This is a genomic window from Brevundimonas sp. Leaf363, assembly GCF_001424025.1.
Taxonomy (GTDB): domain Bacteria; phylum Pseudomonadota; class Alphaproteobacteria; order Caulobacterales; family Caulobacteraceae; genus Brevundimonas.
The window spans coordinates 110,739-152,062 of the sequence record NZ_LMPZ01000005.1 but is presented as its reverse complement, the minus strand read 5'-3'; the positions used below and the strand labels follow the sequence as shown (position 1 = coordinate 152,062).

Sequence of the window (41,324 nt, the reverse complement as noted above, 5' to 3'; positions counted from 1 at the left end):
CCGAAAGCCGCCCAGCCGTTGTTGACCGAGTAGTTCCAGTTCACGCCGGTCGTCGACGATTCCAGGTTCAGGTCGTCGATCTTGTGGTAGCCGCCGTCGATGGCGCCGTACCAACCGTTCGGTTCGGCGGACGCCGTACCCGCGGTCATGGCGAGACCCGCAGCAGCGACCCCCGCGAGAAGCAGTGCTCTCATGATATTCCTCACGCTCAAAAAATGCCCGAAGTCGTGTTGCTCACAACCTTCACGGCGCTCAACGGTGAAGCAGGGGGGACGTTCCCTCATTTTCGCACCGAATGTGGCGACTGTGGCGCCATTCCAACACATTACGCCGCGGCAGGGCTGTTAGAGCGGCCGCAGACATCCTGGAGGGATCGCGGTGAGCATACGTTTTGAAGGCAAGGTCGCCATCGTCACCGGCGCCGGCGGCGGCCTGGGGCGCGAGCATGCGCTGGCCCTGGCGGCGCGGGGCGCCAAGGTCGTGGTCAACGATCTGGGCGGGGCCCGCGACGGATCGGGCGGATCGGCCACGGCGGCCGAGGCCGTGGTCGCCGAGATCGAGGCGGCGGGCGGCGAGGCCATGGCCAATGCGGCCTCGGTGACCGACGCCGCCGCCGTCGAGGCGATGGTGGCGGCGACGATGGCGAAATGGGGCCGGGTCGATATCCTGGTGAACAACGCCGGCGTCCTGCGCGACAAGACCTTCGCCAAGATGGAGCTGGAGGACTTCCGCTTCGTCGTCGACGTCCACCTGATGGGGGCGGTCAACTGCACCAAGGCGGTGTGGGAGATCATGCGGACGCAGGGCTATGGCCGCATCGTCATGACCACCTCGTCGTCGGGCCTTTACGGCAACTTCGGCCAGTCGAACTACGGCGCGGCCAAGATGGCGCTGGTCGGCCTGATGCAGACGCTGTCGATCGAGGGGGCCAAGAACGACATCCGGGTCAACTGCCTGGCCCCGACGGCGCACACGCGCATGACCGAGGACCTGGGCGCCGCCCTGCCGCTGGAGGCGCTGGGGCCAGAGCTTGTGACGCCGGGGCTGCTGTATCTGGTCAGCGAGGGCGCGCCGAGCCGCTGCATCCTGGCGGCCGGGGCCGGCGGTTTCGAGCGGGCCTATGTGACGCTGACGCAGGGGGTTCACGTGACGGGGGCCGATGCGGCGGAACAACTGGCGGCGCGGTTCGCGGAGGTGTCCGATCGCGCGGGCGAGATCGTGCCGGAGATGGGAGCGGCCCAAGGGATGATCGAGCTGACGAAGGCGCAGGCGGCGCATCGCTGAACGGCTACTCGTCAGGCTATAAGGTCGAGCTAGTTGCCAATAATCCACGCCCGATCTTCTAGTGAAGATTCCAGCCAGCCCACCGCTCTGTAGGGCACGGAAGCCATAGCCCCTTTTGCAGAAGCAACTGCTTCACCCACACTCCCAGCCGAGAACGACCCCGTGGACCCGGTATGTCTACCGGGTTCACCAGTCGGCACGGTATAGACTTCGAGCCGAAACGACGCGTTCATCAGTCGCTCTCCACAATTTTGAAAGATACCAATTTTGTATGATGGCAACGAGTTGGACGCAACCAGACGGGCCCCGTCATTTATTGTCTAGTTTCCGTTTTCTTCTCAGATCGGAGATCTTTCGATATCTAACAATGTAGAATAAGAGCGCCTATCACTATGTGGTCTCGGAGCTAGTTATCTTGACACCCGATCATGTCGGGCGATGACAATGGGACGAGAGGCATGTCGGGCTTGCCCTCCCCTTACGGCAAGCGCCTAAGTTCGTCCTGAAGGCGCTCAATCAGCGAAGCGCCCAGGAGGATTTCCATGCGTGAAGCCGTCATCGTCTCGACCGCCCGGACGCCGATCGGGCGCGCCTATCGCGGCGCCTTCAACGACACCCAGGCGCAGCAGTTGGGGGCCCATGCCGTGAGGCACGCGGTCGAACGGGCCGGCATCGACGGGGCCGAGGTCGAGGACGTGATCATGGGCGCGGCCCTGCAGCAGGGCTCGACCGGGACGAACGTGGCGCGCCAGGTGGCGCTGGCCGCCGGCCTGCCCGCCTCGGTCGCGGGCATGAGCGTGGATCGTCAGTGCGCCTCGGGCCTGATGGCCATCGCCACCGCCGCCAAGCAGATCGTGGTCGACCAGCAGAAGGTCGCCATCGGCGGCGGGCTGGAGAGCATTTCGCTGGTCCAGAACCAGCACATGAACCTGTACCGCGGCAAGGACGAGGCGCTGCTGAAACTGGCGCCGCACATCTATATGTCGATGCTGGAGACCGCCGAGGTGGTCGCCGCCCGCTACGGCATCTCGCGCGAGGCGCAGGACGAATACGCCCTGCAGTCGCAGCAGCGCACCGCCGAAGCCCAGGCCGCCGGCCGGCTGGACGCCGAGATCGTGCCGATGACCACGACCATGTCGGTGGCCGACAAGGCGACCGGTCAGGTGTCCTCGAAGGAGGTCACCCTGTCCAAGGACGAGGGCAACCGGCCGGAGACGACGCTGGAGGGCCTGCGGTCGCTCAAGCCGGTGTTCGGCTCGGGCGAGGAGGTCCAGCAGGGGCAGTTCATCACAGCCGGCAATGCGTCCCAGCTGTCGGACGGCGCCTCGGCCTGCGTGCTGATGGAGGCCGGTCAGGCGGTGCATCACGGCGTGCAGCCGCTGGGCGCCTATCGCGGCATGGCGGTGGCGGGTTGCGAGCCGGACGAGATGGGGATTGGCCCGGTCCATGCGGTGCCGCTGCTGCTGAAGCGCCACGGGCTGACGGTGGACGACATCGGCATCTGGGAGCTGAACGAGGCCTTCGCGGTGCAGGTGCTGTACTGCCGCGACAAGCTGGGCATCCCCAACGACCGGCTGAACGTGTCGGGCGGGGCCATCTCGATCGGCCACCCCTACGGCATGTCGGGCGCGCGGATGACCGGCCACCTGCTGATCGAGGGCAAGCGGCGCGGCGCTAAATACGGCGTGGTGACCATGTGCATCGGCGGCGGCATGGGCGCGGCGGGGCTGTTCGAGATTTACTAAAGATCCTCCCCCGCTCTTGGGCGGGGGAGGGGGACCACGGAGTGGTGGAGGGAGCGGAAGCTGGGTGCGGCGTTTGATGGTCGGCGTCGGTGGATGTCCTCGCCCCCTCCACCGCTAAAGCGGTCCCCCTCCCCCGTTTCGCTCCGCTACACGGTGGAGGATCAAGCTAGGCCGCGCGCGCTCGGGCGTTTTCGGCGCCGGCCAGGCGTTTGACGAAGGCGTCGCGCCACTGACCGACGTCGGTGCGGCGGACGACTTCCATCAGGGACTTCCACTTCCGGATGCGCTCCTCCAGCGGCATGGTCAGGGCGCGCTTGATGGCGTCGGCGACCTCTTCGCGGCTGAAGGGGTTGACCAGCAGGGCCTCGCCCATGTCCTCGGCGGCGCCGGCGAAGCGGGACAGGATCAGGACGCCGGGGTCCTCTGGATTCTGGGCCGCGACATATTCCTTGGCCACCAGGTTCATGCCGTCGCGCAGGGGCGTGACCATGGCCACTTTCGCGGCGCGGTAGATGCCGGCCAGCTGGTCGCGGCGATAGCTGCGGTTGAGATAGCGGATCGGCTGCCAGTCCATATCCGCGAACTCGCCGTTGATGCGGCCCGCGAGCGAGTCGAGGCGGGCGCGGATGTCCTGATAGGTATCGACGTCGTCGCGCGAGATCGGCGTCACCTGCAGCAGGAAGACGTCGCCGTGCATGTCGGGGTTGTCGCGCAGGAACTGTTCGTAGCCGTAGAACCGCTCCTCCAGGCCCTTTGAGTAGTCCAGCCGATCTACGCCGACGATCATCTGGCGGAACACGGCCGAGGCGGCCATCCGGTCGTAGGCGCGGGCGCCGGCGGCGGAGTTGCGGGCCTCCAGGAAACCATCCACGTCGATGCCGATGGGGAAGACGCCGGTCTCCACTCGCTTGCCGAACGCCTCCAGCCCGCCGCCGGGCAGCAGGCGGCCTCGGACTTCGGGCTCGGAGGCCACATAGTCCCGGAACAGGTCCAGCCACTCGCGGGTGTGGAAGCCGATCAGATCGAAATCGAACATCGATTCCACCAGCCGCCGGTGGTGCGGCAGGGTGACCAGCAGCTGCCGCGCCGGCCAGGGCGTGTGCAGGAAGAAGCCGATGCGGTTGGTGATGCCCAGCCGGCGCAGATCCCGGGCCAGGGGGATCATGTGATAGTCGTGGATCCAGATCAGGTCGCCTGGCTGGATCAGCGGGGCCAGCACCTCGGCGAAGCGGGCGTTGGTGCGCTCATAGCCCTCGCCGTACGACCGTTCGTAGGCCGTCAGATCGACGCGGTGGTGGAACAGCGGCCACAGGGTCTTGTTGGCGTAGCCGTTGTAATATTCGTCGACGTCCTGGGCTTCCAGATCGACCAGAGCCACCTTGACCCCTGCCCGGTCCTCCATCTTCAGCTCGCCGGTGAAGGTGTCCACCGTCTCGCCGGACCAGCCAAACCACAGGCCGTCGTAGGTTTTCAGGGCAGCGGACAGCGCCATGGCCAGGCCGCCCATGGAGCTGGCGGCCGGGTCCCGCGGCGCGGACACCCGGTTGGAAACGACGATGAGACGAGACATGAGTAGGCCTAACGCGGAGTACGGCCGAAAGGTGGCATAGCGTTTTCGTGAACCGGCAGTCGGCTAGCGGACATCGGTCCACGATCGGCTGAGCAGGACGGCGCAGTTGATGATGCCGACCAGCGAGTAGGTCTGGGGGTAGTTGCCCCATAGCTGGCCGTCTTCGATGGAGATGTCCTCGCTGAGCAGGCCGGCGTGCGTCCGGCGACCCAGCATCTCGTCGAAGATGGCGCGCGCCTCGTCGACCCGCCCGTTCTGGTGCAGGGCCTCGATGAACCAGAAGGTGCAGAAGTTGAACGCGGTCTCCGGCTCGCCAAAGTCGTCCGGCTCGACATAGCGGAACAGATAGGCGCCCTTTTTCAGGTCGCGTTCGATGGCGTCGAAGGTGGCGACCTGCCGCGGGTCGCGGGCGTCGAGGAAGCCCAGGTCGGTCATCTGGAGCAGACTGGCGTCCAGCTCGCGGTTGCCGAAGCTGGCGGCGAAGCGGCCTTCGTCGGGCAGATAGGCCTCGCGCTCGACCCTTTCGCGGATGACGTTGGCCCGCTCCAGCCAGACCTCGGCGCGGGCGTGCAGGCCCAGGTGGTCAGCGGCCTTGGCCAGACGGTCGCACGCGGCCCAGCACATGACCGAGGAATAGGTGTGGACCCGCGCGATGGTGCGGAACTCCCACAGGCCGGCGTCGACCTGGTCGTGCATGGCGAAGGCGCGCTCGCCCACCTTTTCCAGGGCGTGGAAGTCGTCGATCGTGCCGGGGCGGAGCAGACGCTGGTCGTAGAAGCTCTGCACCAGCGGCAGGACGATCTGGCCATAGACGTCGTGCTGCAGGTGTTCACGCGCCTGGTTGCCGACGCGGACCGGCTTCATGCCGTGATAGCCCTCGACGCTCTCGACGATCCGCTCGTCGATGTCCTCTTCCAGACCGACGCCGTAGACGGGCTGGACGTGGCCGCCGGCGCTGTCGTCCACCAGGTTGCGCAGATAGCCGAGGTAGTTTTCCAGCAGGTCCACCGCGCCCAGCCGGTTCAGCGCCCGCACGACGTAATAGGCGTCGCGGATCCAGCAGTAGCGATAGTCCCAGTTGCGCCCGCTCTCGGGGAACTCGGGCACCGAGGTCGTCATGGCCGCGACGATGGCGCCCGTCTCTTCGTAGGCGCAGAGTTTCAGCGTGATCGCCGCACGGATCACCGCCTCCTGATAGTCCAGGGGCAGGTAGAGCTTGCGGATCCACTCCTGCCAATAGTTGACGGTGCGCTCCAGCACCGCCTGGACGCCGGGGCCGACATCCTGGTCGTAGCCTTCGTCCGGGCCGAAGAAGAAGGCCAGGGGCCGCTCCAGCCGGAAGGGCCGCTCGGTCTTCACATGCGACACCGGGCAGTCGGTGGTCAGGCGGAAGGTCACGTCCGTGCACAGATAGCGGATGTGGTTGGAGCCCGAGGTCGTCTCGGCCCGCCGCGCGCCCCAGTCGGCCGAGGGCCGCAGTCGGATCGAGATCCGCGGCGCCCCTTCCAGCGGCCGGACGATCCGCGCGAAGGCCAGCGGACGATAGGTGCGCGAATGCTTGGGGTGGCGCGGGGCGAAATCGATGATCTCGACCGAGGCGCCGTCCTCGGCGGTCAGGACGGTGCGCAGGACAGGCGTGTTACGGATGTACGACTGGCTGACGTGCTTCTGGCCCTCCAGCACGATGTCCCAGAAGCCGTGATCGGGATCAGACCCGTTCATGAGGGACGAGAAGACAGGATCGCCGTCCACGCGCGGGGCGCAGGCCCAGACGTAGCGGCCCTGGCGATCGATCAGGGCGCTGATGGCGCAGTTGCCGATGGGGGCGAGGTCGAGTGTGGGGGTCATGCGTCCTCTGTGATCCGCTCGAGCCAGTCCAGAACCGCATCAACGCCCGACAGGCCGAAACGGGCGGCCGTCTCGCGCGGGGCGCCGACCAGGACGCCGAACCCGCCCAGGGCGGCGGCGGCCTCGAACCCATGCTCGTCCGTCAGGTCGTCGCCCAGCATGATGGGGACGCCGCCCGCGAACGGCGCCTCGCCCATGAAGGCGGTCAGGGCGGTGCCCTTGGAGGCGCCGGGCGTCTTGAGCTCCAGCACCATGTCGCCGGGCTGCAGGTTCAGCCCGGTCTCGGCCTGAAGCCTGTGGGCCAGGTCGACGGCCGGGCCCGCGAGGGCCGCGTTCTGGCGATAATGCAGGCCGGCCGAGACGCCCTTGTCCTCGACGATGACGCCGGCGTGCTGCTCCGCGAAGGCGTCGAAGGCGGCTACGACGGTGCGGATTTCCGGCGCGGCCTGTGCGGTCTTCAACGTGCCGTCCGACAGGCGGCGTTCGAGGCCGTGAACGCCGGAAGCGGCCTGGACGCCGTCGCCGGTGATGCGGTCGATCTCGGACAGGGTGCGGCCGCTGATGACGGCCACGCGGCCGTCGAAACGCTGGGCCAGGGATTTCAGCACGGCGGTGCGGCGCGCGGTGGGGACGACGTCGTCCGGTCGCGGCGCGAAGGGCGCCAGGACGCCGTCCATGTCGAGGAACAGGGCCGGCCGCGTCAGACGGTCGGGCGGCGCAGGCAGGGCCGAAAGGCCTGGGCGCGTTTCTGCAAGTCCGGTGTCGGAAGCCATAGTCCCCGTGCGTGTTACGATCCCCACGACCGCAACGCACAATGACGGTGAAGGTTACCGGCCGTGGCTGATTTTCTGGAGGCCAGCGGACCCGACAAGGCTGCGCGCCACCGCCGCCGCCTCGGCCATCACCGCGGACCAGGGCCGCTGGTTGCGGCGCACCAGACGCAGGGACGGGTACCAGGCGACGCGGTCGCCCGTGACGGGCCAGATGCCGATCTGCTCGTCGTCCAGGATGACGACGCACGCCTTGCCCAGCGCGCCCGCCATATGGGCGGCGGTGTTGGAGACCGTGACCACCACGTCCACGGCGGCGATCTGGGCGGCGTGGCCCTCCAGATCGTGCCGGGGTTCGATCGCCGGGTCGTGCAGGAAGCGGCCCGACAGATCGCTGAGCAGGGCGAGATCGTCGGCGGCAGGCGAATACTGCAGCGACAGGATCGGCCCCGGCAGGGCGTCGAACAGTTCGCCCCACTGATCGAGGGCGGGCGGGCGCTTCTTGGGATTGTCGCTGGCCCACGAGACGCCGATGCCGCCGCCCCCGGTGAAGGCCCGAGCCTGGGCGGTGCGCGCCGGATCCGGGATCAGCGGTCGCCAGGACGCGGCGACCGTCGCGCGATCCGGGGCGAAGGCGGCGCCCAGGTCCTCGAACCCAGCCGCGCGATCGTCGGGGCCGAAGTCCGCGCCGGGGTGGGCGATCAGCTCGGCCAGGATGCGCACGTCGACACCCGGGAAACTGCGGCGGGCCAGCGGCGCGACGCGCGGGTCCAGGTAAGCGACGACCTGGCCCCCCTGCTCAACCAGCCGAGGCAGAAACCGGACAAGCCGCAGCTCGGCGCCGACATGGCGCATGCGGCGCGCGACGACGATGCGGCGGGCAAAATCGCGGCCGTCCCAGGTCGCCATGTCGCGAAAGGGCGTCTCAGCCTGCTTCTCGAGACCCGCGCGCGCCCACAGCCGCCAGGCCAGTGGCCATTGCTCGTGTTTTTCCAGCCAGTCGCCGGTCTTGACCGCAGGGCCAAGAGCAAAGCCCCCCGGTTGCAGGAACCGGAGGGCTTCGTCGTTCAGCGTGTCGATCGACGGAACAATCATCCGCCGGAACGCGCGCTTTAGCGCGCGATGCGATCGACGGAGATCATCACGCTGGCCAGCGACAAGGTCAGGTCGCGGATCAGGGCGATCAGGGTGGAGTCGGGCTTGCCCTGGATCAGGACGCGGTCGCCCGGCAGGACCTGGTTGCCCTGACGCAGCTGGCCGTCCGGCTTGAAGATCAGGACGCGGCGACGGTCGGCGCGCGGGGTGTAGCCCCCGGCCATACGCACATAGCTGGCCAGGCTGGCCGGACCGCCGGCGACGACCGACTGCGGCGACTGCACCTCGCCGGCGACAGAGACGATCTGCGACTGGCGCGGGATGACGATGACGTCGCCCGATTCCAGCAGCACGGTGTTCAGGTCGCGGCCGCCCAGCGGGACGATGCCCTGCGGTTCGACCAGGCGGGCGATGGCGATGTACTGCTGGGCCGCGGAGGCAGCCGAAGCGCGGGCGTCGGCCTGGCCGGAAGAGATCGACGGCGCCAGCAGGATGTTACGCTGCAGACGGTCCAGACCTTCGTTCAGCAGCGCCTTCTGGGTGCGGCGAACGCTGTCGCGGCGCAGATAGACCGAGGACCAGTCGGCGTCTGGATCGATCGTCATCTGGGCGATGACCTGACCGACCGTGGCGCCGCGCTCGGCACTGAAGACCGAGGCGCCGACGTGGGGCGCGTCGACCCGCACCAGCACGGAGTTGTCGCGGACGTCGGATTCGAACTGGACCCGGTCGCCGTCCGTCAGGGTGAAGTTGGCGAACTCAGCCAGGCTCAGATAGGCCGAGAAGGGCTGGCCGTTGCGGATGCCGACGATGGCGGCGTGGCTCGCGCCCGGACGGGGGCGGGCGTAGCGCATGATCTCGGCGCCCAGGCCGGTCGGGGCCGACAGTTCGAACGAATAGGCCGAGCGCACGTCGCCGGTGACGGCGACGGTCGCGCCCTGTTCCTCGACGACGATGGCGTCGCCGTTGCGGAACGAGATCGACGGCAGGGCGCCGGCGCGAAGGAACTCGTACAGGTCCGCCGTGGCGATGGTCTGGCCCGCGCGCACGATACGGATGCGGCGATAGGAGCCGCGGTAGGTGTCGATGCCGGCGGCGCGCTGGAGGTACAGAACCAGGGCGTCGTCCGAGGCGCCCTGATAGGCGCCGGGACGGCCGACCGGACCGGAGACCAGGACCTGTGTGCTGGCCGCGCTGGTGGCGGCGGCGTAGATCTGGACGCCGTTGGAATAGACGCGGCGGGCGGCGGTTTCGATCACGGCCGGCGTCTGGGACGCGGTGACGTTGGTCAGCGAGACCGGACCGACGCCGGGGACGACGACGTTGTTCTGGGCGTCAACCGTCAGTTCCTGCTCAGAGTTGATCAGGCCCCACAGGGTCACGCGCACCTTATCGCCGGGACGCATGATGTGGTTGGGGTCGATCACCGACGAGTCGGTGCGGGCGGCGACCGTCGGGCCGGCCGTGATCGCGAACAGGTCGGCGCCCAGCGGCGGCGGCCGCAGGGCGGTGTCCGCATCCAGGCCCAGGGTCTCGGGGCCGGCCGGGACCATGCTGACGGCCGTGGGCGCGGCCTGAGCCGGGCTGACCGTGCGGGTCGCCGTCGAGCTGGTGGCGGAGGTCGCCGTCGAACCGGCGGTCGGGGCCGTGGTCGGGGTGGCGACCAGGGTGCCGGACAGGCGGCTGTTGCTGTTGCTCTCGATCGGAGTGACCGTCTGGGCCGAGACCGAGGTCGCGGGCAGGGCCAGCGCCAGGAGCGCCACAGTGATATTGCGGACGTTCATTTTGCGCTTTCGGGGGCTCATTCCATGTGGTCCCGGATGATGGAGTAGATCAGGGCGCCGACACCCCACAGGATGGCGCTGCCGAGAAGGACGCCGAGGACGTTGCCCAGTCGCACCCACCAGTCGGAGGTCGAGGGCTGCTGCGGCGGCACGTAGGAGACGATGTATTTGCGGTCGACGACCTGTTGACGACGGATCGATTCCGCGCTGGTCACGGCCTGCTGGTACATGGTCTGCGCGGTCTGGAACTCGAGCAGCAGGGTCTGGGCGTCGATGTCCTCGGCGGCGGCGTTCTCGCCCGGCGCGCGCTGGGCGCGGGCGACGGCGCGGTCACGCTCGGCCTCCAGGGCGGCGATTTCGCGCTCCATGCCCACCACCTGGGGCGCGCCCGGCTGATAGGTTTCGCGCATCGTGGCCAAGGCGGTGCGGCGCGCGGCCAGTTGCGACTCGATCGAGCCGACCAGGCCGATGGCCTGTTGCGCCGGGGTCTGGGCGGTGACGCCCGAATACTGGGAGCCCTGGTAGTTGGCTAGGGCGTCGCGGGCGCGCTCGAAGGCCGTGCGCTTCGTCTCGACGTTGCGGTCTGCTTCGATGATCAGGTCCCGGATCGCCCGTTCCGGCAGGCTGTTGACCAGTTCCTCGCTGAGCTGGATCACGCCGCGCGCCAGACGCGAGGCGTCCTCGGCCGTATAGGCGCTGACCTTGACGGTGGCGCCGGCGGTCAGCGGATCGGTCGTGACCTCGACCTTGTTCTTCCAGAAACGCGTCGCGCGGCTGAGCGAGGCGTCGGGCGACAGGCGGGCCGTGGGGTCCAGGCTGAAGCGGTTGTACGCCTTGTCGAAGCCGTACCGCTCCTTCAGCGCCTTCACCATGGCGTTGGACTTGATGTAGTTCTGGACGATCTGGCCGTCGGCCGCGTTCGACGACGGCGAGACGAAGCCCAGGGCGGCCAGGGCGTCGCCGCCCGACGCCTGGGCGCCGCGCACCGCGAACTCGCCTTCGGAATGGTACTGCGCCGGCGCGATCAGCAGCAGATAGATCAGGTACAGCAGCGCCGGGCCGAGAATGCAGATCAGAGCCGAACGCACCAGCCGCGCGCGCTGCATTGCACCGCGCTGGCGACCGGCCGAAGCGGCGACGTCGAGGGTCGCGCTCACTGAGCCATCCTCCGGGCCACGATTTCCATGTAATAATCCTCAGCCGCGTCCAGGTCCTGGAACGGCACTACCTGACCCTCGTCCAGCACCACGGCGGTGGTGCAGAAATCGCGGATCGTCGACATATTGTGTGACGTCATGATGAGATCGGACCGCGACTTCCGCCGAGCGAAGGCGTCCTGGCACTTTCGTCTGAAAGAGGCGTCCCCCGCACTCAGCCCTTCATCGATCAGATAGACCTGAAAGTCGATAGACATGCTGATCGCGAAGTTGAGGCGCGAGCGCATGCCAGACGAATAGGTCGAAGTCGGCTCGTAGAAATAGGGACCCAGGTCGGCGAAGTCGCGGACGAAGTCCGTCGTTTCCTGCAGATCGAGTTCGAACAGCCGGCACACGAACTTCAGGTTCTCGGCGCCCGTCAGGTTTCCGCTGTAGCCGCTGCCGATGCCCATCGGCGAGGAGATCTTCACGTCCTTGATGATCTCGCCCTTGTCCGGCCGCTCGACGCCGCCGATCAGGCGCATCAGCGTGGATTTGCCGGCGCCGTTCATCCCCAGCACGGCCGTGTTGGCCCCGCGGTAGAAGATCAGATTGGTCGGCTTGATGATCGGGCGCAGGCCGTGGCGCGTCCGGTAAGATTTCTCGATCCCACGAAGCTCGATCATCGCTTACGCGCACGCCCCCGTCGCACGAACCGGCGCGACGCATTCACCATAGACGGCGTCGCGCGCCGCGAGAAGGGCCGCGACCGGACGGATCGTGATCACGCGCGGCCGATCGAGGCGTAGATGAAGCCGGCCGCCTTCATCTCGTCGGGCCGATAGATGTTGCGCAGGTCGACCACGACGGGGCTGGTCAGCGCCGCCTTGACCCGATCGAAGTCCAGCGCGCGGAACTCGTCCCACTCGGTCAGGATGACCAGGGCGTCGGCGCCCTCGATGGCCTCGTACACGCCAGGCTTGAAATCGACGCCCGGCAGCAGCGGGCCCGCCTCGTGCTCGCCCTCGGGATCGAAGGCCTGGACCTTGGCGCCGGCCGCCTGCAGCGCCGGGATGATGTCCAGCGAGGGCGCGTCGCGCATGTCGTCGGTGTTCGGCTTGAAGGTGACGCCAAGGACGCCGACCGTCTTGCCCGAGACGTCGCCGCCCATGGTCTGGATGATGCGGTCCGCCATGGCCTTCTTGCGGGCGGCGTTGACCTCGACCGTCGTCTCGATGAGGCGGGTCGGGGCGTCGTACTGCTGGGCCGTGCGGACCAGGGCGATGGTGTCCTTGGGGAAGCAGGAGCCGCCGTAGCCGGGGCCGGCGTTCAGGAACTTGCCGCCGATGCGGCCGTCCAGGCCGATGCCGCGCGCCACCTGCTGCACGTCGGCGCCGACCTTCTCGGACAGGTCCGCCATCTCGTTGATGAAGGTGATCTTCATCGCCAGGAAGGCGTTGGCGGCGTATTTGATCAGCTCGGACGTGCGGCGGCCGACGAACAGGATCGGCGTCTCGTTCAGGCGCAGCGGCCGATAAAGCTCGCTCATCGCCGCCTTGGTGCGCAGGCCCAGTTCGCTCTCGTCGTCATTGACGCCCACGACGACGCGGTCCGGGCGCTTGAAGTCGTCGATGGCGGCGCCTTCGCGCAGGAACTCGGGGTTCGACACCACGGCGAAGTCGGCGCCGGGATTGACCCGCTTGATGATGGCCTCGACCTCGTCGCCGGTGCCGACCGGCACGGTCGACTTGTTGACGATGACGGTGAAGCCGTCGATCAGGCCGGCGATCTCCTCGGCGGCGGCGTAGACGTAGCTGAGGTCGGCATGGCCGTCGCCTCGGCGGGTCGGCGTGCCCACGGCGATGAAGACGACATCGGCGGCCTTGATGGCTTCGGCCCCGTCCAGAGTGAAGCTGAGCCGGCCGGCCTTGACGTTGTCGGCGACCAGATTGTCCAGGCCCGGTTCGAAGATCGGGATTTCGCCCTTCAGCAGGCGCTCGATCTTGGACGGGTCCTTGTCGATGCAGACGACCGAGTGGCCGAAGTCGGCGAAACAGGCGCCAGACACCAGGCCCACATAGCCTGTGCCGATCATCGCTACGCGCATGGAGGTATCCCTGAAGTCTGGCGGCCCGAATAGTCACCGGCGGCACGCAAGTCCAGCGTGCAACGGGGGTCGGCGTGGGTGAGGCGCGGCGTGTGGCGCCCCGGCGTCAGCTGCCGTCCACGTCGTATCCGCCCAGGTGATACAGGGCGTTGATGACCAGGCCGATGAACAGGCAGACCGTCCCGAACCAGAACGGATACCAGGGATCGAACAGGTCGCTTTCGAACCCGTAGATCGCGGCGTCGCGGATCCATTCGATCAGGTGCGCCACCGGATTCCACTTGATGACGCCGCGCAGCTCGGGCGGCAGCGAGGCCATGGTGAACCAGACGCCCGAGGTGAAGAACAGCGCGCGGGCGATGAAGCGGGTGATGTCGCTCCACTGCTGGAAGATGCGGCCGATCTGGGCGCTGAGGAAGCTGATGCAGAAGACGAAGTAGGACAGCATCACGAACGCCATCACCAGCTCCAGCGGCTGCTTGAACCAGTGGGTGATGGCCAACCCGACGAAGGCCCTGGCGCCCATCATGATGATGACGACGATCACCACTTCGCTGACCAGCTCCGTCCAGACGCGCGCGGAAACGACCTCCAGCGGGCCGATCTGGCGGAAGTTCATCATCGAGCTGCTTTTGATCGCGCTGCCGGCCGAGGTGATGGCGTGGCGAAGCAGGAAGACGGGCACCATGCCGGTCATGAAGAAGATGATCAGGCTGTCGCCCGCGGCGGCGGGCCGTCCCAGGAACTGGAAGATCGCGATCATGCCGCCCAGACGCAGCAGGGGCGCGATGATCATCCAGATGGCGCCGGCCGAGCGGTGGCCGAACCGCGCGGTCGCATCGCGCAGCACGATGGCGTAGGTCGCCCTCAGGCTGTGCCGCAGACCGCCGCCGAACCGGGTGGAGATGAAGCGCACGTACAGCAGGCGGATCTGCGCGAACAGACCATCGAGCACCGCTTCACGGCGCGATCCGGCGGGAATAGGCGTGAAACTCATGTCAGCGGTCCGACCGCTCCCCGCGCGACGACAAGGGCTTTCCATGCACTGACGCGCGCAGGGGCGCAAGGCGATGCTTCCGCGCATCGGCGACTGCGGGCATAGCTGCGTCATGTCCGCCGCATCCCCGCCGCCGAAGAAACCCCGCGCGGGCTGGCGCGCGCGCATGGCGGCGTTGGCCGGAGTCAGGGCGCCGGTGCCGATCGGCGTGGCGGTCTCTGGCGTCGTCAGCGGGCGCATCGCCTTTCCCACGGCGGACGTGCTCGCCGAGGGCGACGGCTGGTCCTTCGCGGTCGAGGGTCCGGAGGCGCTGCGGGTGCGGGCGGCGGAGGGTCCAGTGGTGAGCGGACGGCTGCGGCTGGACCTGCGGTCGCCGGGCCATCTGCGGTTCGGGTGCCAGCTGGTGATCGCCGTGGGGACTGAAAGCGTGGCGCTGAGGCTATCCGAGCCGATGGCGCAGGCGTTCGTGGATGCGCCCGAGCCGGCGGCGTTGCGGATCACGCTGCGGCTGGTCGGGCGGGGTCGGATCGGGCCGGGCGACCTTGAGTTGGCGCTGGTGTCTGTGGAGGAGGATCCCGCCCAGGCGCTGGCCTTTGTGGATGCGCGGCTGGCGGCGGGGGATGCGGCCGGGGCGATGGCGACCCTGGACGCGGCGGTTCGATCCGGGGCCCGGTCGGCGGAGGTCGCCAAGCGGGCCGAGGCGGTCGGCCGGGCCGCCGGGCCGGGACCGGGCCTGATCGATCTGTGGGACGCCCTGATCGGCGAGGACGGGCCGGCGGCGTGGCGGGCCCGGCGGGATCTGGCGCGGGTCGAGCTGGACGAAGCGGGGGCGGCGAACGGGCGACCGGTCGGGGAGCCGGCGGACGTGCGGATGGCGTTGGCCCATCATGCCCTGGGCCTGGGCGTGCAGGCGCGCGCGGCGCTGGAAGGATCGGGGGACGACGGCGCGGCGCGATGGGCCCTGGCCGGGCTGGATCGGTTCGAGGGACGGCCGGACCGGGCGCTGGAGCGGCTGGAGGCCCTGGCGGCGGGCGGAGCCTGGGCGCCGGGTCTGGCGGCGATGCAGGCCGAATTGCTGGCCGAGGCCGGACGAACGGGCCAGGCCCAGGCGGTGCTGGACGCCGCCTCGCCGGGCGACCGGATCGATCTGGCCCGCGCCAATCTGGCGCGCGGGGCGGATCGGCTGGAGGCGCTGAACAAGGTTTTCATGCGGCACGGGCTGGCGCCGGTGACGCCGACGACGCCCGCAATGCTGGACGCCCTGACCACCCAGGCGGCGGCGCGATCGATCACGGGGCCGCGCGTGAGCGTCATGGTGCCGGTGTTCAACGCCGAGGCGACGCTGGCGACGTCCCTGGCGTCGGTCGCGGCGCAGACGTGGGCGGAGCTGGAGGTGCTGATCGTCGACGACGCCAGCACCGACGGCACGGCCCGGGTCGCGCAGGCCTTTGCCCGACAGGACCGCCGTTTCCGCCTGCTGCGCAACGATCGCAATCGCGGGCCGTACCATTCGCGCAACCGCGCGCTGGCGGAGGCGAAGGGGGTCTTCGTGACCTGCCAGGACGCCGACGACTGGTCGCATCCCGAGCGGATCGAGCGGCAGGTCCGGGCGCTGGAGGCGTATCCCGACTGGATCGCGGCCCTGGCGCGCTGTGCGACCTGCACCCCCGATCTGGTCTTCGCGCCGCGATCGCGCGTGCCCAGCCCCCTGCGCTGGAGCCTGCCCAGCCTGATGGTTCGACGGCGAGAGGCGATGGCCGGCGTGGGCTATTGGGACGAGGTGCGGTTCGGCGCCGACAGCGAATATCTGGCCCGGCTGGCCGCGCGGTTCGGGCCGTATGCGGTGGGGCGGATGACGGACGGGCCGCTGATGCTGATGCGCCAGTCGCCGGACAGTCTGACGGCCTCGGCCGGCGGCGGGCTGGAGGGGGTGGGCCACACGCTGAGGATCGATTATCGCCAACGCTATCAGGCGGCTCATGCGGGCGGCGCCCTCAAGCGGGATCGCGGCAGCCCCCGCCCCTTCCCTGTCCCCCCGCATCTGACCGAGCGATCCGAGCCGCGCGCGGTGTTCGAGCGGCTGCTGGCCGGGGACTTGCGCGAACCGGCGACCGTGGCGCGCGCGCGGGTGCTGGACGGCGACGATGTCGGGCTGGTTCACACGCCGCTGTGGAGCGACCGGCCGAACCGGCCGCTGGCGGCCGAGGTGCGGGGGCTGAAGGCCGATCTGGTGACCGCCGAGCGGACCGCGCAGGCGGCGCGGCTGACCCTGCTGGACGCTCGCGCCTTCGAGACGCCGCTAAGCGGACTGCCGGCGCTGTCGGTCGGGGTGGTCGAAGCGGTAGACGATCCGGCGGTGGATCGAGAGGCGGTCGAGGCGACGGCGCGGGCCCTGTTCGGCGCGCCCGTAGTCTGGATCAGCCAACCAGCGTCGCGCGGTTGATTTTCCACGCCGCGCGATCCTGGCCCCATTTGTTGCTCGGCACATCCTGATACGGGGGCGGCAGTTCGGTGGGGCCGATCAGGACCGAGCCGAGCCGCCGGGCCAGCGCCGCGGAGGGGTGGTTGTCCGGGTCGATGCAGTGGATCACGTCGTCCCAGCCGATCACGTCGAAGGCGTAGTCCATCGTGGCGACGGCGGCCTCCAGCCCATAGCCCTTGCCCATGCCGTCGATATGCAGGCCCCAGCCGACCTCGTTGCCGGGCCAGCCGTGCGGCTTCCACGGACCGATCCGGCCCATCCAAAGGCCGCTGGACTTCTCGATCAGCGAGAACATGCCGACGCCGGTCAGGGTCCATGACCCGACCATGGTCATCATGCCGCGCCAGGAGGCGGCGGGGCCCATCGGGCCGCCGATGTATTGCGACGAGGCCGGGTTCTCCATCGTCTCGGCCCAGCGCGGGAAGTCCTCCAGCGCCGTGGGGCGAAGGATCAGGCGGGCGGTCTCGAGGGTCGGGCCGGGGGCCTGGCTGAGCGTCACAGGGGGTACTCCCGTTCCAGGGTGTAGACGCCCCCATCCGGCGTCGTGACGCTGGAATAGAGGCCGAAGCGGTCGATCTGGAAGTCGGGCGACTTCAGCATGTTGTGGCCGGCCATCCAGGCGCCGATGCGGTCCGGGTCGGTGTGCGGCTTCAGATAGGCCAGGGTGACGTGCGGCCGGTAGATGCGGCGCTCCATGGCGATTTCGGCGCGTTCGCCCGCCGCCTTGCATCGCCCGTGCAGCACCTCCAGCGCCGGGGTCAGGCCGACGCCGGCCCAGAGCGTGCGGGCGCGGTGGCCCTCGCCGAAGGAGCCGACGCCGTTCAGGCTCAGCGTCAGCGGCTCGCCGCGCACGCGTTCCAGTTCAGAGGCCAGGTCGTCCGCCCGCCGCTCGTCCATCTCTCCGTAGAAGCCGAGGGTGATGTGCAGGTGATCCGTCGGCCGCCAGCGCGCGCCCGGCAGGCCGGTCTGGCGCCGCTGAAGCGTTTCGGCGATGTCGAAGGGCACGGCCAGGGCCGTGAACAGGCGCAGCATGCGACGGTTGGTAGCGGGCCTTTGCACCCCCTGAAAGCCCGGATTCGCTTGCGGAGCCGGGCATCCGCCCCGATATCTGACGAAAGCTGGACGATGACGTCCGGCATTTGGGAGAAAAGAGCTCGCGATGAGCGATTTTAGAAACGGTTACAGCGCCCCGGTCGCCACCGCCGACATGTCGGTCGACGCCGGCCTGCGCAGCTTCATGCTGGGCGTCTACAACAAGCTGGCGCTCGGCCTCGTGGTCGCGGGCGGCCTGGCCTTCCTGACCGGCAACTATCCGCCGGTCCAGGCCCTGCTGTTCGGCGTCAGCGCGGACGGCCGCGTCGGCCTGACGATGCTGGGCATGATCATCCAGTTCCTGCCGCTGGTGCTGCTGTTCGGCTCCATGTTCTTCATGAAGAACCCGACGGCGCGCGGCGTGAACATGCTGTACTGGGCCGTGGTGGCCTCGATCGGCGCCGGCATGGGCCTGCTGTTCCTGCGCTACACGGGTGAATCGCTGGCCACGACCTTCCTGGTCACGGCGGCGGCCTTCGGCGGTCTGAGCCTGGTGGGCTACACGACCAAGAAGGACCTGTCGGGCATGGGCACCTTTCTGATCATGGGCGTGATCGGCCTGGTCATCGCCTCGGTGGTCAACATGTTCCTGCAGTCGGGGACGTTCTACCTGATCATCTCGGGCCTGGGCGTGCTGATCTTCGCGGGCCTGATCGCCTACGACACCCAGCGCCTGAAGATGACCTACTACGCCTTGGGCGGCGACCAGCAGGCGATGGGCGTGGCCACCGGCTTCGGTGCGCTGAGCCTGTTCATCAACTTCGTGAACCTGTTCCAATTCCTGCTGGCCTTCATGGGCGGCAACCGGAACTAAGAGGCTTCACGGCCGGACGAGATCGAGGGCCTCGGCGGAAATGCCGGGGCCCTTTTTCTTGGCGGGTGGGAAGGGTGAAGAGTGCCAGTGAGCGAGGGGTGAGCCAGTCGATCAGTGTCAGCTCACGACTTGCTCACTGGCACTCTTCACCCAAGGCAGGCGCCGCCGCCTGGCCCTATTCCACCACCTGGAACTTGCGGCTGTCGAAGACCCGAAGCACCTGCGGGAGCTCGTGCCCGCGGCGCAGGATCTGGCCGCCTTCGCCAGTGACCGACCACTGGCCCTGGCGCGCCTGGAGGGCGGGGCGCTTCTCGATACGGTAGGCTGGGGCGTCGCCGGTGCGGCGGAAGACGGCGAACTCGGCCGCCTCCTTGCCGCCGATGATGCCATAGTCGCGCCATTCGCCGGCGGCGACCATGCGGCCGTAGATCCGCAGGATCAGGTCCAGCTCGCGCCGGTCGAAGAAGACGGACGGGCCGGCAGCGGCAGGCCCTGATGGGTCCAGGCTCATGGAGGGAATCTAGGCCGATGGCGACGAAGCGCCAGCCCGGGAAGCGTCGTCTGCGGAAAATCGTGCGGAACACGAAATGGCCCCGTTCCGGCCCTTCGCCCGCCGGCTTGGACCGCGAAATCTGCATCATCGACCGGTTGGAGTTCGGAGCGATCCGGGTCCCTGAACAGCCCCCCCAGCCCCCCTGGGTTGCTCCAGTATCAAGCTCCTCCGGTCGATGCTTCCTCCAAGCAGACGCCCGCTCCGCCATCCCCCCTCCCGGCGGAGCGGGCGTTTTGCTGTCCGGGGGTTGGCGGAGCCCGGGCGGCGGTTCAGCCCGCCAGCGTCAGGCTGACGCTCTCGCCCGCGCGCAGGACCGTCAGGGCCCCGGCCGAACCCTCCAGCGCGGTCGCCAGATCGGCGGCCGAACCGACGCCCGTCTCGCCGGCCGCCGTCACAACATCGCCGGCCTGCAGGCCCGACTTGGCCGCAGCCGAGCCGCTTTCGACATACTGGACCTGGGCGCCCGCGACATCGCCCGGCGCATCGCGGAAACCGGCGCCCAGGGCGCGCACGCTGCTGACGCCGCGCCAGATGCGGTCGCCGGCTGGCGTCGCCACGGTCAGGTCGGTCGACTGTTCCCGCCCGTCGCGCAGATAGACCAGCGGCAGGGTGGAATCGGGCGCCGCGACGCCGACGCTGGCCTGGACGGAGCCGGCGTTGGCGACCGGGCGGCCGGCGACGCGGGTGATGACGTCGTTGCGGCGAAGGCCCGCCCGTTCGGCCGGCGAGCCGGGGGCCACGTCGTCGACGATGGCGCCGCGCACGATACGAAGGCCCAGCGCCCGCGCCCGTTCGGCGGTCAGGGAGCCGAAGATGGCGCCGGTCTTGCCGCGCTTGACCTCGCCGTGGGTCCGCAACTGGCCGACGACATACATCATGATGCGGGTCGGCACGGCGAAGGCGATGCCGTCGTTGCCGCCGCCGAAGCCGCCGGACAGGATGGAGGTGTTGATGCCGATCAGCCGACCCCGGCTGTCCAGCAGCGGCCCGCCCGAGTTGCCCGAGTTCACCGCCGCGTCGGTCTGGATATAGTCCTCGACCGCGTCGCCCATGCCCGACCGGTTCAGGCCCGAGATGACGCCCATGGTCAGGGTCTGGTCCAGGCCCAGCGGATAGCCGACCGCGAAGGCCAGATCGCCGGATCGCAGGTTGTCGGAGCTGGCGATCTCGACCTGGTTCAGGCCGGTCGCCTCGATCTTCAGCACGGCGATGTCGGTGGCCTTGTCGGCGCCGATCAGGACGGCGTCGAACAGGCGGCCGTCTGTCATGTCGACCGTGAACTTCTGGCCGCCGTCCACGACGTGGTTGTTGGTGACGATGATGCCCTGGGCCGCGTCGATGATGACGCCCGAGCCGCCCATCAGGGGCTTGGGCTCGGTCTCGCCGGTGGTCGGCCCGCCCGCCGACGACAGGGTCGTGACCTGCACCACCGCCGGCAGGCTGCGCTCCAGACCCGCCGCGAAGGTGAAGACCCCGCGCCGCGCGTCGAACGGCGGCGACCCGGCCGTCTGGGCCGCGGCGGCCCCGCCGATGCTGAGGGCGATGGCCACGGCGGAGGCGGCGGTCAGAAGGCGGAACGTCATGCGGTTTCCCCGAAGAGCGCGTTCAGCCTAGCGCGACTTTCGGTCGCTGACGATGGCGGATTCGGCGATGTGGAGCGGGGCGGACGACCGCTATGATGTGCCCTCCCCGGAGCCCCAGACACTGATGCGCCACCTGATCGTCCCGACGCTGGCCATGGCCGCGCTGGCCGCCTGCCAGACGGCGCCCAAGCCGCAATCCGGCTTCCTCAGCGCCTATGACGGCCTGACCGAACAGACCGGCACCATCCGCGCCTCGGTACGCGAGCGGCGGGACGATGGGGCGGCGGCGGGCATCGAGCGCCTGTTCATCGAACCGGCGGTCCTGCATCCCGGCGCGGCCGAGGGCCTGGACCCGGCCGACGTGGCGCTGGTGCTGTCAGAGGTTGACCGGCAGATCTGTTTCGAACTGAGCGAGCGGTTCACCGTGCTGGGCGCCGCCGATCCGGCCGCCGCGCGCGTTCGGACGGCGGTGACCGGCGTGCGGGCGACTGGACAGGCGGGATCGGCCGCATCGGCGGTGGCCGGCTACTTCATTCCCGGCCCGATCGGCCTGCGCGCCCCCGGCACAACGGGCGGCCTGGCGGTCGAGAGCGAACTGGTCGGACCGGACGGGCGCCAGGCGGCGGCGTTGGTCTGGGCCCGGGACGCCAATGTGGTGGGCACCGACTCACCGTCCCTGTCGCGGGTGGGCGACGCCCTGCAGCTGGCCGAGCCGATGGGCGACGCGGTCGGCGACGCTTTCGCCCCCAAGGATCGCAAGCCGCGCCGCATCGCCGAGCCCGATCCCTGCCGCCGGTTCGGCGCCCGGATGCAGCCCGTGGGCTTCCTGGCCGGCATGGCGACCGGTCTCTATGTGCCCGAGCTGAGCGGGACGGGTGTGCCGAAGGACGCCGACGGGGCGATCGGCGAGGAGCTGAAGGGCCGCACGACGATGAGCACCTTCCCCGACGGCTCGGTCGTCTACATGGCCTACGGCGCCGACGGCCAGTTCACAGGACGGATGGGCGATGCGACCTGGTCCGGTCGGTACACGGTCGCCGACGGCAAGCTGTGCCTGCGGACCGCCAGCGAATCCGAGTGCTGGCCCTACGCCGAGCGCCTGGTCCCCGGCCAGGAACAGGTGGTCACCGGCCCTGAAGGGCAGAGGGTGGTCGTCAAGCTGCTGGACTGACCGGGCCGGCCGCGATGGCCGCGGCAGAGGGGGTGCTGGACGACTTCAGCGGGACCTCGGCCAGTTCGGGGATGTCGATCAGGCGGCGGAACAAGGTCGCGGCCTCCCGAACCTCATGCGGCAGACCCAGCATGGCGGTGAAGATGGCCCGGCAGTTGAACGGCATGTAAGGCTCGCCGTAGAAATCGCGCTCCAGCAGGATCATCGACTGCCAGGCGCCCATGCGGTGCTCCCAGTAGAACAGGTCGAACGGGTCGATCAGGCGCGCGGCGGACTGGAAACCGGTCACGGCGTCGAACTCGGCGAAGGCTTCGGTGGTCGCCGCCATCCATCGCTCGTGACCCCAGGCGTCGAAGCGGGCGCGGGCCGCCGGGCGGGCGTTGTCGTAGAAGTGCCCGGCCATCTGGTCCGGCGTGGTCAGGTCGCGCCCGTGGCGACGATGGCGGGCGTAGAAGACCCGGCCGATCTCCAGCAGGTTTCCGGACGCCACCGCACGGCGCCCCAGCGCCTCGGCCAGCGGTTCGATGCAGCTGAGGTGGTGGCTGTAGTAGGTCGCCTGCTTCAGTCGGACGCGGGTCTTGGGCGTCGGTTTTCGCTCCAGCACCGTCTTGTGGCGAAGCCCCAGGGCGGCGGCCAGCAGCCGGGCCACCGCGATGTCCTCATGCGTATGCGGACCTCGGTCGTAGGTGAAGGTCAGGACGTCGACGCCCGCCTTCCAGGCGGCGACCGCGACAGTGCGGCTGTCGATGCCGGCGGTCAGGCCCAGGGCGAACTTCGGCCCCTTGCGCAGGGCCGTCGTGGCGAAGGTCTCGACCCGCGCCTGCGCCGTGTCCAGATCGAGGACGGGCGGAGACGCGCGGGGCCAGAAGCGCGACACCGCGTGGGTCTTCAGGTCGATCAGGGTGTTGGGCGTGAGGATGCGGACGCCCGGGATCGGCGTGTGATTGCCGGGAAAGCCCATGCCGAAGGGCATGTCGATCGGCGGGGCATCCGACAGCAGCCGGACGTGCGAGGCGATCGCGTCCCCATCGTAGAAGATCGTCCGGCATCCGGTGGCGTCGGCCAGGACGCCCTGCCGATCCGGCGTGCGGAAGAAGACGGCGTGCCGGCCCGCCTGATGGTCCAGCATCTCGAAGAAGGCGGCGTCCGATCGGTCCAGCGCGCGCGCCAGCCGCACGGCCGCATCGGGCTCCTGCGCATCGACGGGCGTCGTGACGTCATCGCAGCGGCCCAGCACGGCGACCTCGGCGCGGCCCACGCGGGCGTGGACGCCAGGCGCCCGCACGTCGCAGAACAGGCCGTCGAAGGCCGAGGCGACAAACTCGGCCGGCGGATTGGGCCCGTAGTAGAAGCCGCGCGGGAAGCGGCCCTTCGTCAGCGCCGCCGGGCCGACCTTCGCCATCGGGCCGACGTCCTAGAAGGCGCTTTCGCCCGTGATCGCCCGGCCCAGGATCAGGGCGTGGACGTCGTGGGCGCCTTCGTAGGTGTTGACGGTCTCCAGGTTCATGGCGTGGCGCATGACGTGCAGTTCGCCGGTGATGCCGGCGCCGCCGTGCATGTCGCGAGCCTCGCGCGCGATGGCCAAGGCCTTGCCGCAGTTGTTGCGCTTCATCATCGAGATGGCCTCGGGGCACCAGTCGCCATTGTCGAGGCGGCGCCCCAGGGCATAGGCGCCCTCGAAGCCGAGGAAGATTTCGGTCTGCATGTCGGCCAGCTTCTTCTGGACCAGCTGGCGGCTGGACAGCGGGCGGCCGAACAGCATGCGCTCGGCGACATAGTCGCGCGAGGCGTGGAAGCAGAACTCGGCCGCGCCCATCGCTCCCCAGGCGATGCCGTACCGCGCCTTGTTCAGGCACGAGAACGGCCCGCGCAGGCCCTTCACGCCCGGCAGGATGTTGGCTTCCGGCACGAAGACGTCGTTCAGGCCGATGTCGCCGGTGACGGAGGCGCGCAGGCTGAGCTTGTCGCCGATCTTGTCGGTGGTGAAACCGTCGAAGTCGCGCTCGACGATGAAGCCTCGGATCATGTCATCCAGCTTGGCCCAGACCACGGCCAGGTCGGCGATGGGCGAGTTGGTGATCCAGTATTTGGCGCCGTTCAGGCGATAGCCGCCGTCCACCGCGACCGCCTTGGTCTTCATCGAGGCGGGGTCGGAGCCGCCGTCGGCCTCAGTCAGGCCGAAACAGCCAATCAGTTCGCCGGCCGCCATTTTCGGCAGGAAGCGCATCCGCTGCTCCTCCGAACCGAAGGCGTAGATCGGATACATGGCCAGCGACGACTGCACCGACATGGCCGAGCGATAGCCCGAATCCACCGCCTCGACCTCGCGCGCGATCAGGCCGTAGGCGACGTGGCTGGCGCCCGCGCCGCCGTATTGCTCGGGCAGGGTCGCGCCCAAAAAGCCCATTTCGCCCATCTCGGTCATGATCGACCGATCGAAGGTCTCGTCGCGGAAGGCGGCGACCACGCGGGGCAGCAGGCGATCGCGGGCATAGGACCGCGCCGCGTCCTGGATCATCCGCTCGTCGTCGGTCAGCCGGCCGTCCAGGTCCAGCGGATCCTCCCAGCGGAAGGTCTTGGCGGTGGAGGCGGCGCCGTCGGCCATGGGTCGTCCCTGAAGAAACTGGCCGCGAGAAGGGCGGCGGTGCGCCCGTTTAGGCCAGATCGCGCGTCTGCGGTAGTCGCGCGAGGTTGAGCTTGGCCTCAACCTTGCCTAATCCGGACCCTGGAGGAGCCCAGAATGCAGAGCCAGGCCACGCTGCCGCTGACGGTCAAATACAACCGGCACATGGAGGGCTTCTTCGTCTCCAACAACATCTTCCTGATGCACGCCAACAAGGTGCGCGGCGTCTTCGCCATCGGCGACGACATCACCCTGACCGCGCCGGTGTTCCTGGAACCGAACTCCACCCAGACCCGCAAGGCCTTCGTGTCGATGGGCGCCTGGAGCTACACGCGCAGCCCGCTGGAGCAATCGACCCAGGTCGGCCGCTACTGCTCGATCGGCAAGGACATCATCGTCCTGGGGATGGACCATCCGCTGGACCGGCTATCGACGCACCTGTTCACCTTCAAGGACGACTGGCTGCGCAAGATCGGCAAGGACTTCGACGCCATGCCCGAGGCCCAGCCGGGGCACGAGCCGTACCGGGGGCCGGTCATCATCGAGAACGACGTCTGGATCTCGCAGCGCTGCTCGATTCGGCCCGGCGTGCGGATCGGCACCGGCGCCGTAGTCGCGGCGGGCGCCGTGGTGTCGAAGGACGTGCCGCCCTACGCCATCGTGGGCGGGGTGCCGGCCAAGATCATCCGCTATCGGTTTGACGAACAGACCATCGCTCGGCTGCTGGCCTCGCAATGGTGGCGGTATCACATCAGCGACTTCGCCGGTCTGGACACCTCCGACCCCAACCGCTTCCTCGATCAGTTCGAACCCAAGATCGCCGCGGGGCTGAAACCCTACGAACCCGGCGCCTTCGACCTGGCCTGGGAACTGCAGTCGCGGGCCTGAGGGGCGTGGCGGAAGACAAGCCGCGCCATTCCCTGAACCCCAACACCGAGGTCGGCCTGAGCGGCTGGGCCGTCGATCCCGCGCATCTGGACCGCAGCATCACCCTGGCCGTGGCCGTGGACGGACGCGCGGTGGCGACCCTGCTGGCAACCCGCCCGCGCAACGGCGTCAAGAAGCTGTATGGCGGCGATGGACGGCACGGCTTCGTCAGCGTGCTGCCGCTGGAACTGTATGACGGCGTGGCCAAGCCGATGCGGGTCGAGCGGACGGACACCGGTGAGGTGCTGTTCGACGCCGTCGCCCCCTTCGCAGATCTGCGCTGGAGCGGGACGGTCAGCGGCCTGATGCGGGCGGGCAAGAAGGGGCTGGAGGGCTGGGTCGTGGACCGGGCCGATCCGGACGCGTCGGTCACGGTCGAACTGTGGATGGACGGGCGGCGGCTGTTCGACCTGGCCGCCGATCAGGAGACGGACGCCCTGCCCTATCCCGAGGGCCCGCGGCGCCGGCACGGCTTCGCGGTCGCCTGGCCGGGCGCCGCGCTGGACGGGGCCGAGCACCGGTTCGAGATGCGACTGGCGGGCCAGCCGGAGGCGATGGTCCCCGTCGCCGTGCGCCCGGATGCAGGCACAGGCCTGAGCTGGACCGGCGACTTGACCGTGCAGGACGGACGGGTGAGCGGCGTGCTGCTGGCCGAGGGGGCGGGGTCGTTCGCGGCGCCTCTGTTGCTCGGCGCCGGCGAGACGGTGCTGGCGCGGCTGTGGGTGCGCTCGGGCCAACGGATCGATGCGCCGTTGTTCGTCGATGGGCCGACCCGGCTGGACGGACCGCTGACCGCGACCCTGGACGGGCGCGACGTCGCGCTGCGGTTCGGGGCGGACGGGTCTGGGCGATGGATCGCCGACTGGCGGCTGGAGCCGACGACGGGCGTGGTGGAGGGCTGGGCGGTCGATCTGGCCGGGCCGCCGGCGGCGCTGGAGGTCACGCTGGTGGTCGACGGCGCCTCGGTCCTGACGACGGTAGCAGGCCTTGAGGGCGGATATCGTTTCGATCTGGCCGACGCGCCGCTCCGCGCGCCCTTCAGCGAGATCGAGGTGCGCATCACGGGCAGGGAGACGGCGCCGGGACGGACGGCGCGATACAGCCGCGGCGGTCCGACCTGCGAGGTGACGGGGGCCGCGTGGCGCGACTTCCGGCTGGACGTCAGCGGTTGGGCGCTGGACTTCACGACGCCCGCGACGCCGGTGGCGGTCGAGTTGCTGCTGGACGGTCAGGTCGTGGCGACCGCGTGGTCGGACCCGGCGGCCGACCCGCCCGGCGCCTTTTCGGTTAGCGCCCTGACGGGCCCGGTCGGCCTGGCGGATCGCGCGGGGGTGCGGATCGCAGGCGGCGCGCCGGCGCGGCTGCCGACCGTCGAGATGGCGACCGGTCCGGCCGTGGAGGCGGCCCCGGAGACGGGGCCGGAGGACGAGATCATCGGGCTGCTGGAGCAGGTCGGAGACGCGGTCGCGCGCGGCTGGATCGCCAATGCCTCGCAGCCGGCGGCGCGGCCGCAGGCGGTGCTGTGGCTGGTCGACCGGCCGCTGGCTGTGGCGGCCGGCGGATTCGAGGTGGATGAGGCGGAGACGGCGCCGGGCGCGCAGGGCTTCGTCTTCCACCTGCCGCCGGACCTTCCCCGGGCGGCGTTGAGCCGCCTGATCGTCCGGCCCGCGATCGGGCGCGGGCATCTGGGTGCGGCGGATCGACGGCTGGACGCCGGAAGCGTCGACCTGACAGGGGACACGGCGCCGGGCGATGCGCTGGCGGTTCCGCCGCCGGTCGATGGCGCCGTAAGCGTCCTGGTGCTGGCGCGTGCGGGGGCGCAGGCCGTGGCGGCCTTGCTGGACAGCGCCCTTCGGCACGAAGCCGGGGGCCACGCGTGGATCGTGCTGGACGTCGGGACCGACCCCGAGACGGACGCGGTCTGCGAAAAGGCGCGTCGCGCCGGCCTGGACGTCCGCCTGCGGCGCGTCGCGGCCCATCATCTGGGCGAGGCGACCTTAGCCGTCGCGGCCGAGCTTTCGTCCGAGACCCTCGTCGTCATGGGCGATGACGTGCGGCTGACCGGCCCGGTTTTGGGCGCGCTGAGCGGGGCCCTGGCGCTGACGGGTGCGGGCATGGCGGGCACGACGACCGTGCAGCGGCTGGGCGCCGCAGAGCTGGAGACGGCCGGACGCCGCATCGTCGCGACGCCGGACGGCGGGACACGGCGGCCCTATGAGACCGCGAGCGCCGGGGCGTCCGGCCCCGCCTGGACCGCCCTGCCCTCGGATGGTCCGGTGGCGCTGCGGCGCGCGACCTTCATCGATCTGGGCGGACTGGACGACGCGGTGACGGCGTGCGCGCAGACGGCCGACCTGGCGCTGCGGATGCGTGATCGGCTGGGGCTGGGCGTCGTGACCCTGTCGGACCGGGTCGAGCTGGCTTCGGACCTGGAGCCTGTCAGGGATCGCCGCGCCCTGACCTTCGGCGCGCGGTGGGACGCGCCCCTGCGCAGCGGCCTGCGAAACCCCGACACGATCACCGAACTGACGGGCGCGCGGCCGGTCGTCGGCCTGATCGTCGATGAGGATCAGCACGCCGCCGTCGCACCGGACGGCTGGCGGGTCAGGCGCCTGCCGCCGACCGCGTGGAGCGATCTGGGCGAGGTGGATGTCGCCGCCGTGATGTGCCCTGCCTTCGACCCGGCCGCCGTCGTCAGCGCCCGGCCGCACCTGCGCCTGATCCATCTGGCCGAGGGCGATGATCTGGCCGCGCGTCTGACGGCCGACGAGGGCCTGCGCATCGCCATCAAGACCCCGGCCCGAAAGGGTCAGGAGGCGCACTGGGGCGACTTTCATTTCGCAAACAGCCTGGCCGACGCCTTGATCGCCCAGGGTCACACGGTGCGCGTCGATGTGCGGGACGACTGGTATGGCCCGCTGTCGGCGACAGACGATGTGGTGGTCGTGCTGCGCGGGCTGGCCGTCTATCGGCCCCAGCCCCACCAGACCAATCTGATCTGGATCATCAGCCATCCGGAGGCCGCGCCGGTCGCCGAACTGGCCGGTTACGACCACGTCTTCGTGGCGTCCGAACCCTACGCCGTGACCCTGGCCGCCCTGACCGATCGGCCGGTCGAGGCGCTGCTTCAGTGCACGGACCCGGTGCGGTTCAACGCGCAGGTCGATACCTCGGGCATGCCGGACGACGACCTGGTCTTCGTCGGCAATGCGCGGGGCGTGTTCCGTCCGGCGGTGCAGTGGGCGTTGGAGAGCGGGCGGACGCTGGCGCTGTACGGTCGGGGCTGGGAGGGGCTGGTTCGGCCGGGCGCGGTGCGCACCAACTATGTGCCGAACGAGATCCTGGCCTGCCTGTATCGCGCCAGCGGCGTGGTGCTGTGCGATCACTGGGACGACATGCGGCGGCTGGGCTTCATCTCCAATCGCGTGTTCGACGCCCTGGCGGCCGGCGCCGTCCTGGCCACGGATGCGGTCGAGGGGCTGGAGGCGGTGTTCGGGTCGCATACGCCGCCGATCGTCGCCTCGGCCGAAGACGTGGCCAAGGTCGCGCGGGACGCCGATGCGCTGAGGCTGAAGGCGAAGGCCGCGTCCGACTGGGTGCTGGCGAACCACACCTTCGCCAACCGGGCCGAGCGGATCGTTGAGGTCGCCGAAGCGGCGCTGGCGCTGAAGCCGGTCTTGAGGCCGGTCCTGAAGCCGCGCGCCTAGCGGCGCGAACGCCACCAGTCGGCGAACCGCCCCAGCCCCTCGGCCAGCGGCACCTTCGGCTGATAGCCGATCAGGGCCTTGAGCTTGGAGATGTCGGCATAGGTGGCGGTGACGTCGCCCGGCTGCATCGGCCGCAGCACCTTGTCCGCCTTCAGCCCCAGCGCGGTCTCCAGCGTCTCGATCATGTCCAGCAGGGCCACCGGCTGGCTGTCGCCGATGTTATAGATCTCGTGCCCGCCCGCCGCCGGCGGTTGGTCCAGCACCCCGACCACGCCGTCGACGATGTCATCAATGAAGGTGAAGTCCCGCGCCATCCGGCCTTCGCCGTAGACCTCGATCGGCTCGCCGCGCGTCATGGCCTCGGCGAACTTGTAATAGGCCATGTCGGGCCGGCCGAGCGGGCCGTAGACGGTGAAGAAGCGCAGGCCCGATTGCGGCAGGCCGTAGAGAGTCGAATAGCTCTCGCTCATCAGCTCGCACGAGCGTTTGGTGGCGGCGTAGAGCGAGACGGGGCGATTGACCTGTTCCGTCTCACGGAACCCCTGCCCGCCCATCGGCCGATCGCCGTAGACCGAGCTGGACGAGGCGTAGACCAGATGGCGCACGCCGTTGTGGCGGCACGCCTCCAGGATCGACAGATGGCCGGTCATGTTGGAGTGCGAATAGGCGAATGGCGCGTCCAGCGAATAGCGGACGCCCGCCTGGGCGGCCAGGTGGACCACCCGCTCGACGTCGGCTTCGGCCACCAGCGCATGCATGGCCGCATGGTCGGCGATGTCAGCCTGGACGAAGCGAAAACCTTCGAGGGCCGACAGCCGCGTCAGACGCTCCTGCTTCAGCGCCGGATCGTAATAGGCGCTGAGATTGTCGACGCCCACGACCGTACGCCCCGCCCGGACCAGCCGCTCGGCGACATGCATGCCGATGAATCCGGCGGCGCCGGTGACGAGGACGGTCATCGAATCCCTGGTTGGCCGCCGATTCCGCATCGGCGCGGCCCCTGCTTAGCAACCGGGGCGGGGGGCGCAAAGCGGACTTGCTATCCTGCGGAAGCCCGTCGCCGGATCAGACTGCGGATCGCCTTCACCCGCCCGGCGTCGAGCGGCTTGGATCGCGGCGCGGTCGCCGTCTTCTCGGCATAGGCCAGCGCCAGATCCAGATCACCCTGGCGGGCATGAAAATCGCGCAGGCCCCGATAACTTTCGGCCGTGCGCATCGCCCGTTTTCGCGCCTGATGATGATAGCCCAGGGCGCCCTCGGGATCGCCGACGTCGAGGCGCCATCGGCCGGCCAGGTTGAGGATCTTGGCGACCTGCTGGCGGTGGCCGGGCAGGCCTTCGTCGATCAGGGCCAGCGCCCGCTGGATCACCCGACCGGCGTCCGTGGTGCGTCCCCGCGACAAGGACGCCGAAGCCGCCGCCTTCAGATAGACCAGCGAGCGCCCCCGCGCCTGTCGAACGAGGTGGCGCAGCACGGATGCGTCCTCGTCCGCGACGATGGCGCGCAGAAGATCGCCCAGCCGCCCGCCGTCGCGCAGACAGGCCAGGGCCAGATGCCCCATGAACCGCGTCGGCACGATGTCGACGGGCCGGATCGCCCGCACCAGATCGGCATGGGCCGCGTCCTCGGGCATGGCGGGATCATAGAAGAGGGTGACGCGCGCGGTCCGGCTGAGACCCCTGTCCAGATCCTCGCGCTCGAAGTCCGGGATGGCGGCGACATCCTCGCGCCAACGTCCCTCGAAGGGCGCAGCTTCGGGTTTCATCCGCGCCTGTGGGCTGATCAGGACGATGTGGTCGGCCCCCAGCGCGTTCGAGGCGTGCAGCGCGGCGTGCCCGCCCATGCTGGAGCCATAGAGGATGCGGCGGCCCGCGCGGGCGAACAACGGATCGGCGCACACGGCCGCGACAGCCCGCGCCATGTCGTCCACCTGCCACCAGTGGGGGCGGCGGCTGATGAAGACGATGTTGCTGACATTCAGCCGGTTCAGCGCCACTTCGGCAAACCCCTCGGTCGGTTCGGCGGACATCCGGTGGGTGAAGGTGATGACCAGCAGATCGCCGCCGTGATCCGTGGCGCGGACGCGAATCTCGTCGCCGTCGAACAGCATGCGGCCGGGGGAGAACAAAGGGGCGCTCAAAGCCCGATCGCTATTCGGCGGCCTGGAGCGTCGCGCTGTCGGCCCGGGCGGCGTCCAGTTCCGCCGCCTTCTGCTCGACCTGGGCGACGATCTCCTCGACCATGCCGTCGTTGGCCTGTTTGTGGGCGATCTTGCCGTTCAGGTAGATCATGCCGGCGCCCTTCCCGCCGCCGGTGAAGCCGACGTCGGTGTAGAGCGCCTCGCCCGGGCCGTTCACCACGCAGCCGATGATCGACAGGCTCATCGGCGTGGAGATGTGGGCCAGTCGTTCCTCGAGCATCGCCACCGTCTCGATGACGTTGAAGCCCTGACGGGCGCAGGAGGGGCAGGCGATGATGTTGACGCCCCGGTGGCGCAGACCCAGCGATTTCAGGATGTCGAAGCCGACCTTGATCTCCTCGACCGGATCGGCGGCCAGCGACACGCGGATGGTGTCGCCGACGCCCGCCCACAGCAGATTGCCCATGGCGATGGAGGACTTGATGGTGCCGGTGCGCAGCGGCCCCGCCTCGGTGACGCCGACGTGCAGCGGGCAGTCGATGGCCTCGGCCAACTGGTGGTAGGCGGCGACGGTCAGGAAGGGGTCGGAGGCCTTCACCGAGATCTTGAACTCGTGGAAGTCGTGGTCCTGCAGGATGCGGGCGTGATTCAGCGCGCTTTCGACCATCGCGTCGGGGCACGGCTCGCCGTACTTCTCCAGCAGTTCGCGTTCCAGCGAGCCGGCGTTGACGCCGATGCGCATGGAGCAGCCGTGGTCCTTGGCTGCCTGGACGACATCGCGCACGCGCTGGGCGCTGCCGATGTTGCCGGGATTGATGCGCAGGCAGGCGGCGCCCGCCTCAGCCGCCTCGATGCCGCGTTTGTAGTGAAAATGGATGTCCGCGACGAGCGGGACCTTGGACTCGCGGGCAATGGTCCGGAAGGCGGCGGTGGACTCTTCATCCGGGCAGGAGACGCGCACGATGTCCGCGCCGGCCTCTTCCAGCTGACGGATCTGGTCGATCGTCGCCGCAGCGTCGGACGTCGGCGTATTGGTCATCGACTGGACCGAAATCGGGGCGTCGCCGCCGACCAGGACCGAGCCGACGCGGATCTGACGGCTCTTGCGACGCTCGATATGGCGCCACGGACGGACGTGGGAGTGATCGCTCATGGTCGGCTAAGATAGGCCTGCAACGGCGCCAAAGCCATGACGGCCGTTACTGAACGGCGGCGAGGGTTTGCTGTGACCGGGCCTGGACGTCGCTGGCCGTCTGAACCGCGGCGACGCGGGCGCTCTCGGCCTGGGCCGCGACCTGCGCCGCCGTGGCGCGGGCCATGGCCTGGGCGCGGGTGTTCAGCTGGTTCAGCGGCGTCAGAACGGCTTCGAGCCCCCCGCCGTGCTCCCCGTTCAGATAGACGTCAAAGGCCTTGGGGTCGGACACGTCCACGGTGGCCGCCACGCCGATCGGCGCACGCCAGGCTTCGCCGGCGGCGAGCTGGCGCGCGAACAGGACCTGTCCGTCGCCCAGACGCACGACCAGGGCGGCGGCCTTCCTGGCCTGAATGACGACCTGCGAGGCGGTGGCCGAGGCGCCGTAGATGGCGCCGCGCGGGTTGAAGGCGCGCTGGACCGGGCCGGCCGGGACCGGATTGGCGGCGGCGGCCTCGGCGCTGATGCCCGTCAGCTGCTCTTCCAGGCCGGGCGTGATGTAGAGGGCGGGCGTCGTCTGGTCTGGCGGCGCGTCGCGCGGGGCGCCCAGGGCGATCTCCTGGCCGGGCACTTCGCCCAGGGTCCAGCTTTCGGGCGTCGAGACGATATCCGACGCATGCGGCGCACGGATCAGGTTGACGCGCTGAAAGACGTTCCAGCCGATCACGGCCACGACCATCAGGGCCACCGCACCGATGATGCGGGGCGACTGGCGTCGGACTTCCTGGAAGGCGACGCCCGACGGGGCCTGCAGCGGCACCGACGGGTCCGGGCTGTCGCGCTTGAAGCGCTCGACCGCCAGCTGTTCGTCCAGACCCAGGGCGGCGGCGTAGGACCGCACGTAGCCGATGGAGAAGACCCGCGTCGGCAGGGCCGAGAAGTCGTTCTGTTCCAGCGCGGTCAGATAGCGGGAATGGACGCGGGTCTCGGCGGCCAGCTCTGCCAGCGATCGACCCGACACGGCGCGCGCGGCGCGAAGGCCGTCGCCCAGCGTGGCCGCCTCGGTAATGGAAGGCACGGGGTCCTTCCAGTCGGGATGCGACCGGATGTCTTCAGGAACACCGCTGCTGTCCAGCGCCATGACGCCACCCCGCACTTCGGACATCGCGCCGGGACGCGCGAACTCCGTACTCAAACCCTTGTCGTTCGATACCATGAAGGAACCGCCGACCAGACCTCCCCCCGGAGACCAGGCATTCGCGCTTTGTGGATAACTCATTTCCCAGCCCCGGGCAACGATTGGTTAATCCGCCACTCCGCCGACGACCGGAGGGTGTTCCGGACCGGGACGGTTCAGAGAGCGACGTTCAACTTTCGGGCCAGGGACTCGAACTCGTTGCGGACGGCGCCGGCGGACGAGCCGAGCAACCCCGGCAGGGCGCGCTGGGCCGCCGCGACGTTGGCGGACAGGATCATCCGCTTGACCGGGCCGACGCCGCCGGCCGGGGCCGACAGGCGGGTGAAGCCCAGGGTCAGCAGGGCGAAGGCCTCCAGCGGCCGCCCCGCCAGCTCCCCGCAGATGGAGACGGGCGTGCCGGTCTCGGCGCACTTCTTCTGGATCTCGGCCAGCGCCCGCAGCGCCGGCGGCGACAGCGGATCGTAACGCCCCGACACCAGCGGGTTGGTCCGGTCGGCGGCGTACATGTACTGGAACAGGTCGTTCGTGCCGATCGAGACGAAGTCGGTCAGGGGCAGCAGGGCGTCCAGATGCCAGAGCAGGCTGGGCGCCTCGATCATGGCCCCGACCCGCAACATCCTGGGCAGGGCGCGGCCCCGGCGACGGGCCCACTCGCATTCGCGGTCGACCATTTCGCGCGCCTGGCGGTACTCGTCCACGGTGGCGATCATGGGGAACATGATGCGCAGCTCGCGATTGGCGGCCGCGGTCAGCAGGGCGCGCAGCTGCATCCGCAACAGGGCCGGCCGATCCAGCCCCAGGCGGATGGCGCGGCGGCCCAGCGCCGGATTCTCCTCCCGCTCGGCCTCGAGGTACGGCAGCACCTTGTCGCCGCCAACGTCCAGCGTGCGGAAGGTGACGGGTCGGTCGCCGGCGGCGTCCATGACCAGTTTGTAGAGCTGGGTCTGGGCGGTCAGGCGGGGCAGTTCGTCCGAGACCATGAACTGGAACTCGGTGCGGAACAGGCCGATGCCCTCGGCGCCCGTCTCGCTGAGGTTCTCAAGATCGACAGCCAGGCCGGCGTTGGTCAGCAGGTGGATGCGCACACCGTCCTGGGTCACCGGCTCGACGTCGCGCAGGGCGTCGAACTCGGCCCGGCGCTGGGCGCGGACGGCCATCCGCGACTGCACCGCCTCCAGCATGTCGGAGCGGGGGCGCAGGTAGGCCTCGCCGGTCTCGCCGTCGACGATGACCAGGTCGTTTTCGCTGAGCCGGTCGCGCAGACCCTGCAGGCGGCCCACGCACGGGATCTGCAGCGCGCGGGCGACGATGCCGGCGTGGCTGGCGGCCGAGCCTTCCTCCAGCAACAGCCCCTTCAGCTTCTCGCGGGGGTATTCCAGCAGGTCGGCCGGGCCCAGGTTGCGCGCCACCAGGATGGCGTCGTCAGGCAGCTCGCGCGTACCCGGCGTGTCGCCCGCCAGCACCCGCAGCAGCCGGTTGGCCAGGTCCTCGAAGTCGTGCAGCCGCTCGCGGATATAGGGGTCGCGGGCCTGGGCGAAGCGGGCGCGGTGCTCGTTGCGGACCCGGTCCACCGCCGCCTCGGCCGTCAGACCGCCCTTGACCGCTTCCTCCAGCGACCGGTTCCAGCCGCGGTCGTCGGCGAACATCCGGTAGGTTTCCAGCACTTCGAACGACGGCCCGGCCATGCCGCCGCGCTCGCCCTCCAGCATGGCGTCGATGCCGCTCTTGAGGTCGGCCATGGCCAGCTTGAGCCGCATCTCCTCCATGACGGGGTCGGAGGACAGCAGCTTTTCGGGCGGCAGCGGCGCCTCGTGCAGGACGACGTGGCCGAACGCCAGCCCTTCGGCGAAGGTCTGGCCGCGCAGCCGTTCGGGCCGGTGCGGCGCCACCTCGACGTCGCGCAGCTCGTCCTGATCCAGCAACTCGCCGGATGCGACCGTCTCGGCCAGGACCATGGCGATGGTCTGGATGTCCTCGACCTCGTCCTCGTCGTACCGGCGCTCGGCGCGGTTCTGGACGACCAGGACGCCGATGGCCCGGCCGCCGCGCAGCAGGGGGGCGCCGAGGAAGGCGTGGTAGGGGTCTTCGCCCGTTTCCGGGCGGTAGGAGAAGCTGGGGTGGGTCGGGGCGTCCGACAGGCTGATGGGCTGGGCCAGACGGGCGACCTCGCCGACCAGACCCTCGCCGGCCTTCAGGCGGGTGTTGTGGACGGCGTCGCGGTTCAGGCCCTGGGTGGCGAACAGCTCAAGCTCGCCCGACGCGCGGCGCAGATAGAGGGAGCAGACCTCCGCCACCATCTCCATGGCGATGGTGCGCACGACCTTGTCCAGCCGCTCCTGGGCCGGAGCCGCACCGGCCATGGCCTCGCGGATCTGGCGCAGGAGGACGCGCGGTCCCCTCGCTGTCATCGCGCCGCCAATGGGCATTCGCTCTCCTGTCTAGAGCCGCATGCCGAAGCGCGCGGCGATCAGAACCGTGACACCATACAGGACGACGGTCACGACGCACCCTGCTCCCAGCGCCGGCCAGAAACCGACACCGCGCCTCAACAGCGCGGGAATGACCAGAAACATGGGGAGCGAAGGCAAGACGTACCACAGTGTCGCCTCCGAATGGTGGGCCAGCCGCTCGACGTCGTGCGTGTCGCGCCACAGCCAGACCATGCCCATCACCGACACCAGCGGCAGCGACGCGAACAGCGCGCCGAGCGCCGCATTGCGCCGGGCCGTTTCCGACACCAGCGCGACCAAGAGACCCGAAACGCCCGCCTTGATCAGGGCGTAAAGCACGGCGTCAGACCGCTTCCAGCCCGTAGGCCGAATGCAGGGCGCGGACGGCCAGTTCGGCGTAGGCGGCGTCGATCAGGACGCTGATCTTGATCTCGGACGTCGAGATCGCCTGGAACTTGACCCCCTTGTCGGCCAGGGCCTTGAACATGGTCTGGGCGACGCCGGCGTGGCTGCGCATGCCGACGCCCACCACCGACACCTTGGCCACGTCCTCGTCGACCCGCAGCTCCTCGAAGCCGATCTCGGTCTGCGCGGCGCGCATCAGCTCGGCGGCGCGCTGGGCGTCGCGGCGGCCGGTGGTGAAGGTCAGGTTGACCGCGCCTTCGGAGCGCGACTGGCTTTGGACGATCATGTCGACATTCACCCCGGCCTCGGCCAGGCGGGTGAAGACGTCGGCGGGGGCGTCGACCCGGTCGCTGAGGCCGATCAGGCTGATGCGGGCCTCGTCGCGGCTCATGGTCACGCCGGACACGATGCGCTTTTCCACGATCTCCTCCTCGTCGCAGATCAGGGTGCCGCCCTGTTCGGGCAGGACGCCATCAGCGTCCGGCTCAATGAAACTTGAAAGAACGCGCACCGGCACGCGCTGGCTCATGGCCAGTTCGACCGAGCGGGTCTGCAGGACCTTGGCGCCCAGCGACGCCATCTCCAGCATCTCTTCGTACGACACGCGGGCCAGGCGGCGCGCCTTGCTCTCGATGCGCGGGTCGGTCGTGTAGACGCCGTCCACGTCCGTATAGATGTCGCACGGGCAGTTCATCGCCGCCGCCACCGCCACAGCCGAGGTGTCCGAGCCGCCCCGGCCCAGCGTGGTGATGCGGCCGCCCTGGGTCACGCCCTGGAAGCCGGGGACCACGGCGATCTCGCCCGCATCCACCGCCGCGCCCAGAACCTCGCCGGGCACATCCTCGATACGCGCCTTGCCGTGGGCGTCGTCGGTGATGATCGGGATCTGCCAGCCCATCCACGAGCGGGCGTTCAGACCCATGTTGCGCAGGGTCAGGGCCAGAAGACCCGCCGTCACCTGCTCGCCCGAGGCGACCACCACGTCGTATTCGTCGTCCGACAGGGCCACGCCCTCGCCCGGTCCGCCGGCGCCGTCGGTCCAGGCGACCAGCTCATTGGTCTTGCCGGCCATGGCGGAGACGACCACGGCGATCTTCTTGCCGCGCGACGCCTCGGCCGCGACGATCCGCGCGGCGCGCCGGATGCGTTCCAGGTCGGCCATCGAGGTGCCGCCGAACTTCATCACCAGACGCGTCATCGCAGCCCAAGACCCCCGCGCCAGCGATCAAAGCCGGCTTGCACCCGTGGCCGCTCGGGTTCATCCCTCGGCCTGGCCCGCTTCTAACGGCCGTCAGCCCACGCGCAATCCCGAAAGACTGTCAGTGACCATCAGTGAAGCTGTCGACGCCCCGGCCGACCGGGCCTTCGGTTCGTCGATCGACCCGGCCGACGTGGCGCGCTTCTCGGCCCAGGCGGCGGAGTGGTGGGATGCGAAGGGTCCGTTCGCGCCGCTGCACCGGTTCAACCCGGCGCGGCTGAAGCTGATGCGGCGGTTGCTGGTCGAGCGTTTCGAGCGCGACGACCGGGCGCGCGCGCCGTTCGAAGGCCTGAGCCTGATCGACATCGGCTGCGGCGGCGGGCTGATCGCCGAGCCGATGCGGCGGATGGGCTTTGGCGTCACCGCCGTGGACGCGTCGTCCGAGAATATCGGCACAGCGCGCGCCCACGCCGAACAGACGGGCCTGGACATCGCCTACCGCCCCGCCACGGCCGAGCAGATGGCGGCCGAGGGTCATCAGTTCGATGTCGTGCTGGCGCTGGAGATCGTCGAGCACGTCGCCGATCCGGCCGCCTTCCTGCGGACCTGCGCATCCATGGTGAAGCCGGGCGGGATGCTGGCGGTGGCGACGCTGAACCGGACGATCCGCTCGCTGCTGCTGGGCAAGGTGGCGGCGGAATATGTGCTGCGCTGGGTGCCGGCCGGGACGCACGACTGGCGTCAGTTCCTCAAACCCGGCGAGATCCGCGACTGGCTGGCCCCGACCGGCCTGTCGGTCCAGGGGCCGTTCGGCTTGGCCTACGACCCGCTGGGCGACCGGTGGAGCGAGACCGACGACGCGGCCGTGAACTACTTCATGACCGCACATCGGAGCTGAGCATCTTACGGCGAATTCATCCCGTTTACAGGCTTGTAACGGGACCTTGGCCGTACCGGGTGGGATGACGATGGTCTCTCAACTGGAGGACTGCCCCATGAAGAAACTGATCGTCCTGGCCGCCGCGGCGACCGCACTGATGACCTCGGCCTGCGTGACCGTAATCGACGGCGACAGCGACTGGTCCTGGCACGGCGAAGGCGCCCAGGCCTTTGACGGCGCGCGCGACGAATGCCGCCAGCGCGGCGACGAACACTCGACCGCCTTCGTCACCTGCATGGCCGACAAGGGCTGGGTCCGCAGCTGACGCCGGCGTGGGCTGATCCCTCGACGGGGTCAGCCCACCGCCCTCAGCCGACCGCTTTGACGTTGTCGTCCGAGTTGCGGTCGATCCACTTGTTGTAGGGGTCGACGCCCACGAAGGTCGGCCGCCGCGCGGTCACGAAACGGAAGGTCTGCGAGCCCGTGCGGATGGGCTTGCGCTCCATCAGCACCACGTCGCGCGGGTTGAAGGCGCCCTCGCCCGGCTGGGCGGTGAACAGGCCGATGTCCATGGTTTCCGCCAGCGGCGCCTCGGTCTCCGTGCCCTGGCCGTCGACATAGAGCTTGCGCGCCTCGACCGTGACGCTGACGTCGAACCGGCCGTCCGGGCGGGCCGTCACCGACGATCCGACGGTCTTCACGTCATAGAGGGTGATGCGCTCGAACAGGTCGGTGATGAGGCCCTGCTTGTCCGCCGGCGCCCGCGCCCGCAGCGCCGCCACCAGATCGGTCGAGAGCGGATAGGGCCCGGCCTTGAAGCCGAAGTCGGCGATCATCTGACGCAGGGCGCCGTTGACCGCCGCCTCGCCGATCTGGTCACGCAGCAGGTACATGACCAGCCCGCCCTTCTGATAGTGGATGTAGGTCTGGTTCTCGACCCGGCCCAGCGGCAGTTCCTCGATCGTCTCGTCGCCGCGCGAGGACAGATAGGTGTCCAGTTCCTTCTTCAGGAAGCGGCGGATCTGGTCGCGGCCGTAGAGGCGCTCCATCACCATCAGGGCCGAATACTGGGCCTGGCTTTCCGACAGAGCCGTCGCGCCCTGCACGTCCGCGCCGACCACCTGGTGCGCCCACCACTGGTGTGCGAACTCGTGGGCGGCGATGTAGGTGACGTAGTCGATCTTCTCCGGATTCCGCAGATCGGCGATGAAGCCCAGGCCTTCGGACCAGGCGAAGGTGTTGGGGAAGGACTGCGCATAGCTGGCGTAGGCGGGATATTCGGTGATCCGGGCCTGGCGGAACTGATAGGGGCCGAAGCAGGCCTGGAAATAGTCGAGAGACGCGGCCAGCGCCTTCAGCATCCGCTCCACGTTCCGGCCGTGGGCGGCGTCGTGATAGACGACCATCTCCACCCCGTTATGCGTCCGGCGCGTCGCCTCGTAGCGGGCGGACTGCACCGAGAAGAAGTTCAGCACCGGCGTCTCGGTGACGAAGCGGGCGGTGCGGCGACCGTTGGCGATCTGGTCCGAGGCCAGCGTGCCAGGCGCGATCGGGGTCTGGTCCGCATCGGTGGTGACGGTGATGTCGGCCGTGGTCCAGTCGGCGCCGATGTAGTTGCGCCCGCGCGCCGTCTCGTCCTCCAGCTTGGCCATCCGCAGCTCGGCGGGCAGGCCGCGCTTGCGCCGTTGGGTCCGGTCGGTCAGCAGGCCATCGCGGCTCATGCCGATGATCGGCGCGAACTCGCTGTTGGTGATGAAGGTCCCGTTGTCGACCAGGCGGGTGGTGTTGCCGCTGTTCTTGAAGCCGCGCTGCTGGACCACGGTGCGGAAGCGGACGGTGCGCGTCTCGCCCGGCTGCATCGGCGTGTTGAAGCGATAGATGCGGTAGTCGAAGTCCTTCCATTCGCGCGCGACGCGGGCGCCCTGGACGTCCAGCCGCTGCATGTCGACGTCGTCCATCCAGCGCAGATGGATTTCGCTCAGCGGCGCGGCCGTGCGGTTCTGGATGACGTACTCGCCGTCGGTGACCAGGCGCGGCTGGTGGGGATGCAGGTTCAGGTTCAGGCGCAGGTGCGTGACCGAGGGCTGGGGCGTGGTCTCGAAGGGCAACAGCGCCTTTTCGTAGGCGGCCTGTTCGTCCTGCTCTGCGTCGCGGCTGCGGTACTCGTTCCAGACGTTGGTGTTGATGAAGATGAAGACGCCCAGGCCGACGAAGGCCGCCAGCGCCGCGCCGCCCAGCACGCCCGCCGGGCCCATCAGACGGCGCGGCAGGCGCCGGATCCGAGGCAGGAGCCGAGTCTCGGTCCCTCGCCGCCACAGGCCATAGACCAGCACCAGCAGCACCACGCCGAACGCCAGCCAGTAGCTGTTGGTCCAGGTCGCGAAGGTCGCGAACTGGCCCGTGCCGTTCATGTCCGACAGCGGCACGCCGATCGACTGACCATAGCGATACAGCAGGTGGTCGAAGCCGAGGTTGGCCGAAACGATGGTCGCGATGATGTAGACCACCATCACCGCCCAGCCGACGAACTTGTTGGGCGACAGCGCCTGAACGAAGATCGCCAGGATGGCCAGCTGGACGTAGCTGATGGTCTCGGGCCAGAGATACCAGGCCAGATACTGGTCGAAGCGGTA

General features: G+C 69.4%; 32 protein-coding genes (1 of these 32 only partly in view). 9 read left to right on the top strand and 23 right to left on the bottom strand.

The window, feature by feature from the left end:
* Nucleotides 1-378: 378 nt before the first annotated feature.
* Both ASG17_RS14810 and ASG17_RS14805 read left to right on the top strand, forming a co-directional pair.
* Nucleotides 379-1,284 (top strand): SDR family NAD(P)-dependent oxidoreductase, encoded by a 906-nt coding sequence (locus ASG17_RS14810; protein ID WP_056105339.1) that lies wholly within the window; start codon nt 379-381, stop codon nt 1,282-1,284.
* A gap of 542 nt (nt 1,285-1,826) precedes the next feature.
* Nucleotides 1,827-3,029: an acetyl-CoA C-acyltransferase gene (locus ASG17_RS14805; protein WP_056105337.1), complete on the top strand. Its 1,203-nt coding sequence runs from the start codon at nt 1,827-1,829 to the stop codon at nt 3,027-3,029.
* 166 nt (nt 3,030-3,195) lie between these two features.
* Here the strand turns inward: ASG17_RS14805 and ASG17_RS14800 are convergent, their stop codons facing one another.
* The 9 genes from ASG17_RS14800 to ASG17_RS14760 all read right to left on the bottom strand — a co-directional run bounded on the left by ASG17_RS14800 (nt 3,196) and on the right by ASG17_RS14760 (nt 14,336).
* Nucleotides 3,196-4,599, bottom strand: coding sequence for a trehalose-6-phosphate synthase (locus tag ASG17_RS14800; RefSeq protein WP_056105335.1), 1,404 nt, complete (start codon nt 4,597-4,599; stop codon nt 3,196-3,198).
* 63 nt (nt 4,600-4,662) lie between these two features.
* The gene (locus ASG17_RS14795; protein WP_056105333.1) at nt 4,663-6,447 is read right to left on the bottom strand and encodes a glycoside hydrolase family 15 protein; all 1,785 of its coding nucleotides are present in this window, start codon (nt 6,445-6,447) and stop codon (nt 4,663-4,665) included.
* The gene (otsB, locus tag ASG17_RS14790) at nt 6,444-7,220 is read right to left on the bottom strand and encodes a trehalose-phosphatase (protein ID WP_082496317.1); all 777 of its coding nucleotides are present in this window, start codon (nt 7,218-7,220) and stop codon (nt 6,444-6,446) included. Before otsB ends, ASG17_RS14795 begins: the two co-directional genes overlap by 4 nt.
* Before the next feature lie 54 nt (nt 7,221-7,274).
* The gene (locus ASG17_RS14785; protein WP_056105331.1) at nt 7,275-8,312 is read right to left on the bottom strand and encodes a hypothetical protein; all 1,038 of its coding nucleotides are present in this window, start codon (nt 8,310-8,312) and stop codon (nt 7,275-7,277) included.
* 17 nt (nt 8,313-8,329) lie between these two features.
* Nucleotides 8,330-10,096 (bottom strand): SLBB domain-containing protein, encoded by a 1,767-nt coding sequence (locus ASG17_RS14780; RefSeq protein WP_056105330.1) that lies wholly within the window; start codon nt 10,094-10,096, stop codon nt 8,330-8,332.
* A gap of 17 nt (nt 10,097-10,113) precedes the next feature.
* Nucleotides 10,114-11,253 (bottom strand): hypothetical protein, encoded by a 1,140-nt coding sequence (locus tag ASG17_RS14775; RefSeq protein ID WP_056105328.1) that lies wholly within the window; start codon nt 11,251-11,253, stop codon nt 10,114-10,116.
* Nucleotides 11,250-11,918, bottom strand: coding sequence for an ABC transporter ATP-binding protein (locus ASG17_RS14770; protein ID WP_056105327.1), 669 nt, complete (start codon nt 11,916-11,918; stop codon nt 11,250-11,252). Before ASG17_RS14770 ends, ASG17_RS14775 begins: the two co-directional genes overlap by 4 nt.
* A gap of 98 nt (nt 11,919-12,016) precedes the next feature.
* Nucleotides 12,017-13,339: a UDP-glucose/GDP-mannose dehydrogenase family protein gene (locus ASG17_RS14765; RefSeq protein ID WP_056105324.1), complete on the bottom strand. Its 1,323-nt coding sequence runs from the start codon at nt 13,337-13,339 to the stop codon at nt 12,017-12,019.
* A gap of 106 nt (nt 13,340-13,445) precedes the next feature.
* Complete coding sequence (locus ASG17_RS14760; protein ID WP_162238806.1) at nt 13,446-14,336, bottom strand: ABC transporter permease; 891 nt, start codon at nt 14,334-14,336, stop codon at nt 13,446-13,448.
* 112 nt (nt 14,337-14,448) lie between these two features.
* Here ASG17_RS14760 and ASG17_RS14755 point away from each other — a divergent pair, with 112 nt between their 5' ends.
* Nucleotides 14,449-16,779: a glycosyltransferase family 2 protein gene (locus ASG17_RS14755; protein WP_162238805.1), complete on the top strand. Its 2,331-nt coding sequence runs from the start codon at nt 14,449-14,451 to the stop codon at nt 16,777-16,779.
* Here the strand turns inward: ASG17_RS14755 and ASG17_RS14750 are convergent.
* Nucleotides 16,754-17,317: a GNAT family N-acetyltransferase gene (locus tag ASG17_RS14750; protein WP_056105320.1), complete on the bottom strand. Its 564-nt coding sequence runs from the start codon at nt 17,315-17,317 to the stop codon at nt 16,754-16,756. The genes ASG17_RS14755 and ASG17_RS14750 overlap by 26 nt on opposite strands.
* On the bottom strand, nt 17,314-17,850 hold the full coding sequence (gene thpR, locus ASG17_RS14745) for an RNA 2',3'-cyclic phosphodiesterase (protein WP_056105317.1): 537 nt from the start codon (nt 17,848-17,850) through the stop codon (nt 17,314-17,316). Before thpR ends, ASG17_RS14750 begins: the two co-directional genes overlap by 4 nt.
* Nucleotides 17,851-17,977: 127 nt before the next feature.
* Between thpR and ASG17_RS14740 the strand changes: the two genes are divergently transcribed.
* Nucleotides 17,978-18,724 carry a Bax inhibitor-1/YccA family protein gene (locus ASG17_RS14740; protein WP_056105315.1) on the top strand — a complete coding sequence of 249 codons (747 nt, stop codon included), beginning with the start codon at nt 17,978-17,980 and terminating at the stop codon, nt 18,722-18,724.
* A 175-nt stretch (nt 18,725-18,899) separates the two neighbouring features.
* On the opposite strand, the gene ASG17_RS14735 is transcribed toward ASG17_RS14740, so the two are convergent.
* Together ASG17_RS14735 and ASG17_RS14730 are read right to left on the bottom strand one after the other, a co-directional pair.
* Nucleotides 18,900-19,235, bottom strand: coding sequence for a DUF2794 domain-containing protein (locus tag ASG17_RS14735; protein ID WP_056105313.1), 336 nt, complete (start codon nt 19,233-19,235; stop codon nt 18,900-18,902).
* A gap of 311 nt (nt 19,236-19,546) precedes the next feature.
* Nucleotides 19,547-20,860, bottom strand: a complete 1,314-nt coding sequence (locus ASG17_RS14730) for a trypsin-like peptidase domain-containing protein (RefSeq protein WP_056105311.1) — start codon at nt 20,858-20,860, stop codon at nt 19,547-19,549.
* Between the two features lie 124 nt (nt 20,861-20,984).
* On the opposite strand from ASG17_RS14730, the gene ASG17_RS14725 reads away from it, so the two are divergent.
* On the top strand, nt 20,985-22,031 hold the full coding sequence (locus tag ASG17_RS14725; protein ID WP_162238804.1) for a DUF3313 domain-containing protein: 1,047 nt from the start codon (nt 20,985-20,987) through the stop codon (nt 22,029-22,031).
* Here ASG17_RS14725 and ASG17_RS14720 read toward each other — a convergent pair.
* Nucleotides 22,015-23,433, bottom strand: coding sequence for a hypothetical protein (locus ASG17_RS14720; protein ID WP_056105308.1), 1,419 nt, complete (start codon nt 23,431-23,433; stop codon nt 22,015-22,017). The two genes, ASG17_RS14725 and ASG17_RS14720, sit on opposite strands and share 17 nt — an antisense overlap.
* A gap of 12 nt (nt 23,434-23,445) precedes the next feature.
* On the bottom strand, nt 23,446-24,636 hold the full coding sequence (locus ASG17_RS14715) for an acyl-CoA dehydrogenase (RefSeq protein ID WP_056105306.1): 1,191 nt from the start codon (nt 24,634-24,636) through the stop codon (nt 23,446-23,448).
* A 135-nt stretch (nt 24,637-24,771) separates the two neighbouring features.
* Between ASG17_RS14715 and ASG17_RS16010 the strand changes: the two genes are divergently transcribed.
* Together ASG17_RS16010 and ASG17_RS14705 are read left to right on the top strand one after the other, a co-directional pair.
* The gene (locus ASG17_RS16010; RefSeq protein ID WP_056105305.1) at nt 24,772-25,542 is read left to right on the top strand and encodes a CatB-related O-acetyltransferase; all 771 of its coding nucleotides are present in this window, start codon (nt 24,772-24,774) and stop codon (nt 25,540-25,542) included.
* Nucleotides 25,543-25,547: 5 nt separating this feature from the next.
* The gene (locus ASG17_RS14705) at nt 25,548-29,288 is read left to right on the top strand and encodes a glycosyltransferase (RefSeq protein ID WP_056105302.1); all 3,741 of its coding nucleotides are present in this window, start codon (nt 25,548-25,550) and stop codon (nt 29,286-29,288) included.
* Here ASG17_RS14705 and ASG17_RS14700 read toward each other — a convergent pair.
* The 7 genes from ASG17_RS14700 to ASG17_RS14670 all read right to left on the bottom strand — a co-directional run bounded on the left by ASG17_RS14700 (nt 29,285) and on the right by ASG17_RS14670 (nt 37,811).
* Entirely contained in the window at nt 29,285-30,247 is a 963-nt protein-coding gene (locus ASG17_RS14700) for an SDR family NAD(P)-dependent oxidoreductase (RefSeq protein WP_056105299.1), read from the bottom strand. The two genes, ASG17_RS14705 and ASG17_RS14700, sit on opposite strands and share 4 nt — an antisense overlap.
* A gap of 80 nt (nt 30,248-30,327) precedes the next feature.
* Nucleotides 30,328-31,416, bottom strand: a complete 1,089-nt coding sequence (locus tag ASG17_RS14695) for a hypothetical protein (protein ID WP_162238803.1) — start codon at nt 31,414-31,416, stop codon at nt 30,328-30,330.
* Nucleotides 31,417-31,438: 22 nt separating this feature from the next.
* Entirely contained in the window at nt 31,439-32,581 is a 1,143-nt protein-coding gene (gene ispG, locus ASG17_RS14690) for a flavodoxin-dependent (E)-4-hydroxy-3-methylbut-2-enyl-diphosphate synthase (RefSeq protein WP_056105296.1), read from the bottom strand.
* 46 nt (nt 32,582-32,627) lie between these two features.
* Nucleotides 32,628-33,776: a RodZ family helix-turn-helix domain-containing protein gene (locus ASG17_RS14685; RefSeq protein WP_235560481.1), complete on the bottom strand. Its 1,149-nt coding sequence runs from the start codon at nt 33,774-33,776 to the stop codon at nt 32,628-32,630.
* 137 nt (nt 33,777-33,913) lie between these two features.
* Nucleotides 33,914-36,184, bottom strand: coding sequence for a phosphoenolpyruvate--protein phosphotransferase (gene ptsP, locus ASG17_RS14680; RefSeq protein ID WP_056105295.1), 2,271 nt, complete (start codon nt 36,182-36,184; stop codon nt 33,914-33,916).
* Between the two features lie 12 nt (nt 36,185-36,196).
* On the bottom strand, nt 36,197-36,547 hold the full coding sequence (locus tag ASG17_RS14675) for a DUF3147 family protein (protein ID WP_056105293.1): 351 nt from the start codon (nt 36,545-36,547) through the stop codon (nt 36,197-36,199).
* A gap of 4 nt (nt 36,548-36,551) precedes the next feature.
* Nucleotides 36,552-37,811, bottom strand: coding sequence for an aspartate kinase (locus tag ASG17_RS14670; protein WP_056105291.1), 1,260 nt, complete (start codon nt 37,809-37,811; stop codon nt 36,552-36,554).
* Between the two features lie 130 nt (nt 37,812-37,941).
* On the opposite strand from ASG17_RS14670, the gene ubiG reads away from it, so the two are divergent.
* Both ubiG and ASG17_RS14660 read left to right on the top strand, forming a co-directional pair.
* The gene (ubiG, locus tag ASG17_RS14665; RefSeq protein WP_056105363.1) at nt 37,942-38,709 is read left to right on the top strand and encodes a bifunctional 2-polyprenyl-6-hydroxyphenol methylase/3-demethylubiquinol 3-O-methyltransferase UbiG; all 768 of its coding nucleotides are present in this window, start codon (nt 37,942-37,944) and stop codon (nt 38,707-38,709) included.
* Between the two features lie 97 nt (nt 38,710-38,806).
* Nucleotides 38,807-39,016 carry a hypothetical protein gene (locus ASG17_RS14660; RefSeq protein WP_056105288.1) on the top strand — a complete coding sequence of 70 codons (210 nt, stop codon included), beginning with the start codon at nt 38,807-38,809 and terminating at the stop codon, nt 39,014-39,016.
* Nucleotides 39,017-39,059: 43 nt separating this feature from the next.
* On the opposite strand, the gene ASG17_RS14655 is transcribed toward ASG17_RS14660, so the two are convergent.
* Nucleotides 39,060-41,324, bottom strand: partial view of a M1 family aminopeptidase gene (locus ASG17_RS14655; protein WP_056105286.1) — the 3' portion only. It continues 1,308 nt past the right edge of the window; only the last 2,265 of its 3,573 coding nucleotides appear in the window; the start codon falls outside the window, past its right edge; its stop codon occupies nt 39,060-39,062.

Bases quoted from the DNA above. Each gene is read 5' to 3' on its own strand.
- ispG (WP_056105296.1), bottom strand. From the start codon at position 32,581: ATGAGCGATCACTCCCACGTCCGTCCGTGGCGCCATATCGAGCGTCGC.
- ASG17_RS14735 (WP_056105313.1), bottom strand. From the start codon at position 19,235: ATGAGCCTGGACCCATCAGGGCCTGCCGCTGCCGGCCCGTCCGTCTTC.
- ASG17_RS14725 (WP_162238804.1), top strand. From the start codon at position 20,985: ATGCGCCACCTGATCGTCCCGACGCTGGCCATGGCCGCGCTGGCCGCC.
- ASG17_RS14765 (WP_056105324.1), bottom strand. From the start codon at position 13,339: ATGCGCGTAGCGATGATCGGCACAGGCTATGTGGGCCTGGTGTCTGGC.
- ASG17_RS14730 (WP_056105311.1), bottom strand. From the start codon at position 20,860: ATGACGTTCCGCCTTCTGACCGCCGCCTCCGCCGTGGCCATCGCCCTC.
- ASG17_RS16010 (WP_056105305.1), top strand. From the start codon at position 24,772: ATGCAGAGCCAGGCCACGCTGCCGCTGACGGTCAAATACAACCGGCAC.
- ASG17_RS14670 (WP_056105291.1), bottom strand. From the start codon at position 37,811: ATGACGCGTCTGGTGATGAAGTTCGGCGGCACCTCGATGGCCGACCTG.
- ASG17_RS14770 (WP_056105327.1), bottom strand. From the start codon at position 11,918: ATGATCGAGCTTCGTGGGATCGAGAAATCTTACCGGACGCGCCACGGC.
- ASG17_RS14720 (WP_056105308.1), bottom strand. From the start codon at position 23,433: ATGGCGAAGGTCGGCCCGGCGGCGCTGACGAAGGGCCGCTTCCCGCGC.
- ptsP (WP_056105295.1), bottom strand. From the start codon at position 36,184: ATGCCCATTGGCGGCGCGATGACAGCGAGGGGACCGCGCGTCCTCCTG.
- ASG17_RS14780 (WP_056105330.1), bottom strand. From the start codon at position 10,096: ATGAACGTCCGCAATATCACTGTGGCGCTCCTGGCGCTGGCCCTGCCC.
- ASG17_RS14800 (WP_056105335.1), bottom strand. From the start codon at position 4,599: ATGTCTCGTCTCATCGTCGTTTCCAACCGGGTGTCCGCGCCGCGGGAC.
- ASG17_RS14795 (WP_056105333.1), bottom strand. From the start codon at position 6,447: ATGACCCCCACACTCGACCTCGCCCCCATCGGCAACTGCGCCATCAGC.
- ASG17_RS14740 (WP_056105315.1), top strand. From the start codon at position 17,978: ATGAGCGATTTTAGAAACGGTTACAGCGCCCCGGTCGCCACCGCCGAC.
- ASG17_RS14715 (WP_056105306.1), bottom strand. From the start codon at position 24,636: ATGGCCGACGGCGCCGCCTCCACCGCCAAGACCTTCCGCTGGGAGGAT.
- ASG17_RS14760 (WP_162238806.1), bottom strand. From the start codon at position 14,336: ATGAGTTTCACGCCTATTCCCGCCGGATCGCGCCGTGAAGCGGTGCTC.
- ASG17_RS14685 (WP_235560481.1), bottom strand. From the start codon at position 33,776: ATGGTATCGAACGACAAGGGTTTGAGTACGGAGTTCGCGCGTCCCGGC.
- ASG17_RS14755 (WP_162238805.1), top strand. From the start codon at position 14,449: ATGTCCGCCGCATCCCCGCCGCCGAAGAAACCCCGCGCGGGCTGGCGC.
- ASG17_RS14805 (WP_056105337.1), top strand. From the start codon at position 1,827: ATGCGTGAAGCCGTCATCGTCTCGACCGCCCGGACGCCGATCGGGCGC.
- ASG17_RS14785 (WP_056105331.1), bottom strand. From the start codon at position 8,312: ATGATTGTTCCGTCGATCGACACGCTGAACGACGAAGCCCTCCGGTTC.
- ASG17_RS14700 (WP_056105299.1), bottom strand. From the start codon at position 30,247: ATGACCGTCCTCGTCACCGGCGCCGCCGGATTCATCGGCATGCATGTC.
- otsB (WP_082496317.1), bottom strand. From the start codon at position 7,220: ATGGCTTCCGACACCGGACTTGCAGAAACGCGCCCAGGCCTTTCGGCC.
- ASG17_RS14660 (WP_056105288.1), top strand. From the start codon at position 38,807: ATGAAGAAACTGATCGTCCTGGCCGCCGCGGCGACCGCACTGATGACC.
- thpR (WP_056105317.1), bottom strand. From the start codon at position 17,850: ATGCTGCGCCTGTTCACGGCCCTGGCCGTGCCCTTCGACATCGCCGAA.